47 protein-coding genes and 2 tRNA genes (2 of these 49 only partly in view) are annotated in these 57,164 nt (G+C 71.9%); 22 read left to right on the forward strand and 27 right to left on the reverse strand.

Annotation, left to right across the window (positions count from 1 at the left end):
• Positions 1-73 carry the start of a folylpolyglutamate synthase/dihydrofolate synthase family protein gene (locus ASC82_RS02045; protein ID WP_056640540.1) on the reverse strand. Its footprint begins 1,427 nt before the window's first position, so 73 of the gene's 1,500 nt are visible here — the first part of the coding sequence; it begins with the start codon at positions 71-73; its stop codon lies off the left edge, out of view.
• A 100-nt stretch (positions 74-173) separates the two neighbouring features.
• On the opposite strand from ASC82_RS02045, the gene ASC82_RS02050 reads away from it, so the two are divergent.
• Complete coding sequence (locus ASC82_RS02050; protein WP_185909605.1) at positions 174-1,196, forward strand: rod shape-determining protein; 1,023 nt, start codon at positions 174-176, stop codon at positions 1,194-1,196.
• A 3-nt stretch (positions 1,197-1,199) separates the two neighbouring features.
• Here ASC82_RS02050 and ASC82_RS02055 read toward each other — a convergent pair whose 3' ends face one another.
• Entirely contained in the window at positions 1,200-2,345 is a 1,146-nt protein-coding gene (locus tag ASC82_RS02055) for an ATP-binding protein (RefSeq protein WP_056641439.1), read from the reverse strand.
• 102 nt (positions 2,346-2,447) lie between these two features.
• On the opposite strand from ASC82_RS02055, the gene ASC82_RS02060 reads away from it, so the two are divergent.
• From ASC82_RS02060 to ASC82_RS02075, 4 genes are all read left to right on the forward strand, one after another.
• The gene (locus tag ASC82_RS02060; protein WP_056640543.1) at positions 2,448-3,593 is read left to right on the forward strand and encodes a PAS domain-containing sensor histidine kinase; all 1,146 of its coding nucleotides are present in this window, start codon (positions 2,448-2,450) and stop codon (positions 3,591-3,593) included.
• The gene (locus ASC82_RS02065) at positions 3,590-4,309 is read left to right on the forward strand and encodes a response regulator transcription factor (RefSeq protein WP_056640545.1); all 720 of its coding nucleotides are present in this window, start codon (positions 3,590-3,592) and stop codon (positions 4,307-4,309) included. Before ASC82_RS02060 ends, ASC82_RS02065 begins: the two co-directional genes overlap by 4 nt.
• A 181-nt stretch (positions 4,310-4,490) precedes the next feature.
• Positions 4,491-5,660, forward strand: a complete 1,170-nt coding sequence (wecB, locus tag ASC82_RS02070) for a UDP-N-acetylglucosamine 2-epimerase (non-hydrolyzing) (protein WP_056641442.1) — start codon at positions 4,491-4,493, stop codon at positions 5,658-5,660.
• A 47-nt stretch (positions 5,661-5,707) separates the two neighbouring features.
• Positions 5,708-7,060, forward strand: coding sequence for a glycosyltransferase family 2 protein (locus ASC82_RS02075; protein WP_056640548.1), 1,353 nt, complete (start codon positions 5,708-5,710; stop codon positions 7,058-7,060).
• A gap of 58 nt (positions 7,061-7,118) precedes the next feature.
• Here ASC82_RS02075 and ASC82_RS02080 read toward each other — a convergent pair whose 3' ends face one another.
• Positions 7,119-9,740 (reverse strand): valine--tRNA ligase, encoded by a 2,622-nt coding sequence (locus ASC82_RS02080; RefSeq protein ID WP_056640551.1) that lies wholly within the window; start codon positions 9,738-9,740, stop codon positions 7,119-7,121.
• Positions 9,741-9,878: 138 nt separating this feature from the next.
• Between ASC82_RS02080 and ASC82_RS02085 the strand changes: the two genes are divergently transcribed.
• The gene (locus ASC82_RS02085) at positions 9,879-10,847 is read left to right on the forward strand and encodes a hypothetical protein (protein ID WP_056640553.1); all 969 of its coding nucleotides are present in this window, start codon (positions 9,879-9,881) and stop codon (positions 10,845-10,847) included.
• A gap of 80 nt (positions 10,848-10,927) precedes the next feature.
• Here ASC82_RS02085 and clpX read toward each other — a convergent pair whose 3' ends face one another.
• The 5 genes from clpX to ASC82_RS02110 all read right to left on the reverse strand — a co-directional run bounded on the left by clpX (position 10,928) and on the right by ASC82_RS02110 (position 15,589).
• Positions 10,928-12,211, reverse strand: coding sequence for an ATP-dependent Clp protease ATP-binding subunit ClpX (clpX, locus tag ASC82_RS02090; protein ID WP_024755522.1), 1,284 nt, complete (start codon positions 12,209-12,211; stop codon positions 10,928-10,930).
• A 156-nt stretch (positions 12,212-12,367) separates the two neighbouring features.
• Positions 12,368-13,030: an ATP-dependent Clp protease proteolytic subunit gene (locus ASC82_RS02095; protein ID WP_056641445.1), complete on the reverse strand. Its 663-nt coding sequence runs from the start codon at positions 13,028-13,030 to the stop codon at positions 12,368-12,370.
• 62 nt (positions 13,031-13,092) lie between these two features.
• Positions 13,093-13,710: an ATP-dependent Clp protease proteolytic subunit gene (locus ASC82_RS02100; RefSeq protein WP_056640557.1), complete on the reverse strand. Its 618-nt coding sequence runs from the start codon at positions 13,708-13,710 to the stop codon at positions 13,093-13,095.
• 244 nt (positions 13,711-13,954) lie between these two features.
• Complete coding sequence (gene tig / locus ASC82_RS02105; RefSeq protein WP_056640560.1) at positions 13,955-15,340, reverse strand: trigger factor; 1,386 nt, start codon at positions 15,338-15,340, stop codon at positions 13,955-13,957.
• A gap of 172 nt (positions 15,341-15,512) precedes the next feature.
• A tRNA-Pro gene (locus ASC82_RS02110) sits at positions 15,513-15,589 on the reverse strand.
• Between the two features lie 133 nt (positions 15,590-15,722).
• Here ASC82_RS02110 and ASC82_RS02115 point away from each other — a divergent pair.
• Together ASC82_RS02115 and ASC82_RS02120 are read left to right on the forward strand one after the other, a co-directional pair.
• Positions 15,723-15,796 (forward strand) — tRNA-Gly (locus ASC82_RS02115).
• 134 nt (positions 15,797-15,930) lie between these two features.
• The gene (locus ASC82_RS02120) at positions 15,931-16,308 is read left to right on the forward strand and encodes an amphi-Trp domain-containing protein (RefSeq protein WP_056640563.1); all 378 of its coding nucleotides are present in this window, start codon (positions 15,931-15,933) and stop codon (positions 16,306-16,308) included.
• A 7-nt stretch (positions 16,309-16,315) separates the two neighbouring features.
• Here the strand turns inward: ASC82_RS02120 and ASC82_RS02125 are convergent, their stop codons facing one another.
• Positions 16,316-16,510: a hypothetical protein gene (locus ASC82_RS02125; RefSeq protein ID WP_030684996.1), complete on the reverse strand. Its 195-nt coding sequence runs from the start codon at positions 16,508-16,510 to the stop codon at positions 16,316-16,318.
• Between the two features lie 154 nt (positions 16,511-16,664).
• The gene (locus tag ASC82_RS02130; RefSeq protein ID WP_056640568.1) at positions 16,665-17,810 is read right to left on the reverse strand and encodes a PP2C family protein-serine/threonine phosphatase; all 1,146 of its coding nucleotides are present in this window, start codon (positions 17,808-17,810) and stop codon (positions 16,665-16,667) included.
• A gap of 106 nt (positions 17,811-17,916) precedes the next feature.
• Here ASC82_RS02130 and ASC82_RS02135 point away from each other — a divergent pair, with 106 nt between their 5' ends.
• Positions 17,917-19,146 (forward strand): GNAT family N-acetyltransferase, encoded by a 1,230-nt coding sequence (locus ASC82_RS02135; RefSeq protein WP_056640570.1) that lies wholly within the window; start codon positions 17,917-17,919, stop codon positions 19,144-19,146.
• A gap of 4 nt (positions 19,147-19,150) precedes the next feature.
• Here the strand turns inward: ASC82_RS02135 and ASC82_RS02140 are convergent, their stop codons facing one another.
• Both ASC82_RS02140 and ASC82_RS02145 read right to left on the reverse strand, forming a co-directional pair.
• A complete protein-coding gene (locus ASC82_RS02140) occupies positions 19,151-19,960 on the reverse strand; it encodes a DNA-formamidopyrimidine glycosylase family protein (RefSeq protein WP_056640572.1) in 810 nt (269 codons plus the stop codon).
• Complete coding sequence (locus tag ASC82_RS02145; RefSeq protein WP_056640574.1) at positions 19,960-20,454, reverse strand: ribose-5-phosphate isomerase; 495 nt, start codon at positions 20,452-20,454, stop codon at positions 19,960-19,962. The genes ASC82_RS02140 and ASC82_RS02145 overlap by 1 nt, the downstream gene beginning before the upstream one ends.
• A 196-nt stretch (positions 20,455-20,650) precedes the next feature.
• Here ASC82_RS02145 and ASC82_RS02150 point away from each other — a divergent pair, with 196 nt between their 5' ends.
• Positions 20,651-22,084, forward strand: a complete 1,434-nt coding sequence (locus ASC82_RS02150; protein ID WP_056640577.1) for an amino acid permease — start codon at positions 20,651-20,653, stop codon at positions 22,082-22,084.
• Between the two features lie 93 nt (positions 22,085-22,177).
• On the opposite strand, the gene ASC82_RS02155 is transcribed toward ASC82_RS02150, so the two are convergent.
• Positions 22,178-22,771, reverse strand: a complete 594-nt coding sequence (locus ASC82_RS02155) for a biotin transporter BioY (protein WP_024755533.1) — start codon at positions 22,769-22,771, stop codon at positions 22,178-22,180.
• 253 nt (positions 22,772-23,024) lie between these two features.
• Between ASC82_RS02155 and ASC82_RS02160 the strand changes: the two genes are divergently transcribed.
• The 3 genes from ASC82_RS02160 (at position 23,025) to ASC82_RS02170 (ending at position 26,749) form a co-directional block, all read left to right on the forward strand.
• Positions 23,025-24,398, forward strand: coding sequence for an amino acid permease (locus ASC82_RS02160; protein WP_056640580.1), 1,374 nt, complete (start codon positions 23,025-23,027; stop codon positions 24,396-24,398).
• 116 nt (positions 24,399-24,514) lie between these two features.
• Positions 24,515-25,933, forward strand: a complete 1,419-nt coding sequence (locus ASC82_RS02165) for an amino acid permease (RefSeq protein WP_056640586.1) — start codon at positions 24,515-24,517, stop codon at positions 25,931-25,933.
• A 171-nt stretch (positions 25,934-26,104) separates the two neighbouring features.
• The gene (locus ASC82_RS02170) at positions 26,105-26,749 is read left to right on the forward strand and encodes a superoxide dismutase (protein WP_056640590.1); all 645 of its coding nucleotides are present in this window, start codon (positions 26,105-26,107) and stop codon (positions 26,747-26,749) included.
• 131 nt (positions 26,750-26,880) lie between these two features.
• Here ASC82_RS02170 and ASC82_RS02175 read toward each other — a convergent pair whose 3' ends face one another.
• Complete coding sequence (locus ASC82_RS02175; protein WP_056640594.1) at positions 26,881-27,513, reverse strand: DsbA family protein; 633 nt, start codon at positions 27,511-27,513, stop codon at positions 26,881-26,883.
• A 149-nt stretch (positions 27,514-27,662) separates the two neighbouring features.
• On the opposite strand from ASC82_RS02175, the gene pepN (ASC82_RS02180) reads away from it, so the two are divergent.
• Both pepN (ASC82_RS02180) and ASC82_RS02185 read left to right on the forward strand, forming a co-directional pair.
• Complete coding sequence (gene pepN / locus ASC82_RS02180) at positions 27,663-30,212, forward strand: aminopeptidase N (protein ID WP_056641448.1); 2,550 nt, start codon at positions 27,663-27,665, stop codon at positions 30,210-30,212.
• Between the two features lie 193 nt (positions 30,213-30,405).
• Positions 30,406-31,413: a hypothetical protein gene (locus tag ASC82_RS02185; RefSeq protein WP_056640597.1), complete on the forward strand. Its 1,008-nt coding sequence runs from the start codon at positions 30,406-30,408 to the stop codon at positions 31,411-31,413.
• Between the two features lie 12 nt (positions 31,414-31,425).
• On the opposite strand, the gene ASC82_RS02190 is transcribed toward ASC82_RS02185, so the two are convergent.
• The 5 genes from ASC82_RS02190 to ASC82_RS02210 all read right to left on the reverse strand — a co-directional run bounded on the left by ASC82_RS02190 (position 31,426) and on the right by ASC82_RS02210 (position 35,201).
• On the reverse strand, positions 31,426-32,607 hold the full coding sequence (locus ASC82_RS02190) for a serine hydrolase domain-containing protein (protein WP_079038979.1): 1,182 nt from the start codon (positions 32,605-32,607) through the stop codon (positions 31,426-31,428).
• 127 nt (positions 32,608-32,734) lie between these two features.
• The gene (locus ASC82_RS02195; protein ID WP_056640599.1) at positions 32,735-33,202 is read right to left on the reverse strand and encodes an NUDIX hydrolase; all 468 of its coding nucleotides are present in this window, start codon (positions 33,200-33,202) and stop codon (positions 32,735-32,737) included.
• A 9-nt stretch (positions 33,203-33,211) separates the two neighbouring features.
• Positions 33,212-33,757, reverse strand: coding sequence for an HPP family protein (locus ASC82_RS02200; protein WP_242427517.1), 546 nt, complete (start codon positions 33,755-33,757; stop codon positions 33,212-33,214).
• A gap of 52 nt (positions 33,758-33,809) precedes the next feature.
• Positions 33,810-34,694 carry a pyridoxamine 5'-phosphate oxidase family protein gene (locus ASC82_RS02205; RefSeq protein WP_056640602.1) on the reverse strand — a complete coding sequence of 295 codons (885 nt, stop codon included), beginning with the start codon at positions 34,692-34,694 and terminating at the stop codon, positions 33,810-33,812.
• A gap of 51 nt (positions 34,695-34,745) precedes the next feature.
• Positions 34,746-35,201 carry a VOC family protein gene (locus ASC82_RS02210; protein WP_056640609.1) on the reverse strand — a complete coding sequence of 152 codons (456 nt, stop codon included), beginning with the start codon at positions 35,199-35,201 and terminating at the stop codon, positions 34,746-34,748.
• A gap of 129 nt (positions 35,202-35,330) precedes the next feature.
• Between ASC82_RS02210 and ASC82_RS02215 the strand changes: the two genes are divergently transcribed.
• The 5 genes from ASC82_RS02215 to pepN (ASC82_RS02235) all read left to right on the forward strand — a co-directional run bounded on the left by ASC82_RS02215 (position 35,331) and on the right by pepN (ASC82_RS02235) (position 44,497).
• On the forward strand, positions 35,331-35,873 hold the full coding sequence (locus ASC82_RS02215) for a CGNR zinc finger domain-containing protein (protein WP_056640612.1): 543 nt from the start codon (positions 35,331-35,333) through the stop codon (positions 35,871-35,873).
• 194 nt (positions 35,874-36,067) lie between these two features.
• The gene (locus ASC82_RS02220) at positions 36,068-39,388 is read left to right on the forward strand and encodes a S8 family serine peptidase (RefSeq protein ID WP_199862449.1); all 3,321 of its coding nucleotides are present in this window, start codon (positions 36,068-36,070) and stop codon (positions 39,386-39,388) included.
• Between the two features lie 156 nt (positions 39,389-39,544).
• The gene (locus tag ASC82_RS02225) at positions 39,545-40,561 is read left to right on the forward strand and encodes an aspartate-semialdehyde dehydrogenase (protein WP_056640615.1); all 1,017 of its coding nucleotides are present in this window, start codon (positions 39,545-39,547) and stop codon (positions 40,559-40,561) included.
• Positions 40,562-40,656: 95 nt separating this feature from the next.
• On the forward strand, positions 40,657-41,865 hold the full coding sequence (locus ASC82_RS31330; RefSeq protein ID WP_056640618.1) for a TerD family protein: 1,209 nt from the start codon (positions 40,657-40,659) through the stop codon (positions 41,863-41,865).
• Positions 41,866-41,917: 52 nt separating this feature from the next.
• Entirely contained in the window at positions 41,918-44,497 is a 2,580-nt protein-coding gene (gene pepN / locus ASC82_RS02235; RefSeq protein WP_056640623.1) for an aminopeptidase N, read from the forward strand.
• A 127-nt stretch (positions 44,498-44,624) separates the two neighbouring features.
• Here the strand turns inward: pepN (ASC82_RS02235) and ASC82_RS02240 are convergent, their stop codons facing one another.
• The 5 genes from ASC82_RS02240 to ASC82_RS02260 form a co-directional block, all read right to left on the reverse strand.
• Complete coding sequence (locus ASC82_RS02240; protein ID WP_242427518.1) at positions 44,625-46,358, reverse strand: VCBS repeat-containing protein; 1,734 nt, start codon at positions 46,356-46,358, stop codon at positions 44,625-44,627.
• Positions 46,359-46,537: 179 nt separating this feature from the next.
• A complete protein-coding gene (gene alc / locus ASC82_RS02245; protein WP_056640626.1) occupies positions 46,538-47,680 on the reverse strand; it encodes an allantoicase in 1,143 nt (380 codons plus the stop codon).
• A 58-nt stretch (positions 47,681-47,738) separates the two neighbouring features.
• Positions 47,739-48,665 (reverse strand): LysR family transcriptional regulator, encoded by a 927-nt coding sequence (locus tag ASC82_RS02250; protein WP_056640629.1) that lies wholly within the window; start codon positions 48,663-48,665, stop codon positions 47,739-47,741.
• A gap of 23 nt (positions 48,666-48,688) precedes the next feature.
• A complete protein-coding gene (locus ASC82_RS02255; protein WP_242427519.1) occupies positions 48,689-49,693 on the reverse strand; it encodes a DMT family transporter in 1,005 nt (334 codons plus the stop codon).
• Between the two features lie 5 nt (positions 49,694-49,698).
• A complete protein-coding gene (locus ASC82_RS02260) occupies positions 49,699-50,649 on the reverse strand; it encodes an EamA family transporter (protein ID WP_056640631.1) in 951 nt (316 codons plus the stop codon).
• Positions 50,650-50,798: 149 nt separating this feature from the next.
• Here ASC82_RS02260 and ASC82_RS02265 point away from each other — a divergent pair, with 149 nt between their 5' ends.
• The gene (locus ASC82_RS02265) at positions 50,799-51,305 is read left to right on the forward strand and encodes a MarR family transcriptional regulator (RefSeq protein WP_056640633.1); all 507 of its coding nucleotides are present in this window, start codon (positions 50,799-50,801) and stop codon (positions 51,303-51,305) included.
• A gap of 168 nt (positions 51,306-51,473) precedes the next feature.
• Here ASC82_RS02265 and ASC82_RS02270 read toward each other — a convergent pair whose 3' ends face one another.
• The 3 genes from ASC82_RS02270 to ASC82_RS02280 are packed head-to-tail and all read right to left on the reverse strand — an operon-like array spanning position 51,474 to position 54,074.
• Positions 51,474-51,701 carry a hypothetical protein gene (locus ASC82_RS02270; RefSeq protein WP_056640635.1) on the reverse strand — a complete coding sequence of 76 codons (228 nt, stop codon included), beginning with the start codon at positions 51,699-51,701 and terminating at the stop codon, positions 51,474-51,476.
• 20 nt (positions 51,702-51,721) lie between these two features.
• On the reverse strand, positions 51,722-53,830 hold the full coding sequence (gene malQ / locus ASC82_RS02275) for a 4-alpha-glucanotransferase (protein ID WP_056640637.1): 2,109 nt from the start codon (positions 53,828-53,830) through the stop codon (positions 51,722-51,724).
• Between the two features lies 1 nt (position 53,831).
• Positions 53,832-54,074 carry a hypothetical protein gene (locus ASC82_RS02280; RefSeq protein WP_056640640.1) on the reverse strand — a complete coding sequence of 81 codons (243 nt, stop codon included), beginning with the start codon at positions 54,072-54,074 and terminating at the stop codon, positions 53,832-53,834.
• 236 nt (positions 54,075-54,310) lie between these two features.
• On the opposite strand from ASC82_RS02280, the gene ASC82_RS02285 reads away from it, so the two are divergent.
• Positions 54,311-57,164, forward strand: partial view of a beta-N-acetylglucosaminidase domain-containing protein gene (locus ASC82_RS02285; RefSeq protein WP_079038980.1) — the 5' portion only. It continues 269 nt past the right edge of the window; only the first 2,854 of its 3,123 coding nucleotides appear in the window; its start codon is at positions 54,311-54,313; its stop codon lies off the right edge, out of view.

The raw sequence follows: 57,164 nt of genomic DNA on the forward strand, positions 1-57,164 counted from the left end.
GGTCGGGGTCACGGGTGGTTTCGGCGTCGACGATGTCGTCGAACTGGTCACTCGGGTCGCTCGGCTCACTCACGGGCCCAGTCTACGGAGGGGTACCGACAGGACCATGGACCCACCCCTTTCGGGACTTTCGGTCCCCCGTCCGCCGAAGCCGCCGGGCAAACTTGGCGATCATGGACATAGGGATCGACCTCGGCACGGCCAACACGCTCCTCTACGCCCGGGGCCAGGGCATCGTGCTCAACGAGCCGTCCGTGGTGGCGGTCCAGGAGGGCTCGCGGCAGGCGCTCGCGGTCGGCACCGAGGCGAAGGAGACGATCGGCCGAACACCCGGTTCGATCAGCGCGATCCGCCCCCTGAAGGACGGCGTGATCAGCGATTACGAGGCAGCCGAGGAGATGATCCGGCACTTCGTGCGCAAGGCCGTCCCGGGCCGCCGCCGGCCCCGCACCCGGATGGTGGTCTGCGTGCCGAGCGGGGTGACCCCGGTCGAGCGGCGGGCGATCGTGCACGCCTCGCTGTCGGCGGGGGCGCGGGCGGTGCACCTCATCGAGGAGCCGATGGCGGCGGCGATCGGGGCGGGACTCCCGGTCTCCGACCCGCGCGGCTCGATGGTCGTCGACATCGGCGGCGGGACGACCGAGGTGGCGGTGATCTCGCTGGGCGGGATCGTCACGGCCCAGTCGCTGCGGGTGGGCGGCGACCGCCTCGACGCGGCCATCACCGACTTCGTCCGCAAGGAGCACTCGCTCCTCATCGGCGAGCGCACGGCCGAGGACGTCAAGGTCGCGATCGGCTCGGCGTGGCCGGTGCCGGGCGAGGAGGAGCGGGAGCGGCGGACCTTCACCGTGCGGGGGCGGGAGAAGGTCAGCGGGCTGCCCCGGACGGTGGAGCTGACGGTGCCCGAGGTGCGGGAGGCGCTGGACGAGCCGGTGGAGGCGATCATCGCGGCGGTGCGGGCGACGCTCGAGGAGTGCCCGCCGGAGCTGTCCGGCGACGTGATGGAGCACGGCATCGTCCTGACCGGCGGCGGGGCGCTGCTGCCGGGCCTCGACCTGCGGCTGGCCTCCGCGACGGAGATCCCGGTCTTCGTCGCCGACCGGCCGCTGGACTGCGTGGCGCTGGGCTCGGGCCGGTGCGTGGAGGACTTCGACAGCCTTCAGCGGGTCATGGGGAAGGCGGAGCGGGTCCGCTGACGGCTACGCAGGTCGCCCGAGGCCCGTCGGGAGCAGCGCCGTCACCCCGTACGCGCCGCCCTCCGCGCGGGCCTTCAGCGTGCCGCCCATGCTGACGACCCGTTCCTCCATGGAGAAGAGGCCGGTGCCGGTCGAGACGGGTGACGGGTCCGGCGGGGTCTTCGGCAGCGGGTTGCGCACCTCGATGCGCAGGTCGGGCCCCTCCACCGTGATGGCGACCGTCACCGGCAGGCCGGGCGCGTGCTTGGCGGCGTTCGTCAGGCACTCCTGGACGACCCGGTGGACGGCCGCCTGCCGCAGCGGCGACAGCGCCTTCGCCGCGTCCGCGACCGTCAGGTCCACGGGGCTGCCCATCCGCTCGCTCTCCTCGGCGAGCGCGGCGAGCCCTTCGAGGCCGGGGGTGGCCGCGTCCCGGTCGGCGCGCCGCACGATCGTCTCGTTGAGCATGAGATGGGCGCGGCGGGCGGTGTCCGCGAGCTCCTCGAAGTCCTTCTGGTGCGCGTCGCCCCGCGCCCGTACGGCGAGGACCTCGGCCCGTACCGCGAGGACGGTGAGCTCGCGGCCGACCAGGTCGTGGACGTCCCGGCCGACGGAGATCCGCTCCTCCTGCACGGCCTGCCGGGCGGCGGCGTCGCGGCGCTGGACCTCCAGGGCGCGCACGAGGTCCTGGCGGTACGCGGCGATGCCGACGCCCGCCGCGAGGACGCCGATCGGGACGACGATGCTCAGGAAGTCGCTCAGGGTGTCGCCGTGCCGGGCGGGCCAGCCGGGCGTCTGGAAGAGGGCGAGCGCCACGCCGATGTAGAGCACGGTGGCGGCGACGGCGGCCCGCCGCCCACGGAACCGGCCGATCGAGTACAGCGCGAACTGGATCATGGTGAGCTCGTGGAGCCACCCCATCAGGCCGAGCGCCACGAGGTACGGGACCCACGGCAGCCGGCGCCTGAGCACCAGCGTGGCCGCCCCGGCCGCGAGGACGATGGTCGCGGTGACCCCGGTGAGCGAGTTGTCGGCGCGGGCGAGACCCGGCACGTCGAGGACCATCAGGCCGAAGGCGCTCAGCGCGGCGACGACGTCGAGGGCGCGGGGCGAGACGGCCCACCGGTCCACGCAACGGCGCAGCGCGGGGACGGTGGGGAGGCGGGACATGCCGTCCATCATCCAAGGTCTTTCGTCCCGAAACGGTGGACCCGAAGTCCCTTCTGGTGTGAGATCGGGCACTTCGCCCACATTGCTGTTTGACTCAGAAATGTGCACGAAGCATCCCAGGAGCAGCTGTCCTTCGCCGCCGCGTTCCTCGACGCCCTCCCCCAGGCGGCCCTCCTCCTCGACCCCGACCTGCGGGTCGTCCGGGTGAACCGCCGCCTCACCACCCTCCTGCGGCTGCCCGAAGGACTCGACCTCTCCCCCGGTACGCCACGGGAGCGGATCGTCGGCCATCTGGCCGGGATGCTGGACCGGCCCGAGGAGCGGGACCGCCTCCTGGAGGAGAGCGAGACGCACGGGCCCGTCACCCGCACCACCGACTACCACCTGCGGGACGGCCGGGTGCTGCGCCGCCGCCGGGCCCCGGTCGGCGACGGCGCACGGCCGCTCGGGCACCTGTGGCTCGTGGAGGACGTGACGCGGCAGCGCGAGGCGGAGGAGGGGCTGTACGGGCAGGTACGGAAGCTGGCGGCGCTCGCCGACGAGCGGGCCGCCTTCGCCGGCCGGACCCTGCACGAGCTGCGGACCCCGCTCGCCACCGTCCTGAGCTTCGCCGAACTGCTCCTCGACCCGGTCTCCGGGCCGCTGAACCCGGAGCAGATCTCGTACGTGGACGCCGTCCGGCGCAACGCGCTGCGGATGCGCTCGGTGGCCGAGGACCTGCCGAGGGCGGCCGCCGGCGGGCCCCGCGCCGAGCCGCGGCTCGGCCAGGTCCTCGTCGACGAGCTGATCGAGCGCGTGGTCCTCGAAGCGCTCCAGCGGTCCGAGGGCGGCGGCCCGTACATCGCGGCCGACTGCCCGCCCGGCGGCCCGCCGCTCGTCGCCGACGCCGGGATGCTGACGGGCGCCCTGGAGGAACTCCTCGGCAACGCGCTGCGCTTCACCCCGGAGGACGGCCGGGTCGAGGTGGTCGGCCGCCCCGCCGACGACCACTGGACGATCCAGGTCAAGGACACCGGCATCGGGATCCCGCTGGAGTACCACGAGGAGATCTTCACCCCGTTCGTCCGCGCGCCCAACGCCCGCCGCGAGGGCTTCCCCGGCACCGGGCTCGGCCTGGCGGGCGCACTGGACGCCGTACGGCTGCACGGCGGCGCCATCACGGTCCGCGACCGCGAGGGGCCGGGCGCCGTCTTCACCGTCCGGCTGCCGCTCGCCGGCCGCCGCGCCGCCGGGGCGGCCCGCCCGTGACCCGGCTGCTGATCGTCGAGGACGACCCCGACCTCGCCCTGGCCCTGCGGGTCCTCCTCACCCGGCACGGGTACGAGGTCTCCGTCGCCGCCGACGGCCGCGAGGCCCTCCGGCTGCTCTTCGCCGAACGCCCGGCCCTGATGGTCCTCGACCTGCTCCTGCCCGAGCTCGACGGCTGGGAGGTCCTCGACCGCACCCGGGACATGAGCGACCTGCCGGTCCTCGTCCTCTCCGGCCTCGGCGACGTCGACGACCGGGTCCGCGGGCTGCGCTCGGGCGCCGACGACTACCTGGTCAAACCCTTCGACCGGACGGAGCTGCTGGCCCGCGTCGAGGCCCTGCTGCGCAGGTCGGGGCCCCGGCACTGGGTGGGCGCGCACGTCGAGGAGGACCTGCGGCTCGTGCCGGAGCGGCGCGCCGCGCTCTGGCAGGGCGGCGAGATCCGGCTCAGCGACATCGAGTACCGCCTGCTCCAGGTCCTGGTCCGCAACCGCGGCCGGGTCGTCACCACCGAACAGCTCCTCGACCAGGTCTGGGACGACGCGCTGGCCATCGGACGCGACCGGGTGAAGTTCGCGGTCCTCCGCCTCCGCCGCAAACTCCGCACCGCCGGCGGCCCCCACTCCCGCGACCCCCTGGAAGCGGTACGGGGCCTGGGCTACCGCTACGAGACCGCGGACCGCCCGACCGGGCTCGACCGGAGCGCGGGCGGCTAGGACTGCCCGTCCGGCGTGACCCGTGCCACCCCGGATCAGGAGCGGCGTGACCCGTACCACCCCGGAACAGGGCCGGAAGTCCCGGCCGGACGTCCCGACCTTCCGCGCCCGCCCGCATGGCAACCGTTCCGCAACCGAACGCCACCGGAGCGCGCGACCGTCGCCCGTCAGCGTCCAGGGCATGAAGACTCTCCCCGCCCGCAGCGTCGCCGTCGTCCTCGGAACCCGCCCCGAACTGGTCAAGCTCGCCGAGCTCATCCGCGCCCTCGGCCCCGCCGCCCGGGTCGTCCACACCGGCCAGCACTACGACGACGGGCTCTCCGGCAGCTTCCTCGACGAGCTGGGACTGCCGGAGCCGGAGTACCTCACCGGGGTCGGCGGGCAGCCCCGGGCCGTCCAGGTCGCCGCCGCCCTCACCGGCCTCGACGAGCGCTTCGCCGCCGAGCCGCCGCTCGCCGTCGTCGTCCAGGGCGACACGAACGCCGCGCTCTCCGGCGCCCTCGCCGCCAACGCCCGCTCCGTCCCGCTCGTCCACGTCGAGGCAGGGCTGCGCAGCCACGACCGGGCCATGCCCGAGGAGCACAACCGGGTCCTCATCGACCGGCTCGCCGACGTCCTGTGCGCGGCCACCCCCGACAACCGCGACCTGCTCCTCGCCGAGGGCGTGCCCGAGGAGCGGATCGCCGTCACCGGCAACACCGTCGTCGAGGCCGTCCACGACCACCTCCCGCCGCCGGAGGAGCGGGCGCGCCTGCTCGCCGTCAGCGGTCTCGCCCCCGACGGGTACGTCCTGGCGACCGTCCACCGCCCGGAGAACACCGACGACCCCGCCGCGCTCGCCGCCGTCCTGGAGGAGCTCGCCGCCCTCGCCCGCGAGCTGCCGGTCGTCCTCCCCCTCCACCCCCGCACCCGCGCCCGCATCGAGACGGCGGGCCTGCTGCCGCTCCTCGACGGCCTGACGGTGCTGCCCCCGGCCGGGTACGGCACCTTCCTCGCCCTCGCCCGGCACGCGGCGCTGATCGTCTCGGACTCCGGCGGCATCCAGGAGGAGACGACGGTCCTCGGCCGCCCGCTGGTGGTCGTCCGCCGCTCCACCGAACGCCCCGAGTCCCTCACCGACTTCGCCGACCTCGTCGAGCCGGGCCCCGGGATCGGCGAGGCGGCGCGCCGCCGGCTCGCGGAGGGCGGGCTCGGCCTGCGGCGCCTGGGCACGCTCCCCAGCCCGTACGGCGACGGCACCGCCTCCGACCGGATCGCCGGGCTGCTCAGGAACCTGATCGCCGGGCGGGACACGGCCCCGTCCGTCCCGCACCGGACCCACGCGACCGCGACCCACGCCACCGCGGCCTGAGCCCACCGAGCGCCCGCCCCCTCCCCCGCACCCCACCGGAGACCCCCATGAGCCTCCACCTCCTGCTGTACGTCTTCCCGTTCCTCCTCCTCGCCGGCTTCCTCGTCTACTGGGCGGGCGCCCGGTACGCCTACGCGCGCCGCCGACCCTCCGAGCTCGGCGACCCGACCGCGTACGACTGGCACTTCTTCGTCCCCTGCCGGGATGAGGAAGCCGTCATCGCGACCACGGTCACCCGGCTGCGCACCGACTTCCCCACCGCGCACGTCTGGGTCATCGACGACGCCAGCGACGACCTGACCGCCCCGATCGTCACCGCCCTCGCCGGCCAGGACCCCCACATCCACCTGGTCTCCCGCAGGCGCCCCGACGCCCGGATCGGCAAGGGCGCGGCCCTCAACGCCGCCTACACCGCCCTGAACACCCACCTCGGCGAGACGACCGGCACCGACCGCGCCCGCGTCATCGTCTGCGTCGTCGACGCCGACGGCCAGGTCGGCCCCGACGCCCTCGCGCACGTCAGCGGCCCCGACGCCTTCGCCGACCCCGACATGGGCGGCGTCCAGATCGGCGTACGGATGCGCAACGTCGACGACGAGCGCCCGCTCGCCGACCGGGGACGCCTCGCCAACGCCTACGCCCGGCTCCTCATCCGCATGCAGGACGTCGAGTTCGCCGTCTCCAACACCGGCATGCAGCTCCTGCGCCGCCGCACCGGCTCCGTCGGCCTCGGCGGCAACGGCCAGTTCACCCGGCTCACCGCCCTCGACCGCATCGCCGCGGCCGAGCGCCGCCCGTGGCAGCAGGACGCCCTCCTGGAGGACTACGAACTGGGCCTCCACATGCGCCTCGCCGGCTACCAGGTCACCCACGTCGCCGACACCTGGGTCACGCAGGAAGCGCTCCCGTACACCCGCCGCTTCCTCACCCAGCGCACCCGCTGGGCGCAGGGCAACATCACCTGCGTGCGGTACGCGAACCGCATCATCGGCTCCCGCCACTACAAGGCCCGCGGCGTCCTGGAATCCCTCTACACGTTCTTCCAGCCGATCGCCCACCTCGCGACCCTGGTCCTCACCGCGGTCATGCTGGTCGCCCTCGTCCTCGGCGGCGGCGCGGCCGAGGTCGTGCTCGCCGCCTGGCCCCTCGCGCTCGCCCTGGCGGTCGTCTCGATCGTCCCGTTCCTGCTCTGGGGCCCGGTCTACCGCCGCGAGTTCGCCCCGGACCGCTCCCGGATCAAGGGCCTCCTCTGGGGCTTCGCGCTCTGGCTGTACGCGTACCACCTGTTCGTCGTCTCGGCGCGCGGCTTCGTCCGCCTCGTCCGCGGCCGCACCGGCTGGGCCAAGACCCGCCGCAACTCCGAGACGGCGGGCGTCGGCCCGGTCGCCACGGAGTCCTGACGGGGGTACGCGAAAGGGGCCCGGAACCGAGCATCGGTTCCGGGCCCCTTTTGCCGTACTAGGCCTGCGGCAGGTTCGCCAGCTGGTTCTGGATACGGGCGATGTCCTCGTCCGCCTTGGCGAGGCGGCCACGGATCTTGTCGACCACGTTGTCCGGGGCCTTGGCGAGGAAGGCCTCGTTGCCGAGCTTCCCGTTCGCCTGGGCCTTCTCCTTCTCGGCGGCCGCGAGGTCCTTCGCGAGGCGCTTGCGCTCCGCCTCGACGTCGATCGTGCCCGACAGGTCGAGCGCGACCGTCGCACCGGCGACCGGCAGGGAGGCGGTGGCGGAGAAGCCCTCGCCCTCCGGCTGGAGGCGCAGCAGCTGACGGATGGCCGCCTCGTGCGGGGCCAGCGCCGTACCGGTCACGTCCAGCCGGGCCGGGACCTTCTGACCGGGCTGGAGACCCTGGTCGGAACGGAAGCGGCGGACCTCGGTGACGACCTGCTGGACCAGCTCGATCTCCTTCTCGGCGGCCTCGTCGCGGAAGCCACTGTCCTTCGGCCAGTCCGCGACGACGAGGGACTCGCCGCCGGTGAGGGTGGTCCACAGGGTGTCCGTGACGAACGGGACGATCGGGTGCAGCAGGCGCAGGGTGACGTCGAGGACCTCACCGAGGACCCGCGCCGAGACCTTGGCCTGCTCGCCGCCGTCGAAGAAGGTCGTCTTGGACAGCTCGACGTACCAGTCGAAGACCTCGTCCCACGCGAAGTGGTAGAGGGCGTCGGCGAGCTTCGCGAACTGGTAGTCGTCGTAGAAGGCGTCCGCCTCGGAGACGACCTTGTTCAGTCGCGAGAGGATCCAGCGGTCGGTCGCCGACATGTCCGCGACGTCCGGCAGCGGGCCCTCGACCGTGGCGCCGTTCATCATGGCGAAACGGGTCGCGTTCCAGATCTTGTTGGCGAAGTTCCGGGACGCCTGGACCCAGTCCTCGCCGATCGGGACGTCGACGCCCGGGTTGGCGCCCTTGGCCAGGGTGAAGCGCAGGGCGTCGGAGCCGTACTTGTCCATCCAGTCCAGCGGGTTGACCGTGTTCCCGAACGACTTCGACATCTTCTTGCCGAACTCGTCACGGACCATGCCGTGGAACGCGATCGTGCGGAACGGCGGCTGGCCGTCCATCGCGTACAGGCCGAACATCATCATGCGGGCGACCCAGAAGAACATCAGGTCGTAGCCGGTGACCAGGACGGAGTTCGGGTAGAACTTCTCCAGGTCCGGCGTCTTCTCGGGCCAGCCCATCGTCGAGAACGGCCACAGGCCCGACGAGAACCACGTGTCGAGGACGTCGGTGTCCTGCGTCCAGCCCTCGCCCGTCGGCGGCTGCTCGTCGGGGCCGACGCAGACCAGCTCGCCGTTCGGACCGTGCCAGACGGGGATGCGGTGGCCCCACCACAGCTGGCGCGAGATGCACCAGTCGTTGAGGTTGTCGACCCAGTCGAAGTAGCGCTGCGACATGTCGGCCGGGTGGATGTTCACCTGACCGTCGCGGACCGCGTCGCCGGCGGCCTTGGCCAGCGTCTCGACCTTGACCCACCACTGGAGGGACAGTCGCGGCTCCAGCGTCGTCTTGCAGCGCGAGCAGTGCCCGACCGAGTGCGAGTACGGACGCTTCTCGGCGACGATCCGGCCCTCGGCGCGCAGGGCGGCGACGATCGCGGAACGGGCCTCGAAGCGGTCCAGGCCCTGGAAGGGGCCGTGGACGGTGATGACGCCGCGCTCGTCGAGGACCTCGATGGACTCAAGGCCGTGGCGCTGGCCGATGGCGAAGTCGTTCGGGTCGTGCGCCGGGGTCACCTTGACGGCGCCGGTGCCGAACTCGGGGTCGACGTGCGTGTCGGCGACGACCGGGATGGTCCGGTCGGTCAGCGGCAGCTTGATCTGCTTGCCGATGAGGTGGGCGTAGCGCTCGTCGTCGGGGTGGACGGCGACGGCGGTGTCACCGAGCATCGTCTCGGCGCGGGTGGTGGCGACGACGATGGTGTCGTCGCCCTCGCCGTACTGCATGGAGACGAGCTCGCCGTCGTCGTCCTGGTAGTCGACCTCGATGTCGGAGATGGCCGTCAGACAGCGCGGGCACCAGTTGATGATGCGCTCGGCGCGGTAGATCAGGCCGTCGTCGAACATCTTCTTGAAGACGGTCTGGACGGCGCGGGACAGGCCCTCGTCCATGGTGAAGCGGTCCCGGCTCCACGCCAGGCCCTCGCCGAGGCGGCGCATCTGGCCGGCGATCTGACCGCCGGACTCGGCCTTCCACTCCCAGACGCGCTCGACGAAGGCCTCGCGGCCCAGGTCGTGGCGGGACTTGCCCTCCTTGGCGAGCTCGCGCTCGACGACGTTCTGGGTGGCGATGCCGGCGTGGTCCATGCCGGGCTGCCACAGCGTCTCGAAGCCCTGCATGCGCTTGCGGCGGGTGAGGGCGTCGATCAGCGTGTGCTCGAAGGCGTGGCCCAGGTGCAGCGATCCGGTGACGTTCGGCGGCGGGATGACGATCGTGTACGCGGGCTTCTCGCTCTTCGCGTCCACCTCGAAGTAGCCACGCTCTACCCAGCGCTCGTACAGCGGCCCCTCTACCTCGGCCGGCGCGTACTGGGTCGGCAGTTCGGTGGTGGGCGCTGTCTGCTGCTGAGTGTTCTCGGTCACGGGCCCAGTTTAGGGGTGTCCCCGCCTTGTCCTGAAACGCTTTGGTTCGGTAACGGTGTGGCCCCCGCCGCACTTCGTGGTCTTCGCTTCCGCCAGGATGTTCGGCAGACATAAACATCCTGTGAGGGGAACCTGTCGATGAGCTACAACCAGCCCGGCCCGTACGGCGGCCAGCCGCCCCAGCAGCCCGGCCCCTACGGCCAGCAGCCGGGCCCGTACGGCCAGCAGCCGCAGCAGCCCGGCCCGTACGGCCAGCCGCAGGCTCCGCAGCCGGGTTACGGATACCCCCAGCAGGCCCCGCAGGGCGTCCCGCCGCAGCAGCCCCCCTACGGCTACCCGCAGCAGGGCCAGCAGCCCAACCCGTACGGCCAGCAGCCCCCGTACGGCGCCCCCCAGGGCCCCGGCGGCTACGTCCCCCACCCCCCGGCCCCGAAGAAGTCCAAGGCCGGCTGGATCATCGGCGCGGTCGCGGTCGTGGCGGCGCTCGGCGTGGGCGCGTACTTCGTCTTCGGCGGCGGCGGCGCGTCGGTCGCGGACGACGGCCCGCACAAGCTGACCACCCCGGACACGGTGCTCACCGAGTACAAGAAGAAGCCGGGCAAGGAGGGCGGCGACAAGGACTCCCTCAAGGAGGCCCAGCAGAACGGCGTCAAGAACGCCACGAACGTCGGCGCCAGCTACGAGGTGAAGGACGCCGCCAACCCGCTCGGCGGCAAGATCCTCTCCTTCAGCGGCCTCTACGGCGAGATCGACGACCCCGAGAAGGTCGTCGACAACGTCTTCGCGAGCATCAAGGCGGAGTCCGAGAAGGACACGACCAGCACGGCCGGGGAACCGAAGATGGCACTGGTCGGCAGCCCGCAGGAGTTCACTCCTGCGGAGCTGGACGGCGCCGTTCTCAAGTGCCAGCAGGCCAAGTCCGAGGCCGACCAGGCCAAGTCCACCCCGGCGTTCGCCATGACCATGTGCGTGTGGGCGGACCACAGCACGGTCGGCTACGTGGCCCCGGTGAACGTCGCCGACATGCTCGCGGGCAAGCAGGGCTCGATGGATGACGCCGCCTCCATCACCGCCAAGCTCCGCAAGGAGATCCGCGTCAAGCTCTGAACCCCGGAGTCACCGACCGGACATGAGTGAGGGGGTCCCGCCTTCGAGGCGGGACCCCCTCACTCCTTGCCTGCCTGCCGTCAGGCCGACTTCTCGTGCCTGCCGTCGTTCTTCACGATCCGGGGGACCAGCGTCGGGTTGACGTTGTTGCGGACGACGTCCGCCGTGATGACGACCCGGGCCACGTCCTTGCGGGACGGGACCTCGTACATCACCGACTGGAGGACCTCCTCCATGATGGCGCGCAGGCCGCGCGCGCCGGTGCCGCGGAGGATCGCCTGGTCGGCGATGGCCTCCAGGGCCGGGCGGTCGAAGTCCAGCTCCACGCCGTCGAGTTCGAAGAGGCGCTGGTACTGCTTCACCAGCGCGTTGCGCGGCTCGACGAGGATCTGGAGGAGCGCCTCGCGGTCCAGGTTGTGGACCGAGGTGAGGACGGGGAGACGGCCGATGAACTCCGGGATCATCCCGAACTTCACCAGGTCCTCCGGCATGACCTCCTGGAACTGGTCGCTCGCCTCGATCTCGCGCTTGGAGCGGATGGTCGCCCCGAAGCCGATGCCCTTGGCGCCCGCCCTCGACTCGATGATCTTCTCCAGGCCGGCGAAGGCGCCGCCCACGATGAAGAGCACGTTCGTCGTGTCGATCTGGATGAACTCCTGGTGGGGGTGCTTCCGGCCGCCCTGCGGGGGGACCGAGGCCGTCGTCCCTTCCAGGATCTTCAGGAGGGCCTGCTGGACGCCCTCACCGCTCACGTCACGCGTGATCGACGGGTTTTCGCTCTTACGGGCGACCTTGTCGATCTCGTCGATGTAGATGATCCCGGTCTCGGCCTTCTTGACGTCGTAGTCGGCCGCCTGGATCAGCTTGAGCAGGATGTTCTCGACGTCCTCGCCGACATAGCCGGCCTCCGTCAGCGCCGTCGCGTCGGCGATGGCGAACGGGACGTTGAGCATGCGCGCCAGCGTCTGGGCCAGGAGCGTCTTGCCGGAGCCCGTGGGGCCCAGCAGCAGAATGTTGGACTTCGCCAGTTCGATGGCGTCGTCCCGCCCCGCCCCGCCGCCGTTCTCGCCGGCCTGGACGCGCTTGTAGTGGTTGTACACCGCGACCGAGAGGGCCTTCTTCGCGGGCTCCTGCCCGACGACGTATCCCTCGAGGAACTCGTAGATCTCGCGGGGCTTGGGAAGTTCCTCCCAGCGCACCTCGCTCGTCTCCGCGAGTTCTTCCTCGATGATCTCGTTGCAGAGGTCGATGCACTCGTCGCAGATGTACACACCGGGTCCTGCGATGAGCTTCTTCACCTGCTTCTGGCTCTTTCCGCAGAACGAGCACTTGAGCAGGTCGCCGCCATCACCGATGCGTGCCACGAGGTGCTTCCCCTTCGCCTGGGAGTGCTTGGTTCAGCGACTCCTGGTGCCTCATATTCGACGGTACCTTGCCGGGCCCCCCGTTCGGGCCCCCCTTGGCACGGTTCACATGGACGGGAATGCGTCATGTGCCCCGTGCCGAGGGAAGGTCGGGCGTCAGTGTGCCTCGGCGGCCGTGCTCTTGCGGGTCGAGACGATCTGGTCGATCAGGCCGTACGCGAGGGCGTCCTCGGCGGTCAGGATCTTGTCACGCTCGATGTCGTCGCGGATCTTCTCGATCGGCGTCGAGGAGTGCTTGGCCAGCATTTCTTCGAGCTGGCTGCGCATCCGCAGGATCTCGCGGGCCGCGATCTCCAGGTCGGAGAGCTGCTCACGGCCGGTGCCGCCGGAGGGCTGGTGGATCAGCACGCGCGCGTTCGGCAGGGCCATCCGCTTGCCGGGCGTACCGGCGGCGAGCAGCACGGCCGCGGCGGAGGCCGCCTGGCCCATGCAGACCGTCTGGATGTCCGGCTTCACGAACTGCATCGTGTCGTAGATCGCCGTCAGCGCGGTGAAGGAGCCACCGGGGCTGTTGATGTAGATCGAGATGTCGCGGTCCGGGTCCATCGACTCCAGGCACAGGAGCTGCGCCATGACGTCGTTGGCCGAGGCGTCGTCGATCTGCACGCCGAGGAAGATCACGCGCTCCTCGAAGAGCTTCGCGTACGGGTCGTACTCGCGGACGCCCTGCGAGGTGCGCTCGACGAAGCGCGGCACGACGTAGCGGTTGTCCATCGGCGCGCCGGTGTAGAGGCCGCTCGCGGAGAGGTTGTTCTGCATCTGGGTGTTCACCGTCCTGGTGGCGTTCGGTGGGCTGGGGCTCGTGAGCGGATTGCCGGGGCTCAGGCGCCCGTGCCGCCGCCGCCGGGAACACCCGCGGCGTGCGTGATGATGTCGTCGATGAGGCCGTAGCTCTTGGCCTCGTCCGCGGTGAACCAGCGGTCGCGGTCACCGTCGCGGATGATCGCCTCGACGGTCTGGCCGGAGTGGTGCGCGGTGATCTCGGCCATGCGCTTCTTCGTGCGAAGGAGGTACTCGGCCTGGATCTTGATGTCGGAGGCCGTGCCGCCGATGCCGGCGGAGCCCTGGTGCATCAGGATGTCGGTGTTCGGCAGCGCGAAGCGCTTGCCGGGGGTGCCGCCGGTGAGCAGGAACTGCCCCATCGAGGCCGCCATGCCCATACCGATGGTCACGACGTCGTTGGGGATGTACTGCATGGTGTCGTAGACGGCCATGCCGGCCGTCACGGAGCCACCGGGGCTGTTGATGTACAGGAAGATGTCCTTCTCCGGGTCGGCGGCCAGGAGGAGCATCTGAGCGGTGATCTTGTTGGCGATGTCATCGTCGACCTGCTGGCCGAGGAAGATGATCCGCTCGCCGAGCAGCCGGTTGTAGACATGGTCGCCGAGGCCGCCACCGATGGACGGCTCACCCGCGGCGTAAGGCTTCAGATTCGTCACGTATCCACCTGCTCGTCTCCGACGGCGAAAGGGCCGTCTCAGCGTCTCGTTCCGAGGGCATTGCCCTCGTATTCATGGACCCTAACGCGCAGGTAGGACAACGCCATCCCGGTTCCCGAACTGTTCGCTGGGAGCGCAAGGTCGGCGGGGGCGCGTAACCGCCCCCGGGTACGTCCACGGGCCCGTACGCACAGCAGTGCGTACGGGCCCGTGGAACGGGGTTCCGCGCGGGGCGCGGAGCCGCTTACTTGTCCTCGGAGACCTCGGCCTCGCCGGTGACGGCCTCGACGGCCTCGGCGGCGGTCTCGAGCTCGTCCTCGTCGTCGGAGAGGTCGACGACCTCACCGTTGGAGTCGACGACCTTGGCGGCCTCGACGACGACCGCGAGGGCCTTGCCGCGGGCGACCTCGCCGACGAGCATCGGCACCTGGCCGCCCTGGGCCACGGCCTGGGCGAACTGGTCGGGGCTCATGCCGGAGGAGGCGGCGCGACGGAAGAGGTGCTCGGTGAGCTCCTCGCGGGAGACGTCGAGCTTCTCCTTGTTGACGAGCTCATCGAGGATGAACTGCGTCTTGATGCCCTTCTCGGCCTGCTCCTTGGTCTCGGCCAGGAACTCTTCCTCGGTCTTGCCCTGGAGCTCCAGGTACTTCGCGAGGTCGATTCCCATCTGGCCGAGCTGGTGGTGCTCCAGGTTGTGCTTGCGGGTGTTGATCTCGTCCTCGAGAAGCTTCTCGGGCATCGGGACCTCGACCAGCTTGAGGAGCTCGTCGAGGACGCGCTCCTGGGCCTGGGTGGCCTGGTCGAACTGCTTCATGTTCTCGAGGCGCTTGCGGCTGTCGGCCTTGAGCTCGTCGAGGGTGTCGAACTCCGACGCCATCTGCGCGAACTCGTCGTCCAGCTCGGGGAGCTCACGGGCGGCGACGGTGGTGACCTTGACGGTGACCTCCGCGTCCTTGCCCTCGGCGGAGCCGCCCTTCAGCTGCGAGGTGAAGGTGGCCTCGCCGCCGGCCTCCAGGCCCTTGACGGCCTCGTCGATGCCGTCGAGCAGCTCGCCGGAACCGATGGTGTACGAGACACCGTCGGCGACACCGTCGGGCAGGACCTCGCCGTCGACCTTGGCCTCGAGGTCGATGGTGACGACGTCGCCGTCCTGGGCGGCCCGCTCGACCGTGGAGGTCGAGGCGAAGCGCTCGCGGAGCTGCTCCACCGACTTCTCGATGTCCTCGTCGGTGACCTCGACCGCGTCGACGGTGACCTCGATGCCGGAGTAGTCCGGGATCTCGATCGTCGGGCGGATGTCGACCTCGGCGGTGAAGGCCAGCAGCTCGCCGTCCTTCAGCTCCGTGATGTCGACCTCGGGCTGACCCAGCGGGTTGACCTCGGCCTCGTTGACGGCCTCGGTGTAGAACTTCGGGAGCGCGTCGTTGACGGCCTCTTCCAGCACGGCGCCGCGGCCGAACCGCTGGTCGATCACGCGAGCCGGGATCTTGCCCTTACGGAAGCCCTTGACCGTGACCTGCTGGTTGATCTTCTTGTACGCCGCGTCGAGGCTGTCCTTGAGCTCCTCGAAGGGCACCTCGACAGTGAGCCGAACCCGGGTCGGGTTCAGGGTCTCCACGGCGCTCTTCACGGTTAGGTCTCCTTGTGGCTGATTCCTGGAATCCACCGTCCCCGCGTGAAAGCGGTTCCGGTGGGTCTGCCCGGTCAGAAAGACACACGGGCACGCAGCTTGCATAGTAACCGCAAGCGGGGAGGCAGCCACAACGTGATCAAGAACGCGACCGGTGGGCGCGTGATCGTCATGGTCGGGGTGGCGGGATTTGAACCCACGGCCTTCCGCTCCCAAAGCGGACGCGCTACCAAGCTGCGCCACACCCCGTCGGTGCGACACGTAGGGTACATGGACGGGGACAGTGCGGCGCCCCCCGTTTCAACGGGTGTGCACGAAGGTCCCCCGACCGGCTACCATGCTCTTCGTGCCGCGGTCCTGGTGACCTGCGGCGCGATGCTGTGCGGGTGTAGCTCAATGGTAGAGCACTAGTCTTCCAAACTAGCTACGCGGGTTCGATTCCCGTCACCCGCTCCACGGTCTCGGGGCCGGTCCGGAAGAAGTCTTTCCGGACCGGCCCCGAGGCGTTTTCCGGGGGCGCGCGAGATGCCGGGTCCGGCCGGGTCGCGCAGACTGGGCTCAGCCCGTCTCCCGCCCCACCGGAGGTAGCGATGAAGGACCTGAAGTTCGAGCGGAAGCGCTCGCTGTCCCGCCACGAGGCAGCCGATCAGCTGACCATGCTCGCCGCCGCACTGAGGGAGGGCGGGGAGGCCGAACTGAAGCTGGGGGCCGGAACGCTGAACCTGCGCATCCCCGAAGAGTTCCGCAGCGAGGTGGAACTGGAGGTCGGCGACGGGGAGATCGAGCTGGAGATCGAGCTCAAGTGGTCGACGCGCGGCCCCCGGGAGGCGCCGGCGCCGAGTGCCGCGGTCGCGGGCAGCAGCATGGGGGCGAAGCGGTCCGCCCCGCGGCCGACCGCGGCCACGAAGACGACCAAGCCGGCCGCCAAGGCGGCGAACGGCGCCAAGAAGGCCAAGTCCGCGAAGTAGCGTCGGCTCAGAACTTGATGGAGCCGACCGTCTGCGTTATCGAGTCCAGGAAGCGCTGGATGTCGTCGGCCATGCCGGTGGAGGCGAGGAAGAAGCCGAAGAGCACCGCGACCACGGCCGGTCCGCCCTTGAGGTTCCCCCCGCGGATCAGCACCACCAGGATGATTGCCAACAGCAACACCACAGACAGTGAAATGGCCACAACTGATCACACCCTCGGTCGGTCCCGCCTTGCCGCCGGGGAGCGCACGTCGCTCACCACCCCCCGCTGTCTCCATGGTGCCATCAACTCCCATGCCCCCGCCGCCTCGTGACGAATCGTCGTGGAGAAGATCACGTCACACCGGGGCGGCCGGTCAGGCGCGGCGGGAGATGAGCAGCAGCGCCCGGTCGTCGTTGACGTCCTTGGCGACGGCCTCGATCAGATGCCAGGTGACGCCGTCGAAGCCCTCGGCGACGCAGCGGTCGGCCTCGCCGGTGAGGCGGTCGATGCCCTCGGCGATGTCCCGGTCGGCGGCCTCGACGAGGCCGTCCGTGAAGAGCATGAGGACGTCTCCGGGCCGCAGTGAGCCCTTGACCGGGTGGAACTCGGCCCCGTCGTAGACGCCGAGGAGGGGGCCCTCGGCGGCCTTCTCCTCCCAGCGGCCGCTGCCCGCGTGCAGCTGAAGCGCGGGGAGGTGGCCGGCGGAGAAGAGTTCGTAGTCGCCGGAGTCCAGGTCGAGGACGAGGTGGATCGAGGTGGCGAAGCCCTCGTCCCAGTTCTGCCGGAGCAGGTAGCCGTTGGCCGCGGGGAGGAAGCCGTGCGGCGGGAGCGAGCCGAGAAGACCGCCGAAGGCTCCGGAGAGCAGCAGGGAGCGGGAGGCCGCGTCCATGCCCTTGCCGGAGACGTCGGTGAGGACGACCTCCAGGATGCGGCCGCCGTGGGTGCGGGCGGCGACGACGAAGTCCCCGGAGAAGGACTGGCCGCCGGCGGGCCGGAGCGCCATTTCGCGGTGCCAGCCCTGCGGGAGCCGGGGCAGGGCGCTCTGGACGCGGATCCGTTCGCGCAGGTCGAAGAGCATGGTGCCGCCGCGCCGCCAGGGCACGCCGACGCGGGCGCGGAACTGGGCGATGAGGAGTCCGAAGAGTCCGCAGGCGGCGACGGTGAGGACGGTGCCGGGGGTGACCCGGGCGGGGCCCTGTGTGTACGGGCCGAGGACGACGGACTCGACGATGAGGGCGCCGGCGGCGGCCGCGTACAGCCCGAGCAGGCTGGCGGGGCGCAGCAGCAGCCCGCCGGCCACGATGGGCAGGACGAGCGCGGCGGGCGCGCACCAGACCGGGTCGAGCAGGGTGCCGCAGGCGATGGCCGGAATCATCAGGAGGAGTCCGGCGAAGGCGAGCCAGTCGGAGCCGTCCCCGCGGAAGTAGTCGACGCCGGACTTGCGCAGCGCGATGCGGGCCCGGCGGGCGCGCCTGCGCGTCCGGGCCGCGTACGTGTTCACTCCCGCGCGGTGTCCCATTGGCCTGGACCCTATCCACCCGGTCCGACATCGCGCAGGGGTACCCCTGTGACAATGTGCGCGAAATCGGGTCGCCCCGGGCGCGCGCCGCTGATATCGATGGCATATGACTACTGAGCTGCGGGTTCTCGACCCGTCGGAGTGGGACCGCTGGTACGGGGTGTTGGAGCTTGCGTTCGGGGGTGTGGCGGAGGAGCCCGAGGAGCGGGCGTTGTGGCGTGATCTGACCGAGTGCGAGCGGTCCCTGGCGGTCTGGGACGGCGAGCAGCCGGTGGCGACGGCGGGCGCCTTCTCGTTCCGGCTGACCGTTCCGGGCGGGGCCTCGGTACCGGCCGCCGGCGTCACGATGGTGAGCGTGACCGGAACGCATCGCAGGCGCGGGATCCTGACCTCGATGATGCGGCGGCAGCTTGACGACGTACGGGCGCTGGGTGAGCCGCTGGCCGTGCTGACGGCCTCGGAGGCGGTCATCTACGGGCGATTCGGGTACGCGGCGGCGAGCTGGGCGCAGCGGGCGGTCATCGACACGACCCGGGTGCGGCTCGACGTACCGGCCGGGACGGACGCGGTGACGCTGCGGACGGTGCCGACGGCGGAGTCCTCGGCGGTGACGGAGGCGGTGTACGCGCGGATGGTGCCTCGCCGGCCCGGGATGCTGGCCCGCCGACCCGGCTGGGAGCGGCTGCCGCTGCTCGACCCGCCGGGTTCGCGGCAGGGTTCCTCACCGCGGCTGTGCGTGCTGGCGGAGCGGGACGGGGAGGTCGTCGGGTACGCGTACTACGCGATCAAGCCGGACTGGACCTGGGCCGGCTCGGACGGTTCGGTGACCGTGCACGAGCTGATGGGCCTCGACGGGGCGGCGGAGGCTGCGCTGTGGCGGTTCCTCTGCTCGGTCGACCTGACGTCGAAGGTGCGGGTGAACAGCGCCCCGACGGACGCGGCCTGGCAGCACCTGGTCTCGGACGTGCGGCGGTGCGAACCGACGGCGCGGGAGGTGCTGTTCGTCCGGCTCGTGGAGGTGGGCGCGGCGCTGGAGGCGCGGACGTACCAGGCTCCGGTGGACGTGGTGTTCGAGGTCGAGGACGCGTTCTGTCCCTGGAACGAGGGGCGTTGGCGTCTGACGGGCGACACGAAGGGCGCGACGTGCGTCCGGACCTCGGATCCGGCGGACCTCGAACTGTCCGTACGGGAGCTGGGCGCGGCGTACTTGGGCGGGACGTCGTTGGTGTCGCTGGCGGCGGCGGGTCGCGTGCGGGAGCTCCGCGAGGGCGCGCTGGTCGAGGCGTCCGTGGCCTTCGGCTCACCGGTGGCGCCGTGGCTGCCGCACGGGTTCTAGGCCGCTAGCGGGTCTGGCAGCCCGGGCACCAGAAGAGGTTGCGGGCTGCCAGGTCCGCGGTGTGGATCTCGTGGCCGCAGATGTGGCAGGGCTGGTGGGTCCTTCGGTAGACGTAGACCTCGCCGCCGTGGTCGTCCACGCGCGGCGGGCGGCCCATCGCCTCGGGGGTGTGCTCGGGGCGGACCGTGTCGATGCGGTTCAGGCGGACGCCCTCGCGCATCAGCATCGCGAGGTCGGTCCAGATCGCGTCCCACTCCCCCGGCGTCAGGTCCCTGCCCGCGCGGTAGGGGTCGATGCCGTGGCGGAAGAGGACCTCGGCGCGGTAGACGTTGCCGACGCCGGCGATGACCTTCTGGTCCATGAGCAGGGCGGCGATCGTCGTGCGGGACTTCGCGATCCGGCGCCAGGCCTTGCCGGGGTCGTCGCCGGTGCGGAGCGGGTCGGGGCCGAGGCGGTCGTGTATCGCCTGCTTCTCGGCGTCCGTGACGAGCGCGCAGGTGGTGGGGCCGCGGAGGTCGACGTAACCCTCGGGGTTGGCGAGGCGCAGGCGCACCGTGTCGGTGGGCGGCGGGGCCGGGGCGTCGCCGAAGTTCACCTTGCCGAAGAGGCCGAGGTGGATGTGGATCCACTCCTCGCCGCGGAAGCCGAGGAAGAGGTGCTTGCCGTGGGCCTCCGTGGTCTCCAGGACGCTTCCGTCGAGCAGGGCCGCCGAGTCGGCGAACTTGCCCTGGGGGCTGGAGACGCGAACGGACCGGCCGCCGAACCGTTCCCGGTGGTCGGCGGCCAGTCGGTGGATCGTGTGCCCCTCAGGCATCAGGCAGCGGGGCCCTGCGGGTGGTGCGCCGGGATCGGGGGGAGCTCGCCGGTGTTCTCGTAGGCGGTGAGCATGTCGATCCGGCGGGTGTGGCGCTCGTCACCCGAGTACGGCGTGTTCAGGAAGATCTCGACGAACTTCGTCGCCTCTTCCCGGGTGTGCATCCGGCCGCCGACGGAGATCACGTTGGCGTTGTTGTGCTCGCGGCCGAGGGCGGCGGCCTGCTCGCTCCAGGCGAGGGCGGCGCGCACCCCCTTCACCTTGTTCGCGGCGATCTGCTCGCCGTTGCCGGAGCCGCCGATGACGATGCCCAGGCTGTCCGCGTCCGCGGCCGTCTTCTCGGCGGCGCGCAGGCAGAACGGCGGGTAGTCGTCGAGGGCGTCGTAGATGTGCGGACCACAGTCGACGGGCTCGTGGCCGTGTGCCGTGAGCCACTCGACGAGGTGGTTCTTGAGTTCGTAGCCGGCGTGGTCGGAACCGATGTAGACGCGCATGGTGCCGAGTGTGGCATGTCGAGGCGGGGGTAGCGGTCAGCGGGGTCGGGACGTTCACCCGACCTGGTATGGACCTTCGCCTCTCGCGGAGTGGTCCTCACAACGATCCGGAATGAGGTCTTCCGATCAACCCCTCTCACAGGGTTGAATGCACGGGCTCGCGACCCGAGCGTCCCCCACACGTTAGGAAGCGTTCATGAACACGCAGCCGACCCTGGAGAAGGAAGGCGGAAAGGCCGGAACGGCCGATGTTCCGCAGTCCTCCGACGGTCTCAAGGCCGGGCTCAAGAACCGCCATCTCTCCATGATCGCCATCGGCGGTGTCATCGGCGCCGGACTCTTCGTCGGCTCCGGCTCCGGCATCGCCGCGGCCGGCCCCGCGATCCTGCTGTCCTACTTCCTCGTCGGCGCCATGGTCGTCTTCGTGATGCGGATGCTCGGCGAGATGGCCGCCGCCCGGCCGTCCTCCGGCTCCTTCTCGGCCTACGCGGACCGCGCGCTCGGCCGCTGGGCCGGCTTCAGCATCGGCTGGCTGTACTGGTTCTTCTGGGTCGTCGTCCTCGCCGTCGAGGCGACCGCCGGCGCCAAGATCCTGGAGGGCTGGATCCCGGCCGTCCCGCAGTGGGGCTGGGCGCTCATCGTGATGGTGGTGCTCACCATCACGAACCTCGGCTCGGTCGCCTCGTACGGCGAGTTCGAGTTCTGGTTCGCCGGCATCAAGGTCGTCGCCATCGGCGCCTTCGTCATCATCGGCATGCTCGCCGTCTTCGGCGTGCTGCCCGGCTCGGACAACCCGGGCACCGGATTCGCGCACCTCACCGACACCGGGGGCTTCTTCCCGATGGGCGCGGGCGCGGTCCTCACCGGTGTGCTGATGGTCGTCTTCTCCTTCATGGGCAGCGAGATCGTCACCCTCGCCGCCGGTGAGTCCGAGGACCCGCAGAAGGCCGTCACCAAGGCCACCAACAGCGTCATCTGGCGGATCGGCGTCTTCTACCTGGGCTCGATCTTCGTCGTCCTGGCCCTGCTGCCGTGGAACGACAAGTCGATCGTCGAGAAGGGCTCGTACGTCGCCGCCCTCGACTCCATCGGCATCGCGAACGCCGGCCAGATCATGAACGTGATCGTCCTGACGGCCGTCCTGTCCTGCCTGAACTCGGGTCTCTACACCGCTTCCCGCATGGCGTTCTCGCTCGGTCAGCGCGGCGACGCGCCGAAGGCCTTCGCCAAGGTCAACAAGCGGGGCGTGCCGACGGCGGCGATCCTCGGCTCGGTCGTCTTCGGCTTCGTCGCGGTCTTCTTCAACTACAAGTGGCCGGACACCGTCTTCGCCTTCCTGCTGAACTCCTCCGGCGCGGTCGCGCTCTTCGTCTGGCTGGTCATCTGCGTGACCCAGCTGAAGATGCGCGGCATCATCCTGCGCGAGACGCCGGAGAAGCTGGTCGTGAAGATGTGGCTCTTCCCGTACCTGACCTGGGCGACGATCGGCATGATCGTCTTCGTCCTCGGCTACATGCTGTACGACGGCGGCAGCGCCCGTGAGCAGGTCGTGCTCTCGCTGCTCGTGGCCGCGCTCGTGATCGCGATCTCGCTGGTCCGCCAGCGGATGGCGAAGACCGCCAAGCAGTAGTCCGTACCCGTACGAGCGAGTCGTCGCCCGTACGCGTACGAGAGGGCCCGTCGTTCCCCCGGAACGACGGCCCTCTCGCGTATCGCCGCCCGCTCAGCCCTTGCGGCCGACGAGCTTCCAGGCGGCCGGCAGGGCGCCCATGGCGAGCGCGGCCTTGAGCGCGTCGCCGATGAGGAAGGGGGTGAGGCCCGCGGCGACGGCCTGGCCGAAGGTCATGCCCGTGGCGAGCGCCAGGTAGGGCACGCCGACCGCGTAGATGATCGCGGAGCCGAGGGCCATCGCGCCGGCGGTGCGGAGCACCGAGCGGTCGGCGCCGCGGCGGGCGAGGGCGCCGACGACGGTCGCGGCGAGCATCATGCCGAGGATGTAGCCGAAGGACGGCATGCCGTAGCCGGAGGTGGCCTGCGCGAACCACGGCACGCCCGCCATGCCCGCCACGGCGTACGCGGCGAGGGCCAGGAAGCCGCGGCGGGCGCCGAGCGCGGTGCCGACGAGCAGGGCGGCGAAGGTCTGGCCGGAGACCGGGACCGGGGAGCCGGGGACCGGGACGGAGATCTGCGCGGCGAGGCCGGTCAGGGCGGCGCCGCCGACGACCAGGGCGATGTCGCGGGCGCGGCTCGCGGGGAGCAGGTCGGCGAGGACGGTGCCCGCACGGAGGGAACGGACGGGGGCGGCGGCGGTGCTCATCGGTACTCCGCGGGGTGAGGGTGGGTGGGACAGGTTGACGCTATGCCAGGAGTGAGCGCCCGATCACCGTCAGCCGCCGACAAAGCGACGACCGAGCACTTCGTGGAGATCGAACAAAGCCCGCCGATCACGCCACGCGCCACGTGACGCTTATCACTGGGGAGTCGTGCGCGGAGGTCCCTTTTGCGCCAGGGGACCTTCCCTGGAGAGACTGTGGGGTCTCCATAAACCGTCAGAGAGCACGAGCCCCCACATGCACGACTCCCTCGCCCCCGAACCGGAGCCCCTCTCCCACGGTCTGAAGCAGCGTCATCTGACGATGCTGGGGCTCGGCGGGGTGATCGGTGCCGGGCTCTTCGTCGGTTCGGGCGCGGGCATCGCGGTCGCCGGTCCCGGCATCGTCGTCTCGTACCTGATCGCGGGCGCGCTCGCGATGCTCGTCATGCGGATGCTGGGCGAGATGTCGGCGGCGATGCCCGCCTCCGGGGCGTTCTCGGTCCACGCGGAGCGGGCGCTCGGCCGCTGGGCGGGCTTCTCGGCGGGCTGGCTGTACTGGTTCCTGCTGGTCGTCGTCCTCGCCGTGGAGGCGACGGGCGCGGCGCGGATCGCGAACGGCTGGGCGCCGGGGGTCCCGCAGTGGGGCTGGGTGCTGATCTTCATGGTCGTCTTCACCCTCGCCAACCTCGCGGCGGTGAAGAACTTCGGCGAGTTCGAGTTCTGGTTCGCCGCACTGAAGGTCGGCGCGATCGTGCTCTTCCTGATCCTCGGCACGCTCGCGATCGTCGGCTGGCTGCCGGACACGGATCCGGTGGGGATGGCGAACCTGACCGGGCAGGGCGGTTTCCTGCCGAACGGCTGGGAGGGTGTCGTCTCGGGCGTCCTCGCCGTGGTCTTCGCCTTCGGCGGCCTGGAGGTCGTCACGATCGCGGCGGCCGAGACGGCCGACCCCGCGCGGAACGTGGCGCGGGCGGTGCGCAGCTCGGTGTGGCGGATCCTCCTCTTCTACGTGGGGTCGATGCTGGTCATCGTGACGCTGCTGCCGTGGACGTCGATGAAGCCGGGCGAGTCGCCGTACGTGGCGGTCCTGGACGCGATCGGGGTGCCGGCTGCGGGCCAGATCATGAACGTGGTGGTGTTCGTGGCGCTGCTCTCGGCGCTCAACGCCAACCTGTACGGCTCGTCCCGGATGGTGTTCTCGCTGGCGGAGCGCGGGGAGGCGCCGAAGGGGCTGCTCCGGGTCTCGGCCGGCGGGGTGCCGCGCCGGGCGGTCCTCGCCTCGGTGGCCTTCGGCTTCGTCTCCGTCCTCCTCAATCTGAAGTGGCCGGATTCCGTCTTCCTCTACATGCTCAACGCGGTCGGCGCGGTGCTGCTCTTCGTCTGGGCCCTGATCGCGGTCTCGCAGCTGAGGCTGCGGCGCCGGATCGAGCGCGAGGCGCCGGAGACCCTGACGCTGAAGATGTGGGGATTCCCGTGGCTGACCTGGGTGGCGCTCGCCGCGATGGCGGCGGTGCTCGTCCTGATGCTCACCGACGACGCGGCGCGCCCGCAGGTGCTGTGGTCGGGGGCGGCGACCGGGGCGGTCCTGCTGATCGCGTGGGTGCGGGAGCTGCGCACGAACCGGGCATGAACCTTCACTTTGTGTGAAGGTCGTGACCGTATAGCGGACGTCGGTTCCCTCTGAGCGGTGCGCCCGCCCAGACTGTGGGCTCCCTCCCCGTCTCAGCTAGTGAACAGGGCTCGCCCATGTCTCGGACCACCGCGCCCGCGCCGGCCGACCGCAAGGACGGCGCGACCGCACCCGCCGAGGGCCTCGGTCACGGCCTCAAGCAGCGTCACCTCTCGATGATCGCCCTCGGCGGCGTCATCGGCGCCGGACTCTTCGTCGGCTCCGGCGCCGGCATAGCCGCCGCCGGTCCCTCGATCGTCATCGCCTACGCGATCTCGGGCGTGCTCGTCATGCTCGTGATGCGCATGCTCGGCGAGATGTCGGCGGCGAACCCCGCCTCCGGTTCGTTCTCCGTCCACGCCGAGCGGGCCTTCGGCTCCTGGGCCGGCTTCACCTCGGGCTGGGCCTTCTGGTTCCTGCTCTGTGTCGCCGTCGGCCTGGAGGGCATCGGCGCGGCGAAGATCATGACCGGCTGGTTCCCCGGCAGCCCCGAGTGGGCCTGGGTCGCGCTCTTCATGGTGGTCTTCACGGTCACCAACCTGGCGGCCGTGAAGAACTTCGGCGAGTTCGAGTTCTGGTTCGCCGCGCTCAAGGTCGGCGCGATCGTCCTCTTCCTCGGCATCGGCGTGCTCGCCATCACCGGCCTGCTGCCCGGCACGGACGCCCCCGCCCCCGGCACCACGAACCTCACCGGTGACGGCGGCTTCTTCCCGCACGGCTCCGAGGGCCTGATCGTCGGCCTGCTCGCCTCCGTCTTCGCGTACGGAGGCCTGGAGACGGTCACCATCGCGGCCGCCGAGTCCGAGCACCCGGTGCAGGGCGTCGCCAAGGCCGTCCGTACGGCGATGTGGCGCATCGCGCTCTTCTACATCGGCTCGATGGCGGTCATCGTCACCCTCGTCCCGTGGGACGACAAGGCGGTCGTCGAGAAGGGCCCGTACGTCGCCACCCTCGACCACCTGGGCATCCCGGCCGCCGGCCAGATCATGAACGTGGTCGTGCTCGTCGCCCTGCTCTCCGCGATGAACGCCAACATCTACGGCGCCTCCCGCATGGCGGGGTCGCTCGTGGCGCGCGGTCAGGGCCCGAAGGCGCTCGGCAAGCTCTCCAGCGGCGTCCCGCGCCCGGCGGTGCTCGTCTCCTCCGTCTTCGGCTTCGCCTGTGTGCTGCTGAGCTACTGGCGGCCGGACGACATCTTCATCTGGCTGCTCAACACGATCGGCGCGATCATCCTGGTCGTCTGGTTCTTCATCGCCGCCTCGCAGCTGGTGCTGCGCCGCCGCACCGAGCGCGAGGCGCCGGAGAAGCTGGTCGTGCGGATGTGGGCCTTCCCGGTGCTGACCTGGGTGGCGCTGGCCGGCATGGCCGCGATCTTCGTCCTGATGGCCCGCGAGGAGGGCACGCGCGTGCAGCTGTACTGGACGGGCGGCCTGACGCTGCTGCTCGCCGCGGTCGGCTTCGTACGCCAGAAGGCTGCGGCGGGCCGCGCCGCCTGATCCGTACGAGCTCCCCGCGAAACCCCCGAACCGCCTTCCGGTTCGGGGGTTTCGCCATGTGCGGACCCCGGGACCTAGGGCGAAGGACTGATCAACAACTCCCGCACCTGCTGCTAGCCTGCACTTGCGCATAGGTTGCAATAAGCAGGAGCCATTGAAGGGGCCGGGCACATGGCGATCTACACACTTCCGGAGCTGCCGTACGACTACGCGGCGCTGGAGCCGGTGATCAATCCGCAGATCATCGAGCTGCACCACGACAAGCACCACGCCGCGTACGTCAAGGGCGCGAACGACACCCTGGAGCAGCTGGAGGAGGCCCGCGACAAGGACCAGTGGGGCTCGATCAATGGCTTGGAGAAGAACCTCGCGTTCCACCTCTCCGGCCACATCCTCCACTCCATCTACTGGAACAACATGAACAGCCCGAAGGACGGGGGCGGCGGCGAGCCGCTGGCCGCCGACGGCGTCGGTGACCTCGCGGACGCGATCACCGAGTCCTTCGGTTCCTTCGCCAAGTTCAAGGCCCAGCTGACGAAGGCCTCCGCGACGACCCAGGGCTCCGGCTGGGGTGTCCTCGCGTACGAGCCGATCAGCGGCCGGCTCATCGTCGAGCAGGTCTACGACCACCAGGGCAACGTCGGCCAGGGCTCGGTCCCGGTCCTCGTCTTCGACGCCTGGGAGCACGCCTTCTACCTGCAGTACAAGAACCAGAAGGTGGACTTCATCGAGGCCATGTGGCAGGTCGTCAACTGGCAGGACGTGAGCAAGCGCTACCAGGCCGCCAAGGCCTCCGTACCGCTGATCTCCTTCTGAATCACCGCCCGGAAGGGCACCCTGTCGTCCTGCTCGTGATCGTCTTCTCAACCTTCACGTGCGGGCGGATGAAAGAAGAACCCCCGTGATGACGTGAATCACGGGGGTTCTTCCCTGCCTGCCGCCGGCTGCTACTCGAAGCTCGGCGCCGCCGTGCGGGTGCGCTTGATCTCGTAGAAGCCGGGCGTCGACGCCACGAGCAGCGTGCCGTCCCACAGCCGGGCCGCCGCCTCGCCGCGCGGGGTCGGGGTGACGACCGGGCCGAAGAAGGCGACCTCGTCGCCCGTCGGGCCCGGCACCGCGATGACCGGCGTGCCGACGTCCTGGCCGACCTTCTCGATGCCCTCCGTGTGGGAGGCGCGCAGCTCGGCGTCGTAGGTGTCCTTGTCGGCGTACTCGACGAGGTCCTCCGGCAGGCCGGCGTCCGTCAGCGCGGCGACGATCGCCTCGCGGGTCGCGCCCTCGCCGTTGTTGTGGAAGCGGGTGCCGAGCGCCGTGTAGAGCTTGCCGACGACCTCGTCGCCGTGCAGCTGCTGGGCGGCGACGACGACGCGGACCGGGCCCCAGGCCTGGGTGAGGAGCTCGCGGTACTCGGCCGGGAGCTCGTCGAGCCGGTTCTCGTTGAGCACGGCCAGGCTCATGACCTTCCAGCGCACGTCGACCGGGCGCACCTGCTCCACCTCCAGCATCCAGCGGGAGGTCATCCAGGCCCACGGGCACATCGGGTCGAAGTAGAAGTCTGCGGTGGTCCTGCTCTCGGACATGTCACTCCTCGGTACTGATGCGTGGTGCTGCTGCGTGGTGCGCCGAAAGGAGCAAACGCCACGGGCGGACAAAGGCATTCCCGTGTGCCGCGTGACAGTGGCACATGGGAGGATCGGTGCTGTTTCGAACGTGCCACGAAGGAGTGACCGTGCCCGGTGAGAATCTGTCCCGCGACGAGGCCCACGAGCGGGCCGCGCTGCTGTCCGTCGACGGGTACGAGGTCGTCCTCGACCTGCGCTCGGCGGTCGGCGACTCCGCCGAGGCGGTGCGCACCTTCCGCTCGGAGACGACGATCCGCTTCCGTCGCACCGGCGAGGGCACGAGCACGTTCGTGGACCTGATCGCCCCGTCCGTGAACGCGGTCAGCCTCAACGGCCGCGCCCTGGACCCGGCCGTCGTCTTCGACGGCTCGCGGATCGCGATCGACGGGCTCGCCGACGAGAACGTCCTGGTGGTCGACGCGCAGTGCGCCTACAGCCGCACCGGCGAGGGCATGCACCGCTTCGTCGACCCGGAGGACGGCGAGGTCTACCTCTACACGCAGTACGAGCCGGCCGACGCCCGCCGCGTGTACGCCAACTTCGAGCAGCCCGACCTCAAGGCCCCGTACCGCTTCGCGGTGACCGCGCCCGAGGGATGGACGGTCTGGTCGAACGGCGCCGGGGAGCAGGACGCCGAGGGTGTGTGGCGGTTCGCCGAGACGGCGCCGATCTCCACGTACATCACGTGCGTCGTGGCGGGCCCGTACCACTACGTGACCGACAGCTACGAGCGCGGCGACCTGACGATCCCGCTCGGCGCGATGTGCCGCAAGAGCCTCGCGAAGCACTTCGACGCGGACGACGTCTTCCTGATCACCAAGCAGGGCTTCGACTTCTTCCACGACAACTTCGACTACCCGTACCCCTTCGGTAAGTACGACCAGGCCTTCGTCCCCGAGTACAACCTCGGCGCGATGGAGAACCCGGGCATGGTGACCTTCCGCGAGGAGTACATCTACCGGGGCAAGGTCACGCAGGCCGCGTACGAGAGCCGGGCCAACGTCATCCTCCACGAGATGGCGCACATGTGGTTCGGCGACCTGGTCACCATGGTGTGGTGGGACGACCTGTGGCTGAAGGAGTCCTTCGCGGACTTCATGGGCTCCTTCGTGAACGCCGAGGCGACCCGCTTCACCAACAGCTGGGTCACCTTCGCCAACAACCGCAAGGCCTGGGCCTACCGCGCCGACCAGCTGCCCTCCACGCACCCGATCACGGCCGACATCCGTGACCTGGAGGACGCCAAGCTCAACTTCGACGGCATCACGTACGCCAAGGGCGCGTCGGTGCTGAAGCAGCTCGTGGCGTACGCGGGCCGGGACGCCTTCCTGGAGGGCGCGCGCCGCTACTTCAAGCGCCACGCCTACGGGAACACGCGCCTCGCCGACCTCCTCTCGATCCTGGAGGAGACCTCGGGCCGCGACATGAAGGGCTGGGCGAAGTCCTGGCTCCAGACCTCCGGCGTGAACGCGCTGACGCCGGCCGTCACCTACGACGCGGAGGGCCGGATCACCGAGCTCGCCGTCGTCCAGGAAGGCGACGAGCTCCGTCCGCACCGCGCGGCGGTCGGTCTCTACCGGCTGTCGGCCGACGGCGACCTCGTGCGCTTCGCGCGCGCCGAGGCCGACATCACCGGCGCCCGGACGGTCGTCGCGGAGCTGGCGGGCGAGGAGAAGCCCGACCTGGTGCTCGTCAACGACGACGACCTGACCTACTGCAAGATCCGCTTCGACGAGGGCTCGCTCGCCACCCTGCGCGCGCACCTCGGCGACATCACCGACCCGCTGGCCCGCGCCCTGTGCTGGTCGGCGCTGTGGAACCTGACCCGCGACGGGCTCATGCCCGCCCGGGACTTCGTCTCCGTCGCGCTCGCCTTCGCGGGCCGCGAGACCGACATCGGCGTCCTCCAGATGGTGCACGCCTGGACGAAGTCCGCGGTCACCCACTACGCGACGCCCGAGTGGCGCGAGGAGGGCGGGCGGCTGCTCGCCGAGGCCGGTCTGCGCGAGCTGCGGCTGGCCGAGCCGGGCAGCGAGCACCAGCTGACCTGGGCGCGGTTCTTCGCGGCCACGGCCGGCGCGGACGCCGACTTCCAGCTCCTGGAGGGGCTGCTCGACGGGACGGCGAAGATCGACGGCCTCGACGTCGACCAGGAGCTGCGCTGGGCGCTGCTCTCCCCGCTGGCCGTGCACGGCCGGGCGGACGAGGGCCGGATCGGCGAGGAGCTGTCCCGGGACGACACGGCGACGGGCAAGCGCCACCAGGTGCGGCTGCTCGCCTCGCGGCCCTCGGCCGCGGTCAAGGCGCAGGCCTGGGCGCAGGTCGTCGAGTCGGACACCCTGTCGAACGCGCTGGTGGAGGCGACGATCGCGGGCTTCGTCCAGCCCTCGCAGCGCGAGCTGATCGCGCCGTACGCGGAGAAGTACTTCGCGGCGATCGAGCGGCTGTGGGCGGATCGGTCGATCCAGATCGCCATGGACGTGGTCAAGGGCCTCTTCCCGGGGCTCCAGGACAGTGACGAGACCCTGGCCGCTGCGGACGCCTGGCTGACGGCGCACGAGTCGGCCGCGCCGGCGCTGCGCCGCCTCGTCCTGGAGGCGCGGGACGACCTGGCGCGGGCGCTGCGCGCGCAGGCCTGCGACCGACTGGCCGCGTAAGGCTGTGCCGACGGTGGGGGTCGCGCGCTTCGGCGGGCGGCCCCCATCGTCATGCGGGGGCGGTCGCCGCGCCCTTCGACGCGTGCCCCCCATCGGCACTCGAACGCGCGTACTTTAGGGCGAGGTTGTCCCTAAATGTCGACGAGCGTGTAACAGGGGTTAGGGGAGCCTTCGGAAGCGGAAGACCCCCGGCATGAACCACAACACCCCCATCACCCCCCGCCCCCTCCCCCTCGCCTCCCGCACGGGACGCACCCAACGACTCGCGTCCGCCGCCCAGTTGAGGACCCAGGGCGTTCCCGCCGGCGAGGTCGCCGCACGCTGCCGGCCCGGCGGCGGCTGGCAGCAGCTCCTCCCCGGCGTCTTCCTCCTCCAGCCCGGCCCCCCGACCAGCGAGGACCGGCTCAACGCCGCGCTCCTGTACGCCCGTCGGGCCGGGACCCTGCCCACCCAGGGACCCGAGGCGATGATCACCGGACTCGCCGCGCTGACCCTGCACCGCTTCGCCTCCGCTCCCCCGCTGACCGCCCTGGACCGGATCGACGTGCTCGTCCCGCGCACCCGGCGGCTGCGCTCCACCGGCTGGGTGCGGGTGGTGCGCGCCGTCGAGCACCCCGAACCCGTGGAGCTCACCGGCGTCCCCGTCGCCCCCGCCGCCCGTGCCGTCGCCGACGCGGTCGCGGGCCTCTCGGACGCCGAGACCGTACGCCGGCTCCTCACCGAGGCGGTCCGCGGCGGGCACTGCGAACCGGCCGCCATCGTGCGGGAGTTGAGCCGGGCTCGCCTGCTGACCCGGCCGCACGTGGTGGACGCGGTGGACACGCTCCTCGCGGAGGGCCGCTCGCTCTCCGAGGAGCGGCTGTACGAGATGGTGCGCGAGTTCGGCCTGCCGGACCCGCTGTGGAACGTGGACCTGCGGCTGCCGGGCGGCCCGCACCTCGGCGGGGTGGACGCCTACTGGCCGGACCAGGCGGTCGCCGTCGAGCTGGACACCCGGGCCCCGCGGCAGGACGACGACGCGCTGTGGTCCGAGTACACCCGCAAGCGCGAGCACCTGGAGCGGCTCGGCATCACGGTCGTCCACCTGACCCCGCGCAAGCTGCGCGAGGCCCTCGACCAGCAGGCCACCGTGGTCCGTACGGCCCTGATGGCCGCGGCGGACCGGCAGCCCGGCGCGTACGTCGTCGTCCTGCCCCGGTGACCCGGTGCGGGATCAGCCCTTCGGCACGGCGCCGCAGAACTCGGCCTCCAGGACGGCCTGGGAGTCGCCCGTCCAGTCGGCGTTGAAGTTCAGCGCCACCGAGTGGTTGCCGTCGCGGGTGGCCTGGGCGTCGGAGGAGGAGCCGTGGATGCCGCCGCCGTGGCCCCAGATCTCCTTGCCGCAGCTCAGCTTCTGCTTCATGAGCCCCAGTCCGTACCCCGCTTCGGGGAGATCCGGGGAGATCGGGACGGTGGTGGTCATCTCCCTCAGCTCGGCCTTCGGGAGCAGCTTGCCCTTGAGCAGCGCGCGGTAGAAGGTCTGCAGGTCGTTGGAGTCGGAGATCATCTCGCCGGCCGCGGAGGCGATGGTGGGGCTGAGCTTGCTGACGTCGTGGACCTGGGCGTTCGGGCCGCCGTCGATGGAGAGCGTGGAATAGGCGGGGGAGCTCGGCTTCGGCATCCGCACGTCGGTGCCGGGGACGCTGGTGGCGCGGAGCTTGAGGGGCTTGATGATCCGGTTCTCGACCGCCTTGCCGTACGGGCGGCCCGTGACCTTCTCGATCACCATGCCGGCGAGGACGTAGTTGGTGTTGGAGTAGTTCCAGGCGGTGCCGGGGGCGAAGTCCGGTGCGTGGGTCATCGCGATGTCGACGAGCTGCTTCGGGGTCCAGCGGTCGTAGCGGTGCTCCAGGAAGCCGGGGCCGAAGACCTTCTCCTGGAAGCCGGGGTCGGAGGTGACGCTGTAGACGCCGCTGGTGTGGTTGAGCAGCTGGCGGACGGTGATCTTCCGGCCGTCGTGGCCGTTGCCCTGGACGACTCCGGGCAGCCACTTCTCGACCGGGTCGTCGAGGTCGATGCGGCCCTCGGCCTGGAGCTGGAGGAGGACGGTGGCGACGAAGGTCTTGGTGATGGAACCGACGCGGTAGCGGTCGTTGCCCTTGCGCTCGCCGGCGGTGCCGGTCCAGCTGGTCCGGCCGTCGCGGGCCTGGGCGACGGCGCCGGGGACCCCGGCGTCGACGGCGGCCTGGAGCGCCTGCCGGGTGGCCGCGTGGTCCTGCTTCGTCTGAGCGGACGAGGACGCGGATACGGGTGCGGGTGCGGGCGCTGCCAGGGCGGGCGCGGCAAGGGCGGTGGCGGCGAGGCCGGCCACCAGGGTGGCGGCGACGACGGTGCGGGCGGTGCGTACGGCTGACATGCGGGCTCCCCTGTTTCCAGTTCCTGGTTTCTGTTCCTGCGAACTCCGTGCTGCGGTCGGCGGGGAGGACCTCGGGGTCGCCGGGACGGTTGAGGGGGATGCCGATGGTTGAGCCGTTTTCAGCCGTTCAGCTGATCGACGGATCGGCGAGGCGGGAGCGGCCGACCGGGGGCCGCTCACGCCACAGGTCGAGCCCGATGTCGACGAGTTCGACGCGGGGCAGATCGGCGACGGCGTCGAGCGGATGCCAGGCGGCGAGGTCCGTGGAGCCGTCGGTCTCGTTGCGCAGCGCACCCCCGGTGACCTGCGCCTCATAGATGATCCGCAGGCCCTGGAAGTCGCCGGGGCCGCCGAGGCGGCGGAGCCAGCTCCGGCGGATCGAGTCGATGCCGAGGAGGGCGATGGGTTCGGCGAGGTACCCGGTCTCCTCCTCGACCTCGCGGACGACGGTGTCGACGGGCTCCTCGCCGTGATCCATCCCGCCGCCCGGCAGGGTCCACTTCTTGGTGCCGTCGCTCGCCACCCAGCGGGCGAGGAGGACCTCGCCGTCCCGGACGCACACGGCGTAGGCCGCCACCCTCAAATCCTGCTTCATGCACAGAGGTTAGAACCAGTACGCCGGGTACGTCCGCCCCGCGGCACGGGCGCCGGCGAGGCCGACCGCGACCAGGATGAGCGAGGCGAGGGCGAGAAGGCCGAGAAACGACCAGAAGGGCGGGGACTGGAGGGCGACGATCACGGCGGTGGCCGCGGCCGGCGAGTGCGGGGTGCGGGCGCACATCATCACGCCGAGGGCGAGGCCGCCCGCGACGGCCGCGCCCCAGAGGCCGGGGCCGGCGACGGCGAGGACCGCGAAACCGGTGAGGGCGGAGAGCAGTTGGCCGCCGACGACCGAGCGCGGCTGGGAGAGCGGCAGGTCGGGGGCGCCCGCGACCAGCGCCATGCTCGCCGCGAGCGGCGGGATGAGCAGGGGCTGGTGGAGGAGGGTGCCGACGGAGACCAGGAGGAGGAGCGCGGTGACGGCGGCGCCGGTGCCGACGAGGAGGACTCGGGGGCGGGGGCGGGGAGGGGGGCCGGGACGGGGACGGGGCGGCGCGGCCGGGGAAGGGGAGTCGGGAGTTGTCGTCACGGGGGCCGGAGTGGTGGGCACGGGCGGTCCTCGGGTCGGTGGGTGGTGGCCGGGTCAGGGCGCGGTGGGCGGGTCAGGGTGTCGTCGGGTTGGCCGGGGAGTACTCCGGTGCGGACCAGCGCAGGGGGCTGGCGGCCGGGGTCTCCACCGTGCGGTCGATCCGGAAGCGGGTCACGCGCCCCTCGGGGCCGTACTCGGTGTGGGCGAGGCCGCTGAGCTGGAGGGTCGTCCCGGTCTCCCAGTCGAGGAAGAGCAGGCCGGCGCGGCCGTCCTCCTCCAGGTTCCCCAGGGTCAGGAACATCGCGTTGCCGGGATAGTCCCGCCAGCTGATCTCCCGGGGCGCGTCGACCCGGACGAAGCCCGGGTTGCCGCCGCGGTGGCTCGCGTCGACGCCGTCGGGCGCGGCGGTGGCGACGAAGAAGGTGTCGGCGGCACGGACGCGGCGCACCTGGTCGGGGGTGAGCACCTCGCCGTGCCGCGCGGCACCGGACTCGGGGCGGGCGGCGGCCTCGGAGCCGTACAGCTCCCGCTTCTGGAGGTACTTCGGGCAGTTGGAGAAGACCTGCTCGGCCTCGATCGTGAACCCGCGCGCACTGGGCCGGGCGATGCCGTTGAGCCGCATGCGGCGGCGGGTGCGGGGGTCGAGGGCGATCGTGCCGACGGGGGTGCCCGCGGTGGTGACGGCAGTGGCGAGCGGGTCGCGGGCGGGGACGCCGCCGGCGACGGAGACGGTGTGGGGGCCGGTGGCGCGGGTGAAGCCGGGGGTGCCGGTGAGCAGGGTCGACCAGACCTGGCCGGCGGGGTCGGCGGCGCCGATCACCAGCATCGGCTGGGCCTCCAGGAAGGCGGCGGCGATGGGGCGGATGCCGGGGGTGATGGAGCGGCCCACGTGTTCCGCGAGGTCGCGGACGCCGAAGCGGTCTTGCAGGGCGAGGGAGCCGGAGTGGTAGGCGCCCATGGGGTCCTCCAGAGGGTGCGGGTTCGTCGTGGTGCCCACAACGAGGTCCGGCTAGAAGAAGCCGCAGGTGGGGGCCGAGCCCGAGGGGGCTTCGGCGGATTCGGCGCCGGTCGGGGACGAGATTTCCAGGCGGGTGCCGTCCGGGTCGTGGAAGAAGATGCCGCCGGAGGCCGCGCCTTCGTGGTGGGCGACGACGCCCTCGTACGCGAAGGAGGCGCCGAGCGCGGTGAGCGCGGCCTCGGCGGCGCGGACCTGCTGGACGGTCTCGACCTCGAAGGCGAGGTGGTGCAGTCCCGGCCGGCCGGAGTCGTACGCGCCCTCGGCCTGCTCCCAGAGGGTGAGGACCAGGCGGCCGTCCTGGCCGAGGAAGGCGAAGCGGCTTTCCTCCTCCTTGCCCTCGCCGAGGACGTCGAAGCCGAGGACGTCCGCGTAGAAGGCGAGCGAGCGCTCCAGGTCGGTGACGTTGAGGCCGACGTGGTGGGTGGCGAGTGTGCCGATCACGGACATGGCTGTCCCTTCGTCGCGTGGCCGGCCCTCTTGGGCTAACCTCTTACTTCGAGATTAGAGGTTAGGCACGCGGGGCGTCAACCGCTCACGTACTCTTGAGGGGTTAGCTCACCGAGGAGGGTGCCCGCCATGACCGCCATCGACCCGCGGCCGCTCACCGGCGAGCCCGTCTCCCTCGACCTGCTCAACACCCGCTGGAACGAGGAAGGGGTCCGCCAGGACCTGCTCACCGGCGTGGAGGGGCTCGCCGTCTGGCTCGCCGCCAACGGCCTGGAGGGGCGGTTCGCCGCCGACGACGGCACCCTGCGCCGGACACTCGCCGCCCGGGACGCGCTCGCCGCGCTCGTCGACGCCCCCGGCGACCCCGACGCCACCGCCCGCGTCGACGCCGTCCTCGGCCACGGCCGCATCCGGGCCACCCTCACCACCGAGGGCCCCGGCGAGGAGGCCGAGTTCGCGGACCCCGCCTGGGGGCCGGGCTGGACCGCCGCCCGCGACTACCTCGACCTGCTGCGCACCGCGCCCGACCGCATCCGGGCCTGCGCCCACGAGGCGTGCATCCTGCACTTCTTCGACACCTCGCGGAACGGCACCCGCCGCTGGTGCTCGATGGCGATCTGCGGCAACCGGGCGAAGGCCTCGCGCCACTACGCCCGCACGAAGGAGAGCTGACCCGCCGGGACCGCGAACTCGCCCTGGTTCGCACCCCTTTCTCCCCCGTGGCGGGTCGGGGGCGCTGGCGGGTTTACGCCTCGGCGGCAAACCGGCCCCGGGTAACTCTCCACAAACCCCTGTCTTTTGCGAAAGGCTGAGCGGTCATCCGGCACCGAAATCCGGACTCTCTCCTTTCACAAACAGGGATGTAAATGACCACCCCCGAAACTCGGAGCTCCATACCCGGAAGCTCGACGCACGGGCACAGACGCGCGGCCCGCATCGCCGCCGCTGCCGGCCTCGTCGCCGCGCTCGTCGCGACCGGCGCCGCCCCCGTGCTCGCCACCGAGGCCCCGGTGACCACTCCCCCGGTGAAGTCCTCGAACCCGGCTGACAAGCTCGGCGCCATCGACGCCCAGCGGCTCACCGAAGCCCAGGCGAGCGGCGAGAAGAACGTCACCGTCCTCGTCGCCACCGCCCCCGGCGCCACCGAGCAGGTCGCGGGCCAGCTCGACGCCGTCCCCGGCGCCTCCGTCGGCAAGCAGCAGGACGCGCTCGGCTACGTCCGCGCGACCCTGCCCACCGCCAAGGCCGAGGCCGCCATCAAGGCCGCCACGCAGCTCTCCTCCGTGCAGTCGGTCGACCTCCAGGCCGAGATCGTCCTGGACGACCCGAGCCCGGACGCGGGCGCGGCCACGGGCGCCGTCGACGGCACCACCGTCACGACGACGTACCCGGCCCCGGGCAAGAACACCCCGGCGAAGAACCCGTACAACCCGTCGTTCGAGACGGGCGCGGTCGACTTCGTCAAGGAGCACCCGAAGGCCGACGGCCGCGGCGTGACCATCGGCATCCTGGACTCCGGCGTCGACCTCGGTCACCCGGCGCTCCAGAAGACCACCACCGGCGAGCGCAAGATCGTCGACTGGGTCACCGCCACCGACCCGCTGACCGAGGGCGACAGCACCTGGCGCGCCCAGGTCACCCCGGTCACCGGCCCGGTCTTCACCGCCTCCACGCAGAGCTGGACCGCCCCGGCGGGCTCCTTCCAGTTCAGCCGCTTCAGCGAGTCGGTCACCGCGGGCGGCGACCCGAAGGGCGACATCAACCGGGACGGCGACACCACCGACGTCTTCGGCATGCTGTACGACCCGGCCGCCGGCACCGTCCGCGTGGACGTCGACCAGGACAACGACTTCACGGACAACGAGCCGATGAAGCCGTACAAGGACGGGTACCAGATCGGCTACTTCGGTACCGACAACCCGGCCACCGAGGTCGCCGAGAAGACCCCGTTCGTCGTCGAGATCCGCAAGGACGTCGCGATGGACCCGCTCGGCGGCACCTGGGTGGGCCAGAAGCGGGACTTCGTCAACATCGGTCTCGTCGAGTCCTCGCACGGCACGCACGTCGCCGGCATCACCGCCGCCAACAGCCTCTTCGGCGGCCGGATGAACGGCGCGGCCCCCGGCGCGAAGATCGTCTCCTCGCGCGCCTGCACCTGGACCGGCGGCTGCACCAACACCGCCCTCACCGAGGGCATGACGGACCTCGTCGTCAACCGCGGCGTCGACATCGTCAACATGTCGATCGGCGGCCTGCCGCAGCAGAACGACGGCGACAACGTCCGCTCGCGCCTCTACACCCGCCTGATCGACCAGTACGGCGTCCAGCTGGTCATCTCGGCCGGCAACGAGGGCCCCGGCATCAACACGATCGGCGACCCCGGCCTGGCCGACAAGGTCATCTCGGTCGGCGCGGCCGTCTCCAAGGAGACCTGGGCCGCCAACTACGGCTCGGCCGTCGAGAAGAAGTACGCCATGTTCCCCTTCTCCTCGCGCGGTCCGCGTGAGGACGGCGGCTTCACCCCGACCATCACCGCCCCCGGCTCGGCCGTGAACACCATCCCGACCTGGCAGCCGGGCGCCGGCGTCGCCGAGTCGGGCTACACGCTGCCCGCCGGCTACGGCATGCTCAACGGCACCTCGATGTCCTCGCCGCAGGCGGCGGGCGCGAGCGCGCTGCTGATCTCGGCCGCGAAGCAGAAGGGCATCGCGCTCTCCCCGCTCACCCTGCGGACCGCGCTGACGTCCACCGCGCAGCGCATCCCCGGTGTCGCGGCCCACGAGCAGGGCTCGGGCCTCATGGACATCGAGGAGGCCTGGGAGTCGATCAAGGACGGCGCCACGGCGCACGACTACAAGGTTGCGGCCCCGGTCGACACCGTCATCTTCCCGGCCCCGCACACCGGCACCGGTGTGTACGACCGTGAGGGCGGCCTCAAGGTCGGCCAGAAGCGCGTCTACGACGTGACGATCACGCGCACGAGCGGCCCGAACCGGTCGATCGAGCACGAGCTCGACCTCAAGTACAACGACGGCACCTTCCGCATCCTCGGCGACGACGAGATCGACCTGCCGCTGAACAAGCCGGTCACCGTCAAGCTCCAGGCGCGCGCCGCCACCGCCGGTGCGCACAGCGTCATCCTGGAGGCCGACGACGAGCGCACCGAGGGCGTCGACAAGCAGATCCTCGCGACCTCGATCGTCGCGAGCGACCTGGTCGCCCCGGGCTACGGCTTCACGGCCTCCGGCTCGGTGCAGCGCAACAGCAGCAAGTCCTACTTCGTCACCGTGCCCGAGGGCGCCAAGACGCTGGAGGTCTCGCTGGCCGGTCTGAAGGAGAAGAGCCAGACCCGGTTCATCTCGATCCACCCGGTCGGCGTGGGCGTCGAGGACAGCGCCACCACGCAGTGCTACCCGCACTACAACCCGGCCAACACCTGCCGCCCGGACCTGCGGTCCTACGCGGACCCGACGCCCGGCGTCTGGGAGATCGAGGTCGAGTCCCGCCGCACGTCGCCGGACCTGGACAACCCGTACACCCTGGGCGTCTCCGTCCTGGGCGCGGACTTCGACCCGGCCGTGCAGACGGTTCCCGAGGCGAAGATCGGCACCGCGGCGCCGGTCCAGTGGACGGTCACGAACCGCTTCGCGGGCATCGAGGGCAAGCTCAAGGGCGGCAACCTCGGCTCGCAGAAGAGCGAGACGCCGACCATCCAGCACCACGAGCAGCAGACCAAGACCGTCACCATCGGTGAGGGTGTGGAGCGGCTCGACATCGCCATCGGCAACACCTCCGACAAGGCCGCCGACCTCGACCTCACCGTTCTCCTGAACGGCAAGCAGGTCGGCCAGGCGGCGGACGGCGACTCGGAGGAGGCCGTCTCCCTCGTGAAGCCGGCCGCCGGCACGTACACCGTCGTCATCGACGGCTACTCGGTCGCCGCCGCGGGCGGCACCACGTACGACTACAAGGACGTGTTCTTCTCGTCCGCGCTCGGCACCGTGAAGGTCGACGAGTCGAAGTCGGTCAGCCTGGCCAACGGCGCGTCCGCCCCCGTGGCGGCCGAGGTCCTCGTCGCCGGTGCGGCCCCCGAGGGACGTCAGTTCTTCGGTGAGGTCCAGCTGGTCAACGGCCGCGGCACCGTCGCGGGCACCGGCAGCGTCCTGATCGGCGCCGTCACCCCGTAACACCGTACGGGTGAGGGGCGGGCACCGGAACCGGTGCCCGCCCTTTTCACGTCCCGAGACTCGTCCCGTCCCTTGGACAATGGATTGGACAAGGTGGCCGGGGACATACGCATCATGGACCGGCAGCACCCTGCACATACGTACGGAGGAGTCCCCGTGAAGGTCGGAATCGTCGGAGCCACCGGTCAGGTCGGCACAGTCATGCGCAGCATCCTGGCCGAGCGGAACTTCCCCCTCGACGAGCTGCGGCTCTTCGCCTCCGCCCGTTCCGCCGGGACCGTCGTCGACGGCGTCACGGTCGAGGACGCCTCCACCGCCGACTACACCGGCCTGGACATCGTCCTCTTCTCCGCCGGCGGCGCCACCTCCAAGGCCCTCGCCGAGAAGGTCGCCTCCCAGGGCGCCGTCGTGATCGACAACTCCTCCGCCTGGCGCCGCGACCCCGAGGTCCCGCTGGTCGTCTCCGAGGTCAACGCGCACGCGATCAAGGACCGCCCCAAGGGCATCATCGCCAACCCGAACTGCACCACGATGGCCGCCATGCCGGTCCTCAAGCCCCTCCACCAGGAGGCCGGCCTGACCGCGCTGATCGCCACCACCTACCAGGCCGTCTCCGGCTCGGGCGTGGCCGGTGTCGCCGAGCTGCGCAACCAGGCGTGCGCCGTGGCCGAGACCGCCGACCAGCTGGCCTTCGACGGCGAGGCCGTCGAGTTCCCCGAGCCGGCCGTCTACAAGCGCCCGATCGCCTTCAACGTGGTCCCGCTCGCCGGTTCGATCGTCGACGACGGCTCCTTCGAGACCGACGAGGAGCAGAAGCTCCGCAACGAGTCCCGCAAGATCCTGGAGATCCCCGAGCTCAAGGTCTCCGGCACCTGCGTGCGCGTCCCCGTCTTCTCCGGCCACTCCCTTCAGGTGAACGTGCGCTTCGAGCGTCCGATCAGCGTGGAGCGCGCCTACGAGCTGCTCGGCGACGCCGAGGGCGTCGTGCTCTCCGAGATCCCGACCCCGCTCCAGGCGGCCGGCAAGGACGCCTCGTACGTCGGCCGCATCCGCGTCGACGAGACGGTCGAGAACGGCCTCGCACTGTTCCTCTCCAACGACAACCTGCGCAAGGGCGCCGCGCTGAACGCGGTGCAGATCGCGGAGCTGGTCGCGGCCGAGCTCAAGGGCTGATCTCCGGTCCTGATCGGCAGGACATCTGCTGGAGGGGCGGCTTCCCGTTGCGGGGAGCCGCCCCTCCGGCGTGTCCGCCGTGCCACAGTTCGTCCATGACCCAGATACCCAGGGGTGCCGACATCGCCGTGCCCCCGCAGGCCCTGCACGTCGCGGTCAGCTGGCGGACCGGGCACGGGGTGCCCGACGTGGACGTCTCGGCGCTGCTCCTGGGGGCCGGCGGGCAGGTCCGCGGGGACGCCGATCTGGTCTTCTGCAACCACGCCACGCACCCCTCGGGGGCGGTGCGGCACCTCGGGAAGTCGGCTCCCGGCGTGCCCGGCAGCCCGGCCGCGGACTGGCTCTGGCTGGACCTCTCGCGGGTGGAGCCGGACGTGGGCCGGCTCGTGATCGCCGCCTCCGTCGACGGGGGCGCCTTCGGCCGGGTCCCCGGGCTCGACGTGCGGGTCACGGACGCGTCGGGGGCCTCCGTGGCGTACTGCCCGATGGAGGGCGCGACGACGGAGACCGCCTTCGTCTGCGGCGAGTTCCGGCGGCAGGGCGGCGGCTGGCACTTCCGCGCGGTCGGCCGGGGGTACGTATCCGGGCTCGCCGGGCTCGCGACCGACCTCGGCATCGTGGTCGAGGCCCCGCCGCCCCCGATCCCGGGACCCGGCTACGTACCGCCGAGGCCCGCCCCTGCGCCCGCCGCGCCGCCGCCCCTGCCGCCGCAGTCCGTGCCCGTCCCGTCGGGCGATCCGTACGGCGGGGAGTTCCGGCCGGCCACCTACCAGGGGCGCGGCAAGGAGACCGTGCGCTGCGGTCCGGAGCTGCCGCCGGGCCGCTGGGTGCTCCTGGAGATCGAGTCGTACCACTCCCTCTCCACCACCATCGAGACCTGCGACGCGCACGGCCGCGCCGAGGAGTACCTGCTCGCGGCGTACGAGGACGACGTCCGCGCCCGTACGGTCGCCCTCGTCCCGCGCGCCCGGCCGCTGGCCCTGCGGGTGGAGGCCGACGCGCCCTGGACACTGCGGGTTCTGCCCCTCTCCCACGCGCGCCGCTTCGACAGCCACATCGAGGGGCTCGCCCACGATCTGGTGGTCTACGACGGGCCGCCCGGGGTCCTCGACTTCCTGCACCGGGGCGAGTCCCGCTTCACCGTGCACCGGCACACGCCTCCGCAGGACCCGCTCTACGACGACGAGGAGCAGGACCTGCTGGTCAACGGGGTGGGCGAGGTGCGAGTGAGCGTCCGCGTGCCGGGGCCCGGGCTCTTGCGGATCAGCGGCGACGGGCCGTGGAAATGTGCCGTGCGCCGCTGAGGCACCCCGTGGAAGGATGGGCCAAACGTCACGAAACCTAGGAGTTGACCGGGTGCCTGGCACAAACCTGACCCGTGAAGAGGCCAAGCAGCGGGCGGCGCTGCTGACCGTGGACGCGTACGAGGTCGAACTCGACCTCACCGGTGCGCAGGAGGGCGGCACCTACCGGTCCGTCACCACCGTCCGCTTCGATTCCGCCGAAGCCGGCGCCGAGACCTTCATCGACCTCGTCGCCCCCGCCGTCCACGAGGTCGTGCTCAACGGCCACGAGCTGGAGATCGGCGCCGTCTTCCGGGACTCCCGGATCGCCCTGCGCCATCTGCAGGCGGGCCGCAACGAGCTCAAGGTCGTCGCCGACTGCGCGTACACCAACACCGGTGAGGGCCTGCACCGCTTCGTCGACCCGGTCGACGACCAGGCCTATCTGTACACCCAGTTCGAGGTGCCGGACGCGCGTCGCGTCTTCGCCTCCTTCGAGCAGCCCGACCTCAAGGCGACCTTCCAGTTCACCGTGAAGGCGCCGGCCGGGTGGAAGGTCATCTCCAACAGCCCCACTCCGGAGCCGAAGGACGACGTGTGGGTCTTCGAGCCCACGCCCCGCATCTCCACGTACATCACGGCGCTGATCGTCGGCCCGTACCACGCGGTGCACTCCTCGTACGAGAAGGACGGGCAGAGCGTCCCGCTCGGCATCTACTGCCGTCCGTCGCTCGCCGAGTTCCTCGACGCGGACCACATCTTCGACGTCACGCGGCAGGGCTTCGACTGGTTCCAGGAGAAGTTCGCGTACGACTACCCCTTCGCGAAGTACGACCAGCTCTTCGTGCCGGAGTTCAACGCGGGCGCGATGGAGAACGCGGGCGCGGTGACCATCCGCGACCAGTACGTCTTCCGCTCGAAGGTGACGGACGCGGCGTACGAGCGGCGCGCCGAGACGATCCTGCACGAGCTCGCCCACATGTGGTTCGGCGACCTCGTCACCATGGAGTGGTGGAACGACCTCTGGCTGAACGAGTCGTTCGCGACCTTCACCTCGGTCGCCTGCCAGGCCTCGGTGCCGGGCACCCGCTGGCCGAACGCCTGGACGACCTTCGCCAACGCGGAGAAGACCTGGGCCTACCGCCAGGACCAGCTGCCGTCGACGCACCCGATCATGGCCGACATCAACGACCTGGAGGACGTGCTCGTCAACTTCGACGGGATCACGTACGCCAAGGGCGCCTCGGTCCTGAAGCAGCTCGTCGCCTACGTCGGCGAGGACGAGTTCTTCAAGGGCGTGCAGGCGTACTTCCAGGCGCACGCCTTCGGGAACACGCGCCTGTCCGACCTGCTCGGCGCGCTGGAGGAGACCTCCGGGCGTGACCTGAAGACCTGGTCGAAGGCGTGGCTGGAGACGGCCGGCATCAACATCCTGCGCCCGGAGATCGAGACCGACGAGAACGGCGCCATCACCGCCTTCGCCGTCCGGCAGGAGGCCCCTGCGCTGCCCGCCGGCGCCAAGGGCCAGGCCGTCCTGCGTCCGCACCGGATCGCGATCGGCTTCTACGACCTCGACGCGAGCGGCAAGCTGGTCCGCACCGAGCGCCTCGAACTCGACATCGAGGCCGCCGAGCTGACCGCCGTACCGCAGCTGGTGGGCAAGATCCGCCCGGCGGTCGTCCTCTTCAACGACGACGACCTGTCGTACGCAAAGGTCCGCCTCGACGAGGTGTCCCTCACCAACGTCACCGCGCACCTCGGCGACTTCGCCGACTCGCTGCCGCGCGCCCTGTGCTGGGCGTCCGCCTGGGACATGACCCGCGACGGCGAGCTGGCCACCCGCGACTACCTGGAGCTCGTGCTCTCGGGTGTCGCCAAGGAGTCCGACATCGGCGTGGTCCAGTCGCTCCAGGGCCAGGTCAAGGCGGCTCTCGAGCTGTACGCGGCGCCGGAGTGGCGGGCCGAGGGCCTGGCGCGCTGGGGCACCTTCGCGCAGGAGCAGCTGCGCTCCGCCAAGGGCGGCAGCGACCACCAGCTGGCGTGGGCGCGGGCCTTCTCGGCGACCGCCCGTACGGACGCCGAGCTCGACGTGCTCGCGGGGCTGCTCGACGGCGGTGTGGTGATCGAGGGCCTGGCCGTCGACACCGAGCTGCGCTGGGCGTTCGTGCAGCGGCTCGCGGCCACCGGCCGCTTCGACGAGGCGGAGATCGCCGCCGAGCTGGAGCGCGACAAGACCGCGGCGGGCGAGCGGCACGCGGCGACCGCGCGCGCGGCCCGTCCGACGGAGGCCGCGAAGGCCGAGGCCTGGGCCTCGGTCGTCGAGGACGACAAGCTGGCCAACGCGGTGCAGGAGGCCGTCATCGGCGGCTTCGTCCAGTCCGACCAGCGCGAGCTGCTCGCCGCCTACACGGCGAAGTACTTCGCGTCGATCAAGGGCATCGCGGAGACCCGCAGCCACGAGATCATCCAGCAGATCGTGGTGGGCCTCTACCCGACGCTCCAGGTCTCGCAGGCGACCCTGGACGCGACGGACGCGTGGATCGCGGAGCACGACCCGGCCCCGGCGCTGCGGCGTCTGGTGACGGAGTGCCGCGCGGGCGTCGAGCGTGCGCTGAAGGCGCAGGCGGCGGACGCGGCCGCGGCCGCCGTCTGACGGCTCCCGTGAGGTGAGGAAGGGCCCCCGGACCGCTGACGGTCCGGGGGCCCTTCTCCGTGGTCTTTCGGGATCAGCCCGGGTCTGGTGTCCTTCGCGATCCGCCCAGGTCTGTCGTCCCTCGGGATCAGCCCAGGGAGTCGATCCACTGCCAGCCGCCGGTGCCGACGGTCACGGCCGGGCCGAAGCCGGTGGGCGTGCCCGGCAGGAGCTCCAGGTTCTCGGTGGTTCCAGCGGTACGGGTCGACCACAGGTCGGGGGCCTTGTCGCCGTTCACGTCGCCGGCCGACAGCAGGAGGCGGCGGTCGGCGACGGCCGCCGGGGCGCCGTCGAGAGTGGCCGGGTCGGTGCCGAGGTGCTGGGTGCCCCGGCTCGGGTACTGCTTGATCGCGCCGGTCGCGCGGTCCCGGGCCCACACGTCGGCCTTCTTGTCGCCGTCGACGTCGCCGGGTGTCAGCACGTCGTACGCGGCCCACTCCTCGTCGCCGATATGGAGAGCCGCCCTGGGGGCGAAGGTGGGCTGTCCCGCCGTGGGTTCGCCGCCGCGGTGCAGCCAGAGGCCCGTGCTGCTGCGGACGAGGACGTCGGGCAGGCCGTCACCGTCGACGTCGCCCGCCGCGAGGGGCGTGAGGCCGCTCCAGCCGGTGGGCCGGCCGCCCATGGCGATGCGCGGGCCGAACTCGCCGCCGCCCGTGTTGGGGTAGACCCACAGGTCGTTGCCGATGCGGGCGAGCATGTCCGGATGGCCGTCGCCGGTCCAGTCGCCGCGGTGGCTGACGACGGCGCCGGCCCAGCCTCCGGTGCCGATCAGGCGCTGGGCGCCGAGGACGCCGTCGCCCGCGCCCGGGTACAGCCGCAGGTTGCCGTCGTCCTTCACCGCGAGGAGGTCGGGGCGGCCGTCGCCGGTGAGGTCGGTGTCGACGCCGGAGCCCAGGCGGGCGGCGGCGCGGAGCAGCCTGTGGTCGGAGAGCGGCTTCGTGCCCGGCGCCTCGGGTTCGAAGGCGTCGGCCCGGACGGTGTGGAAGTCGCGTGCGCTGAGGAAGACGTGGTCGAACTTCCTGCCGCTCGCGACGGTCGGCTCACCGGAACGGCAGGAAGTGGCGCCGCTGGTGAGGCAGTCCTCGGTGAAGAAGTCGCGGTCGTTCTCGTCGGCCTCGACGAATGGTCCGGTGCCGGGCAGGCCGGTGCGGATCGGGTTCAGGGCGGGGTCGTAGACGGGTTCCGTGCCCGCGTTGAGGTCGGTGCCGAGGATCACCGGGGCTCCGGCGGCCCAGGTCTCGATGTGCGCCATCACCTGCGAGGAGCCGTTGTCCGGCTTGATGTACTGGGCGAGGTGGGTGGTGCAGGCGAGTGTGGTGCGGCCGTCGACCGGGCCGCGCGCGCAGAGCACCGAGCGGGCCTCCTCGTTCGCCGGCACGGTCAGGTTCGCCACGTACCGCTCCACGGCAGGGGCCTTGACGAAGACGCCGAGGCCGAACCGGGTGTCGCCGGTGGAGGACCACTTGGCGCAGTCGGGGTCGGTCGTGGTGGAGGTCCACACGCCCTTGTAGCCGGGGAGGGAGTCGCGCAGGGCGACCCACTGGCCGATGCACAGCTCCTGGAGCATGAGGGCGTCGGTGTCCCAGGCCAGGACCTCCTCGCGGAGTTCGGCCGTCCAGGCGGCCGGGTCGAGGTCGCTCCGGCAGGTGTGCGCGCCGCAGACGTTGTACGTGATCGTGCGCACCGGCGGCGCCGTGGCCGGGTCGACGACGTCCTCGGCGAAGGCCGGGGCCGTGAGGCCGGAGAGCAGTGCCGCGGCGAGGGCGAGCGCGGCAGCGAGCCGGGCTACTCCCCTTCTCGCCGTTGATCGGAATCGTTTCATCGGTCCCCCAGGTGTTCGGTGGTCGCGCACAGCCGGATGATCTTCGCAGGCGTCCTGGGGACGACGAAGGGGCACCCTCCCCCACGGAGGTGCCCCTTCGCCGTGTCTGGAATCCGCCCGGCGGGCGGGCGTCGGCGCGCGGCCGCGCCGCCGGGCGGAAGCTGTGGCGGCCCCGGGTCTCAGCCGCCGAGCGCCGCGTACCGGGCGCGCAGATCGGCCGCGCCCTGCTCCGTCACCGTGCCGTGGAGCCGCATCCGGGCGACGCCGCCGTCGGGGAAGGCGTCGAGGCGGACGTGGGTGACGACGGCCTGCGCGGGGAGCTTGAAGCGGTGCAGGGTGTCGGGCTGGAGCCGGGTCCGGGGGATGATCTCGAACCACTCGCCCGTCTCGCCGTTCCGTCCCTGGAGTGCGATCCAGCCGGCCGAGTTGCCCTTGAGGTAGGCGGTGTCGATCTCGACGGCACGGACGGCGCCCTGGGCGGCGAGCCGGAAGCGGACCCAGTCGTTGGTGCCGCGGACCCGGCGGCGGCGGTTCTCCCAGCCGTCGTCCATCTTGCGGGAGGTGCCGGGCAGGATGATCTGGGTCGGCGAGGAGTAGAACTTGTCCGAAGCGTCCTCGTACGAGCCTCCGTTGAGTACGGAGATCAGGTCGACGGTGCCGAGCAGCTCCAGCCACTCGGGGTCGGGCACGACCTCGCCGTGGACGCGGAGGCGGGCGATGCCGCCGTCGGGGTGCTGGCAGAGGCGCAGGTGGGTGTAGCGGCGCTCGGCGTCGATCGCGAAGCCGTTGGCGGCGTGGCCGCGCACGGGGGTCGGCGGGACGAGCTCCTCCCACTTCGCGTCGGCGAGGTCGGCCGGGCTGGGCGAACCCTCGACGGCGGTGGCCTGGATCGAGACCCGCTGCGGGTAGTTGCCGCGGAAGTGGGCGGTGTCGACGACGATCCCGCGGATCACGCCGGGGGCGCCGAGGCGGACGATCGCCCAGTCGTGGTCCTCGGGGGCGGGGAAGACGTGGTCGGCGTCGGCGCCGCGGCGGCGGCGGGTCTCCCAGCCGTCCATGATCTTGCCCTTGTGGCCGAAGTGCTCCGGGTCGAAGACGGCCCGCTCGCGGACGAGGAGGTTCTCGCGCTCGGCGAAGAACTCGTCGTTGGCCGCCACGACCCCGGCGCCGAGGCGGCGGTCGGCGAGGTCGACGAGCTCGGTGAAGGGGAAGTCACCGGAGCGGTAGTCGGCGTACGGGTCGCCGCCGGAGTAGGGGGCGGCGTCGTTGGCGTGCGGGTCGGTGTTCTCGTCGATCTCGTCGTTCGCGTCGAAGCTGCTCATGACTCGACTCTCCCGCGCCCGTTCCCCGCGGTCCATCGAATGTTTTCGATGGTGTTGTTCAGTTCTGCTGAACGGTTTCGCGGGCCGCGGCGGCCTGCCGGAGCGCGGCGAGCACCCGGGCCACCGCCGGGCCCTCCTCGGCCCCGCGCCGTACCGCCGCGACGACGTGGCGGCGCGGCTGGTCGGCGGAGAGGACGCGCATGACGACCCCGGCGCCGCTGCGGCGGTCGGCGGAGGCCATGCGGGGCACGAGCGCGATCCCCATGCCGGCCTCGACCATGGCGAGGATCGCGGTCCAGCCCGAGGCGCTGTGGGCCTGCTCGGGCACGAAGCCGGCGGCCTCGCAGGCGGCGGTGGTGATCTCGGACCAGGGGCCGGAGCCGCCGAAGATCCACGGCTCGGCGGCGAGGTCGGCGAGGCGGAGGCCGGGTGCGTCGGCGAGCGGGTGCCCGGCGGGCAGGGCGACGTCGAGGGGGTCGGCGAGGAGGGGCACCCGGCTGAACTTGGGGTCGCGCACCGAGGGCGCGTGGGCGGCGAGCGAGAGCGCCAGGTCGACCTCGCCCGCGGTGAGGAGCTCGTACGCCTCCGCCGCCTCGGCCTCCCGGACACGGAGGTCGAGCCCGGGGTGGGCGGTCCGCAGCTGCCGCACGGCGGGGACGACGAGCGCGGGCACGGCCGTCGAGAAGGCCGCCACCCGCAGCTGCCCCGCCTCGCCCCGCAGATACCCGTCGAGCTCGGCGTCGGCGCGCTCCAGCTGGGCGAAGACCACCTCGGCGTGCCGCAGGACGAGATGGGCGGCGTCGGTGAGCCGGACCCGGCGGCCCTGGGCCTCCAGGAGCCGCACGCCGAGCTGTTTGGCGAGGTTGGTGAGCTGCTGCGAGACGGCCGAGGGGGTCATGAGCAGGGCCTCCGCGGTCGCGGTGACGGTGCCGCGGTCACGCAGGGTGCGGAGGATCTGGAGCTTCTTGATGTCCCACTCGGTCATGGGGCGCAACCTACCGGGCGCGCTCAGCGGCCCCGGGCCGAGGCCAGGGCGACGCCGCCGAGGATGAGCGCCATGCAGGCGGCCCCGAGGACGCCGAGGCGTTCGCCGAGGAGCGCGTACGACAGGAGGGCGACGCAGACGGGCTGGAGGTAGTAGACGACGCCCGCGCGCGCCGCGCCGATGAGGGCGATCGCCTTGTTCCAGGCGAAGAAGGCGACGGCGGAGGAGAGGACGCCGACGTACAACAGGGGTCCGACGGTCGCGGCGCCGACGGTGAACCCGCCCTGGACGGCGAGGGACACGGCGTACGCGGGGGCGAGCATCAGGGCGCCGAGCAGGAAGGTCGTGAAGAGGAAGGCGAGTCCGTCGATCTCGGCGGGCTTGCGCTTGAGCAGGGCGCTGTACGAGGCGAAGGAGAGGGCCGCGGCGAACATCCACAGGTCGCCCGCGGCGAAGTCGACGGCGAGGGAGCCCTTTCCGACGAGCAGGAGCACGCCGAGCGCGGCGGCCAGCATCCCGAGGACGCGGCGGGCGCCGAGGCGCTCTCCGCCGAGGCGGGCGTAGACCGCCATGATCACCGGGGAGGCGGCCATGATCATGCCCATGTTGGAGGCGGAGGTGGTCAGTCCGGCCTGGTGCACGAGGGTGTTGTAGAGGGCGACGCCGAAGAGCGAGGCGAGGGCGACGAAGCCGAGGTGACGGCGGATCGTCCGCCACTGCCGCAGGAACGGGCGGGCGGCGAAGGGGGCGACGGCGACGAGCGCGATGATCCAGCGCCAGAAGACGGCCTGGATCGGCGGGACGCTGTCGGCCATGTCGCGGGTGGCGACGAAGCTGCCGGACCAGACGACGGTGGCGAGCAGGGCGAGGAGCACGCCGAGGCCGGCGCCTCTCGCGAGCTTCCTCGCGGGCGCCGGCCTCTCGGTGGCTGCGGTGGTGATGTCTGCGGTGGTGATGGTCTTGGGGGCGGTGGTGATGGCCTTAGGGGCGGTGGTCGGGTGGCGGGCCGTGCTGGTGATCAGGTTCATGCCGCCTACCGTCGCACTCCGGAATCCTCCAGGTCCATCGAAAGTTCCTGACCATTCCTTTCAGCTGAAGTGAACGATTCGACCGCCTCGGGCTTCTTCGGGGTGCGGGGTCCCATCTGGCCGACCAGGGTCGCACCGAAGGCGATGACCATGCCGACCACCTGGACCGGACCGAGCGCCTGGCCGAGCGCCGCCCAGCCGATGATCGCCGCGGTGATCGGCGAGAGGGGGCCGAGGAGGGTGGCCGAGGAGGCGCTGAGCCGCTCGATGCCGCGGAACCACAGGAAGTAGGAGATCGCGGTGTTGCCGAAGGCGAGGTAGGCGTAGCCGGCGAGGTTGGTGCCGGTCAGGGCCGGCGGGGCGCCCTCGATCAGGAAGGCGATCGGCAGGATGACCAGGCCGCCGGCGGTGAGCTGCCAGCCGGTGAGCGCGAGGGCGCCGACGCCCTCGGGGCGGCCCCAGCGCTTGGTGAAGACGACGCCCGCCGACATCGAGAGGGAGGAGAGCAGTCCGGCGATCACCCCGACGAGGTCGAGCGCGGCCCCGGCCTTGAGGACCACGAGACTGACGCCGAAGGCGGCGGCGACCGCGGTGATCAGGGACTTCGCAGTGGGCTTGTCGCCCAGGAAGAGCGCGGCGAGGCCGACGACGAAGAGCGGGCCGACGGAGCCGACGACGGCGGCGACGCCGCCGGGGAGCCGGTAGGCCGCGAGGAAGAGCAGCGGGAAGAAGGCGCCGATGTTGAGGGCTCCGAGGACGGCGGACTTCCACCACCAGGCGCCCTGCGGGAGCTTGCGGGTGAGCGCCAGGAGCAGGAGTCCGGCGGGCAGGGCGCGCATCAGGCCGGTGAAGAGGGGCCGGTCGGGCGGCAGGAACTCGGTGGTGACGAAGTAGGTGGAGCCCCAGGAGATCGGGGCGAGGGCGGTCAGGGCGACGACTGCGGCCTTGCGGGACATGACGGTTTCCCCCTTGCTGCGGAGCCGGACTGGCTTGGCGGTAATTAACTTACCACTAAGCTACTTACTCGCAAGAGGCTTAGTCGGAACCGGCTTACTCGTCACCGGCTTAGTTGCCATCGAGGAGAAGAGAAGGGAACACTGGAGCCATGGACACCCAGCCCCCCGGCCACGACGCCGTCGACGCCATCACCGACCAGTGGGCGGTCGTCCGCCCCGACCTGGACACCCTGCCGATGGCCGTCTTCGGGCGGATCTACCGGCTGGCCAACGCCATGCGCGGCAGGGTGGACAAGGCGTACGCGCCCTACGGCATGGCGCTCGGGGAGTTCGACGTGCTCGCGACCCTGCGCAGGTCCGGGGAGCCGTACACGCTGTCGCCGCGCGAGCTGACCGCGACGCTGATGATCACCACCGGCGGGATGACCGGCCGGCTGGACAAGCTGGAGAAGGCCGGGCTGCTGACCCGCAGCCCCGACCCGAACGACCGGCGCGGGCTGCGGGTGACGCTCACCGAGCGCGGCAAGGAGCTGGTCGACCAGGCCGTCGGCGCCGGGCTCGGGCAGCAGCGGGAGGCCCTGGAATCGGCGCTCACCGAGGAGGAGTCGGAGCAGCTGGCGGGGCTGCTGCGCAAGCTGCTCGCGGCCACTGTGTAGCGCGCGCCCTCGCGCGCGCCCACGCGTGACCGTGCGCGTGGCCGAGCACGTGGCCGAGCACGTGGACGAGCACGTGGACGCGCCCGCGAAAGCACCCGTGAACGCACGCGAGGGCGCCGCACGGTACGTCGGTACCCTGCGGCGCCCTCGGTCGGATCGAGGTGGCGGTTACGCCTTCTTGGACTTGTCGAGCACCATCACCAGTCCGATGATGCCCAGGAACAGCACCAGCGGGGCGGCCACGAACAGGCCGAGGGTCTCGACGACCGTCAGCTTGGGAGCCGGGTCGTCACCGTCGTCGCGGGTGAGCGCGAGCGCGGGGGACGACATGAGCAGCATCATCAGCGTCGTACCGGCCGCGACGGCGCCGGCGCGCAGGGCGTTCTTCTTGTCCACGGTGCAAACGTAGCGAACACCTAAACGGGCCGCGCGCCCGGGGGTACCGTACGGGCGTCCTCCGGGTCCGTACGGGTGTGCAGCTCGCGCAGCAGGGCATGGGCGCGGGGCGAGGCCGCGAGCCGTTCCAGAGTGAGCGGCTGACCGTCCGGGCCCGCGATCGGCAGCCGCCAGTTGGGGTACTCGTCCCAGGTGCCCGGCAGGTTCTGCGGTCTGCGGTCCCCGACCGCGTCGGGCAGCCACACCCCCACCATCCGGGCCGGGGTGCCCAGCAGGAACCGGTGGACGGCCAGGATCTCGGCCGCGTCGTCCCGGGGTCCTCCCGCCCCCTCCGGGAGCAGCCCGAGCCGCTGGAACAGGCCCAGCCACTCGGTGGTCTCGGCCGCGTCCGCCGCCCGGTCGCGCTCCGGGTCGCCGTCGACGAGCCCGAGCCGGTGCCGGAGGGCGACGTGGTCGCCGGAGAGCCGGGCGGCCGTCGGGGGCAGGTCGTGGGTGGTGGCGGTGGCCACGCACTCCGCGCGCCACTCCCCCGCGGGCACCGGACGGCCGCTGCCCGCCCAGTCCCGCTCGAACCAGAGCACGGAGGTCCCGAACACCCCGCGCCGGGACAGCTCCTCCCGTACGCCCGGCTCGACCGTCCCGAGGTCCTCGCCGATGACGAGGGCCCCCGCGCGGTGCGCCTCCAGGGCGAGGACGGCGAGCATCGCCTCGGCGTCGTACCGGACGTACGTCCCCCCGGTGGGCTCGCTGCCCTCCGGAACCCACCAGAGCCGGAACAGGCCCATCACGTGGTCGATGCGCAGGGCGCCCGCGTGCCGCAGGAGTTCGCGGAGGAGGCCGCGGTACGGGGCGTAGCCCGCGGCGGCGAGGGCGTCGGGCCGCCAGGGCGGCAGGCCCCAGTCCTGGCCTCGGGAGTTGAAGGCGTCGGGCGGGGCGCCGACCGACATGCCGGCCGCGAAGGCCTCCTGCTGCGCCCAGGCGTCCGAGCCCTCCGGGTGGACGCCGACGGCCAGGTCGTGGACGATCCCGACCTCCATCCTGGCCTCGCGGGCCGCCTCCGCGGCCTCGGCCAGCTGCCGGTCCGTCAGCCAGGCCAGCCGGCAGTGGAAGTCGACCCGGGCGGCGAGGGCGGGGTCCGCGCGCACGACGCGCTCCGCCCCGCGCGGCTCGCGCAGCTCCTCGGGCCAGCCGCGCCAGTGCGGCCCGTGCCGCTCGGCGAGGGCCTGGTAGGTGGCGTGGTCCTCCAGGGCGCGGCCCCGGTCGGCGAGGAAGTCGTGGTAGTCGGCGCGCCGCCCCGGCCCGAGCTCCACGCTCCCGACCACGAGCTCCAGGGCCCGCCGCTTGACGTCCCACACCGCGTCACGGTCGATCAGGGCGCCCTTGCCGAGGACCCGTTCGCGCAGTTCGGCCGCCTCGGCAAGGATCCGGTCGAGCTCCTCGCGGCGGCCGGGGTCGACGTACGCGTACTCGGGGACCGACTCGATCCGCAGATGGACCGGGTCCGGGAAGCGGCGCGAGGAGGGGCGGTACGGGGAGGGGTCGCTCGGCGCCCCGGGCACGCCCGCGTGCAGCGGGTTGACCTGGACGAAGCCGGCGCCGTGCGTCCGGCCCGCCCAGGTGGCGAGCTCCCGCAGGTCGCCGAGGTCGCCCATGCCCCAGGAGCGGCCGGAGAGCAGCGAGTAGAGCTGGACGAGCAGCCCGTACGTCCGGCGGCCGGGGCCGGGCACGCGCGGGGGGCTCACGATCAGGGTGGCGGTGGCGGCGCGTCCGTCGGCGGCCTGCGCCTCGACCGTGTGGACGCCTAGGGGCAGCCGGTCCCAGTCCGGGCCGTTGAGGACCGCGCCCTCCTCGGTGGTGACCCGCAGCCGGGTGCCGGACGGCAGCTCCGCCGGCGGGCGGACGGGCCCCTCGCCGCGCCGCCGGACCAGGGTGGGGGGCAGAAGCCGCTCCCGCTCGGCCCGTTCCGCCGCGTCGAGGGCGGCGGCGACCGCCTCCGGCGTGGTCGCGTCCACGCCCAGGGCGCCGAGGACGGCGACCACGGCGGTGTCCGGCACGGAGACGGTGACGCCCGCGGAGGGGCTGTACTCGGTGGCGACGCCGTGACGGGCGGCGAGACGGGCCAGGGTCACTTCACACTCCGGGGGACTCCGTGCCGCCCGCGCTGCCGCGGACGGTGGGTTCGCTGGTGAGGGGTGCCGCCTCGGTCAGGGGCGGCTCGCTGGTGAGGGGCGTGGTGGCGGGGAGCGGCGGTTCGCTGGTCAGCGGGGCGCCGGTCGTCGAGTCGGCCGACGGGGCGCCGGTCAGGGGCGCGTCGGGGCCGGCCGACTGCTGAGGGATCCGTATCCGTCCGAGGTGGCGGGCGGTCGTGGTCACGGGGGTCTCCCGGTTTCGTCTCGACAGTTGGGACGTGGGGGTAACAACTCAGCCCTACCCACCGCACCTCGTTTTACCGGCGGAAAGTGGCGAAGTGACGTCATCTCCGTGACGGCTCGCCGGGCAAAGCCGACACATCGGCCACACGCATTGACACCCCTGTGCGACGGGTGGTGGGCTCGTGACCTACTCGTGACCAACCGGCAGAGCGGCCGACCGGGCCGGAGGGAGTTCCCGTGCATCTCGGGCGCAGGAAGCGCACGGCGACGGCGGTCGCCGCCGCCGTCATCGGCGGACTCCTCGGCGGCGCGGCCCCGGGCGCGGTGCAGGCGGCTCCGCTCCCCCCGTCGGCGGACGCCCCCGCCGCGTCCCCGAACACGCCCTCCGCGACCAGGGACACCGCCACAGGCACTCCCGCCGTCTGGCCCCGGCCGCAGTCGCTGACGGCCCGTGGAGCCGCCGTACGCCTCGGGAGCGAGGTCACGCTGCTCGCGGACGCCGACGCCGATCCGTACGCCCTCACCGCCCTGCGGGAGCTCCTGACGGCCGCCGGGGTGCGGACCGTCCACACCGGACTCCCCGGCCGTGGCCCGGTCGTCCGGGCCGCGGGGCCCTCCGGCGAGGCCGCCGAGGAGGCGCTGACCGCCCTGCGCGTGCCCGAGCGGGTCGACCTGCCGCGCGGCGGCTACCGGCTCGCCACGGGCCGCTTCCAGGGGCGGGACACCGTCGTCCTGGACGGCGTCGGCGAGGACGGCCTGTTCCACGCCGTCCAGACGCTGCGTCAGCTCCTCGGCGCCGACGGGGAGATCCCGGGGGTCGCCGTGCGCGACTGGCCGGGCACGGCCGAGCGCGGCCTCACCGAGGGCTTCTACGGCAGCCCGTGGAGCCTGGAGCAGCGCCTCGCCCAGGTCGAGTTCCTCGGCCGTACCAAGCAGAACCGCTATCTGTACGCGCCCGGTGACGACCCGTACCGCCAGGCGCAGTGGCGCGAGCCCTACCCGGCCGCGCAGCAGGAGGAGTTCCGCGCGCTCGCCGAGCGGGCCCGGGCCAACCACGTGACGCTCGGCTGGGCCGTGGCGCCCGCCCAGTCCATGTGTCTGGCATCCGACGCCGACGTGGCGGCCCTGACGCGGAAGATCGACGCGATGTGGGAGCTCGGGGTGCGCTCCTTCCAGCTCCAGTTCCCCGACGCCGGCTACGGCGAGTGGCACTGCTCGAAGGACGCCGACGCCTTCGGGCGGGACGCCAAGGGCGCGGCCGCCGCCCACGCGCGCGTGGCCAACGCCGTCGCCCGTCACCTCACCGAGCGGCACCCGGACGGCGAGCCGCTGACGGTGCTGCCGACGGAGTACTACCAGGACGGTGCGACCGAGTACCGCACGGAGCTCTCCGGGGCGCTCGACACGGACGTGCGGGTCGCGTGGACGGGCGTCGGGGCCGTCCCGCGCACGATCACCGGCGGCGAACTGGCCGGGGCCCGCGAGGCCCTGGGCCACCCGCTGGTCACCATGGACAACTACCCGGTCAACGACTACGCGCAGGACCGGCTCTTCCTCGGCCCCTCCACGGGCCGGGACCCGGCGGTGGCCGCCGGTTCCGCCGCCTTCCTCGCCCACGCCATGGAGCAGCCCGCCGCCTCCCGCGTGCCGCTCTTCACCGCCGCCGACTACGCCTGGAACCCGAAGGGCTACCGGCCGCAGGAGTCGTGGCGGGCCGCCGTCGACGACCTGGCGGGCCCGGACCCGGCCGCCCGTGACGCGCTGTGGGCGCTCGCCGGGAACGACGCCTCCTCGATCCTCGACCCGAAGGGCGAATCGGCCTACCTGAAGCCGCTCATGGCCGCCTTCTGGTCCTCGCGCACGAGCACCGACGCCCGTACGAGGGAGAGGGCGGCGCGCGAACTGCGGGCCGCGTTCACCGTGATGCGCCGGGCCCCCGAGCGGCTCGCGGCCACCGCCGACGGCACCCTGGACGACGAGACGGGGCCCTGGCTCGAGCAGCTCTCGCGGTACGGCCTGGCGGGCGAGACGGCAGTCGACATGCTGCTCGCCCAGGGGCGCGGCGACGGCACGGCGGCCTGGCAGGCGCAGCTGCGCCTCGAACCGGTCCGGGAGGCCCTGAAGGCGAGCCGGGTGACGGTCGGCGCGGGGGTCCTCGACCCGTTCCTCACGCGCGCGGTGACGGAGTCGACGGCCTGGACCGGCGCCGACCGGACCTCGGCGCGCAAGGCCGACCGCGCCCCCGACTCGTACACGGTGCGGCTCGACCGGCCGCGGCCCGTGGAGGCCCTGACGGTGATGACCGCCCGTACGGACCCGGAGACGGGTACGGGCGGCGGCGCGGATCCGGATGCACGCGCGGCCACGGACGCGCGCGTGGAGGCGTACGTCCCCGGGGAGGGCTGGCGGTCGCTCGGCCCGCTCTCCGCCTCCGGCTGGACGCAGGCCGACCTGAAGGGCCTGCGCGCGGACGCGCTGCGGGTCGTCTGGAGCGGCGACGGACCGGCGCCCGACGTCCGCTCGCTGGTGCCGTGGTTCGCGGACGGGCCGCGCGCCGGGCTCGAACTGGCCCGCACGGAGACGGACGCGGAGATCGGTGGCCCGGCGCAGCGGGTGGACGTCGAGCTGACGGGGCTGCGCGCGGGCGAGGTCCGCGGGCCGATGACGGCGAAGGCCCCGAAGGGGATCGCGGTCCGGCTCCCGAAGCAGGCCGCGGTGGAGCGGGGCACGCGGACGACCGTCCCCCTGGAGGTGTCGGTGGGCGCGGACGTGCCGGCCGGTTCGTACCGGGTGCCGGTGTCGTTCGCGGGCGAGGAGCGGGTCCTGACCGTGCGGGCCTTCCCGCGCACGGCGGGCCCGGACCTGGCGCGCGCCGCGACCGCCTCCTCCTCGGGCGACGAGACCCCGGACTTCCCCGCCTCCTCCGCGGTGGACGGCGACGCGGCGACCCGCTGGTCCTCCCCGGCGGAGGACGGCGCCTGGTGGCAGCTGGAGCTGGCCGAGCCCGCGCGGATAGGCCGGGTGGAGCTGCACTGGCAGGACGCGTACGCCTCCCGCTACCGCGTCCAGGTCTCGGCCGACGGCCGGATCT

The sequence above is a fragment of the Streptomyces sp. Root431 genome (genome assembly GCF_001426585.1).
In the GTDB taxonomy this organism is placed as follows: domain Bacteria; phylum Actinomycetota; class Actinomycetes; order Streptomycetales; family Streptomycetaceae; genus Streptomyces; species Streptomyces stackebrandtii.

What these genes read in the sequence shown, in the direction of transcription:
- ASC82_RS02135 (WP_056640570.1), top strand. Translation starts at nt 17,917, where the DNA reads ATGACTACTGAGCTGCGGGTTCTCGACCCGTCGGAGTGGGACCGCTGG.
- ASC82_RS02255 (WP_242427519.1), bottom strand. Translation starts at nt 49,693, where the DNA reads ATGAACCTGATCACCAGCACGGCCCGCCACCCGACCACCGCCCCTAAG.
- ASC82_RS02155 (WP_024755533.1), bottom strand. Translation starts at nt 22,771, where the DNA reads ATGAGCACCGCCGCCGCCCCCGTCCGTTCCCTCCGTGCGGGCACCGTC.
- ASC82_RS02140 (WP_056640572.1), bottom strand. Translation starts at nt 19,960, where the DNA reads ATGCCTGAGGGGCACACGATCCACCGACTGGCCGCCGACCACCGGGAA.
- ASC82_RS02160 (WP_056640580.1), top strand. Translation starts at nt 23,025, where the DNA reads ATGCACGACTCCCTCGCCCCCGAACCGGAGCCCCTCTCCCACGGTCTG.
- ASC82_RS02075 (WP_056640548.1), top strand. Translation starts at nt 5,708, where the DNA reads ATGAGCCTCCACCTCCTGCTGTACGTCTTCCCGTTCCTCCTCCTCGCC.
- ASC82_RS02240 (WP_242427518.1), bottom strand. Translation starts at nt 46,358, where the DNA reads ATGAAACGATTCCGATCAACGGCGAGAAGGGGAGTAGCCCGGCTCGCT.
- wecB (WP_056641442.1), top strand. Translation starts at nt 4,491, where the DNA reads ATGAAGACTCTCCCCGCCCGCAGCGTCGCCGTCGTCCTCGGAACCCGC.
- alc (WP_056640626.1), bottom strand. Translation starts at nt 47,680, where the DNA reads ATGAGCAGCTTCGACGCGAACGACGAGATCGACGAGAACACCGACCCG.
- ASC82_RS02250 (WP_056640629.1), bottom strand. Translation starts at nt 48,665, where the DNA reads ATGACCGAGTGGGACATCAAGAAGCTCCAGATCCTCCGCACCCTGCGT.
- ASC82_RS02170 (WP_056640590.1), top strand. Translation starts at nt 26,105, where the DNA reads ATGGCGATCTACACACTTCCGGAGCTGCCGTACGACTACGCGGCGCTG.
- ASC82_RS02215 (WP_056640612.1), top strand. Translation starts at nt 35,331, where the DNA reads ATGACCGCCATCGACCCGCGGCCGCTCACCGGCGAGCCCGTCTCCCTC.
- ASC82_RS02195 (WP_056640599.1), bottom strand. Translation starts at nt 33,202, where the DNA reads ATGAAGCAGGATTTGAGGGTGGCGGCCTACGCCGTGTGCGTCCGGGAC.
- ASC82_RS02260 (WP_056640631.1), bottom strand. Translation starts at nt 50,649, where the DNA reads ATGTCCCGCAAGGCCGCAGTCGTCGCCCTGACCGCCCTCGCCCCGATC.
- ASC82_RS02150 (WP_056640577.1), top strand. Translation starts at nt 20,651, where the DNA reads ATGAACACGCAGCCGACCCTGGAGAAGGAAGGCGGAAAGGCCGGAACG.
- ASC82_RS02050 (WP_185909605.1), top strand. Translation starts at nt 174, where the DNA reads ATGGACATAGGGATCGACCTCGGCACGGCCAACACGCTCCTCTACGCC.
- ASC82_RS02175 (WP_056640594.1), bottom strand. Translation starts at nt 27,513, where the DNA reads ATGTCCGAGAGCAGGACCACCGCAGACTTCTACTTCGACCCGATGTGC.
- ASC82_RS02145 (WP_056640574.1), bottom strand. Translation starts at nt 20,454, where the DNA reads ATGCGCGTCTACATCGGTTCCGACCACGCCGGCTACGAACTCAAGAAC.
- ASC82_RS02095 (WP_056641445.1), bottom strand. Translation starts at nt 13,030, where the DNA reads ATGCAGAACAACCTCTCCGCGAGCGGCCTCTACACCGGCGCGCCGATG.
- ASC82_RS02220 (WP_199862449.1), top strand. Translation starts at nt 36,068, where the DNA reads ATGACCACCCCCGAAACTCGGAGCTCCATACCCGGAAGCTCGACGCAC.
- ASC82_RS02055 (WP_056641439.1), bottom strand. Translation starts at nt 2,345, where the DNA reads ATGTCCCGCCTCCCCACCGTCCCCGCGCTGCGCCGTTGCGTGGACCGG.
- ASC82_RS31330 (WP_056640618.1), top strand. Translation starts at nt 40,657, where the DNA reads ATGACCCAGATACCCAGGGGTGCCGACATCGCCGTGCCCCCGCAGGCC.
- ASC82_RS02120 (WP_056640563.1), top strand. Translation starts at nt 15,931, where the DNA reads ATGAAGGACCTGAAGTTCGAGCGGAAGCGCTCGCTGTCCCGCCACGAG.
- ASC82_RS02205 (WP_056640602.1), bottom strand. Translation starts at nt 34,694, where the DNA reads ATGGGCGCCTACCACTCCGGCTCCCTCGCCCTGCAAGACCGCTTCGGC.
- ASC82_RS02210 (WP_056640609.1), bottom strand. Translation starts at nt 35,201, where the DNA reads ATGTCCGTGATCGGCACACTCGCCACCCACCACGTCGGCCTCAACGTC.
- ASC82_RS02265 (WP_056640633.1), top strand. Translation starts at nt 50,799, where the DNA reads ATGGACACCCAGCCCCCCGGCCACGACGCCGTCGACGCCATCACCGAC.
- ASC82_RS02085 (WP_056640553.1), top strand. Translation starts at nt 9,879, where the DNA reads ATGAGCTACAACCAGCCCGGCCCGTACGGCGGCCAGCCGCCCCAGCAG.
- ASC82_RS02190 (WP_079038979.1), bottom strand. Translation starts at nt 32,607, where the DNA reads ATGTCAGCCGTACGCACCGCCCGCACCGTCGTCGCCGCCACCCTGGTG.
- ASC82_RS02185 (WP_056640597.1), top strand. Translation starts at nt 30,406, where the DNA reads ATGAACCACAACACCCCCATCACCCCCCGCCCCCTCCCCCTCGCCTCC.
- ASC82_RS02130 (WP_056640568.1), bottom strand. Translation starts at nt 17,810, where the DNA reads ATGGGACACCGCGCGGGAGTGAACACGTACGCGGCCCGGACGCGCAGG.
- ASC82_RS02165 (WP_056640586.1), top strand. Translation starts at nt 24,515, where the DNA reads ATGTCTCGGACCACCGCGCCCGCGCCGGCCGACCGCAAGGACGGCGCG.